A 52,755-nucleotide genomic window follows, 5' to 3' on the forward strand; every position below is an offset into this window, starting at 1 on the left:
GGGGCGGTGCGGAGGGGGGCGGTCCGGAGGGGGGCGGTCCGGACGGTGGCCCGGGCGCAGCGGCCGCCGCGGCCGGCCGGTCGGTCGGTCCTCCGGGGACGCTGAGACCACCCGGGCGGGTCTCGGGACGCGCGTCCGACGGGGGCGGCGGCGGGACGACGTCCGGAACCCCGCGGCCGGGGTCGGCGGCGGGGTCGGCGGCGGGGCCTGCGTCGTCGCGGTCCACGTCGGGCTCGCGGGAGGTCACCGTTTCTGCAGCTCGCGGGTCGCGAGGTCCATCACGTCGGTCGGCGGGCCCGGCCCCCGGTGGCGGTGGCTGCGCCGGGACCGGCGAGCCGCCCGCACCCGGCGAGCGATCCGTACGCTCGCCAGGATCACCAGCACGACGGCTGCGGACGCGGTCAACCACACCGTGATCGTGCCGTAGGCGGTCGATCGCAGCAGCAGACGAGCCGAGGGCCCGAGAGGTTCACCCCCCGGTGTCTGGGCCCGGGCGTCCACGGCGAACTGCCCCGCACGGGTCACCTCGACCTCGACCTGCACCTGACGGCTGCCGAACGCCGGCACCGTGATGACGGGCAGCGGCCCGGTCCGCAGCCCGTTCGTGGGCTCGAGCACGACCTCGACCCGGACGGCCACCGGCAGCCGGTTCTCGACGGTGAGCAGCAGGGGCGCGTCGTTGCTGCCCAGCGAGTACGACCCGGCGGGCTGGACGACCCGCACCAGCGAGCGCAGTTCGTCGATCTGCCGTTCGACGCCGCCGATCGCGGCCTCCTGGGCCGCCGGGTCGTCGCGCCACGACGCGGAGAGGCTGCGCAGGACCCCGTCGGTGAGCGGCTCGACGAAGTCCGACGGCGAGGGGGCGCCGACGCCGTCGCGCTCGGTGGCGGCGAGCAGCTCGCGCTGGCGGTCCCGGACCTCCCCGGCCCGGGTGAGCACCGTCTCCCCGATCGCGTCGACCGCGTCGGCGGGTGCCGACGGCGAGGTGGCCGGCAGCGGCGTCGTGGGCCCGACCCCGCCGAGCAGGGTGCCGAGGTCGAGGGGCCGGGCGAGCCCGAGCCGGGTGAGGTCGTCGACGGCGCCGAGCAGGGCACCGGCCTCGTCGGTGCTCGGGGCCCAGTCGAGCGGCGGGGCGACGACGTCGACGGGCGGGACCTCGTCGTCGGGGGTGTCCTGCAGCGCGCGCAGGGCGAGGATCCCGACGGCGTCCTGGGTGGCGAGAGCGCCCGAGGTGCCCGCGGGGCTCGTGGAGTCGCCGCCGTCGCGCCCGCCCGACCGGGGCGCGAGCGCGGTGGCGGCGAGCGGATCGAGGCCGACGGCGGTGGCCGCGGCCCCGGGCGGGCCGGGGAGGCGGGCGAGGGCGCCCGCGGGTGGCCCGCCCTCGAGCGCGTCGCCGTCGAGGAGCAGGAACCGGGTGCCGCCACCGGTGAGGTCGGCGAGGCTGCGCTCGTCGACCACCCCGTCGGCGGGCCACACCGTGTCGGGGACCGGGGTGACGCCGAGGAGCTCGGTGACGCGGCGCGTGCCGGTGGCGACGGCGGCGGTGGTCAGGTCGGTGAGGTTGCCGCGGGCCGTGGCGACGAGGTCGGTGTCGGCGTAGGGCAGCGCGGTCACGCACCGCCCGCGGGCCTGGGTGCGCAGAGCGTCCAGCCACTGCCCGGCGGCGTCGGCGCCCGCGCCGGCGACGGAGCCCCCGTCGGGCGTGCGCACCCGGTAGCCCGCGCTCATGGCCTCGGCGGTCTCGAGCAGGTCGGCGTCGACGGCGAGGCAGACCGACCGGGCGGCGGCGGACCCCGCGGGCGCGCTGCGTCCGAGCGCGTCGACCAGGCCCGCGAGGCGCCCGCCGGGGGCGAACGAGGTGGCCAGGTCGTCGTCGGCGAGCAGGGTCGGAGCGCCCGGCACGACGGGGACGCGGCGGGGGCGGTCGGCGAGCGGGTAGAGCACGGAGACGCCGGCGGCCCGGCCGATCGCGGGCGCGGCGACGGGGCCGGCGCCCGGCACGCCGACGACGGGGAGCAGCAGGCGGACCGCGCCGAGGCGCGTCGCGCCCCCGGAGCCGAGCGCACCGTTCGCGTTCACGAGCAGCGGGTGGACGCCGGGCCCGGCGAGGGCGAGCGAGCGGGCGGAGTCGCCCACCAGCGGCACGCGCAGCGTGAACGGCACCTCCTGGCCGGGCGCGAGCACCCCGGCGATCTCGGTGAAGCCGGTGCGGACGGCCTGCGAGGACTCGTCGCCGGAGAGCGCGCCGAGCGCGGCCCGGCCACCGGACAGGGCCGCCCCGCGCTCCAGGCGCACCCCGAGGTCCCGCACCGGGACCGCCGAGCGGTTGACGACCCGTCCCGTGACCACCAGCTCGCCGGGGCCGTCCGCCGTGACCACCCGCGGCGTCATCCCGCCGAGCACCACCGCGACCGGCTCGTCGCCCACCGCGGGCGGCTCGGCCCCGGCCGCCGCCGGGCCCGTGAGGGCACCCAGACCGGCGAGGGCCGGGGGCAGCAGGACCGCGAGGACGAGGACGAGGACGGCACGACGGAGGGCTCCCCGCGGTCGGCGGGGAGCCCTCACGCCGACTCCTCCAGGATCTGGGCCGCGCGCCGGACGAGCCGGCGTTCGTCGGCGTAGGCGAGCCGGGTGTCCAGCTCGGCCAGCGGCACCCACGCGACCTCGGTGACCTCGACGTCGGCGTCGGAGAGCTCGCCGCCGTGGGCCAACAGCAGGTAGTGGTGCACGGTCTTGTGGATCCGGCGGTCCTCGGCCACGAACCAGTAGTCGATGCTGCCGAGGAACGCCCGCACGGACGCGATGATGCCGGTCTCCTCCTCGACCTCCCGCACCGCGGCCTGTTCGGCGGTCTCGCCCTCCTCCAGGTGGCCCTTCGGCAGGGACCAGAGCAGGCGACCGCGACGATCGAGCCGGCCGATGAGGGCGGCACTGGCTCCGGCGGCGTCGACGACGAGGCCGCCCGCCGAGGTCTCGTCGACCGTGCGCATCCGCCGCCGGGAGCCCCGTCGGCGCCGGTCGCCGGACCGTCGCGACGGGGTGGACACGGTCGCGATCGTACGGCGCCCGGGCGGTGACGGGGATCTGTCGGCCGTCCGTCGGCGCGGTGTCGCCCGGGTCGTGCCCCCGTGTCCGGCCGGTGTCCCGTCCGCGGCCCGCGGTCGCGGTACGGTGACCTGCCGTGCCCGTTCCCGCCCAGGCCCCCTCCACGGCCCCCTCCACGCCCACCGGCGCCGATCACACGGCGGTGGTCGAGATGCTGCGCTACTCGCCGGTCGCCGACGACCTCGCCGAGCGCTTCGCGGCGGCCGGACACCGCCTCTACCTCGTGGGCGGCAGCGTGCGGGATGCGCTGCTGGGACGGCTGTCGCCGGACCTCGACTTCACCACCGACGCGCGGCCCGAGGAGATCCAGGCCCTGGTGTCCGGGTGGGCGGAGGCCGTGTGGGACACCGGCATCGCCTTCGGCACCGTGGGCGCCGTTCGCCGCGGCGTGACCTGCGAGATCACCACCTTCCGCGCCGACGCCTACGACGGCGTGAGCCGCAACCCCGTCGTCGCGTTCGGCGACTCCGTCGAGGGCGACCTCGTCCGCCGCGACTTCACGGCGAACGCCATGGCGCTGTCGCTGCCCGACCGCACCTTCGTCGACCCGTACGGCGGGCTCGCCGCCCTGGCCCGTGGCGTCCTCGACACCCCGACCGACCCGGAGACGTCCTTCGGCGACGACCCGCTGCGCCTGCTGCGCGGGGCCCGCTTCGTCTCCCAGCTCGGGTTCGAGGTCGCGCCGCGGGTGCGCGTGGCGATGGAGGCGATGGCGCCCCAGCTCGGACGGATCACCGCGGAGCGGGTGCAGGCGGAGCTCTCGAAGCTGCTGCTCGGCGCGCACCCCCGGCGCGGGATCGAGCTGATGGTCGACACCGGGCTCGCCGACGTCGTGCTGCCCGAGGTGCCGGCGATGCGCCTGGAGATCGACGAGCACGCCCAGCACAAGGACGTCTACGAGCACTCGCTGACGGTGATGGAGCAGGCGATCGGCCGCGAGACCGACGGGCCGGACCTCGTCCTGCGCCTCGCCGCGCTGCTGCACGACATCGGCAAGCCGGCGACCCGCAAGGTCGAGCCGGGGACGCGGGTGAGCTTCCACCACCACGAGGTGGTCGGGGCCAAGATGACCCGCAAGCGCCTGCGCGAGCTGCGCTACCCCAAGCAGGTCGTCGAGGACGTCGCCCAGCTGGTGTTCCTGCACCTGCGCTTCCACGGCTACGGCAAGGGCGAGTGGACCGACTCCGCGGTGCGCCGCTACGTCACCGACGCGGGCCCGCTGCTGGATCGGCTGCACAAGCTCGTCCGCTCGGACTCCACGACGCGCAACAAGCGCCGGGCCGCGGCCCTGCAGCGGTCGTACGACGACCTCGAGGAGCGGATCGCCCGGATCGCGCAGGAGGAGGACCTCGCCCGCGTCCGCCCCGACCTCGACGGCAACGCGATCATGGAGCTGCTCGGGATCCCGCCGGGTCCGCTCGTCGGGCGGGCGTGGCGGCACCTCAAGGAGGTCCGTCTCGAGCGCGGCCCGCTCGACGACGAGGAGGCCCGCGCGGAGCTGCGGCGCTGGGCGGCCGACGAGGGGATCGGGGCAGAGGGGATCGGGGCTCCCGGCGACGAGGGGGAACCGGAGCACTGACGCGTGCGTCGAACCCGCTGTGGGTTCCCCTGCGATCAGCTACGTCTTCGGCACCGGGCAGGCCCCGGTGCACCACCACGTCTCGCCCGCCGACCTCGCGCTGGGCCCGGCAGGCCTCCGGGACGCCGTGGCCCTCGACTTCGACGGCGACGGACGCGTCGACGACGCCCTCTGGGACGCCGACGCCGACGGCGCCGCCGACCGCTCGGTGCTCGACCTCGACGACGACGGCCGCCCCGACCACGCCTACGCCGACCCCTCGGGGCGGGGGCTGTGGGACACGCGCGTGCCGTTCGCGGCCGGGCCCGACCCCGTGACGGCCGGCGCCGCGCTCACCTGGAGCGACGTCCGCGGCCGCTCCGCGAGCGCCGCGCCCGCGGTCGACACCGACGGCGACGGGGTGCTCGACGGCGCGACCGTGGACGCCGACCACGAGGACGGCACCGAGGTGGTGTGCGACCTCGACGGCGACGGGCGCGCCGAGCAGCTGCTCGTCGACGCCGACCACGACGGCCGGGCGGAGCTCGCCTACCTGTCGTCGGCCCTGTCCACCGACCCCGGCTCGCCCTCGGCCCGCTGGGACCTGCTGCTCACCGACACCGATGCCGACGGGGCGGTGGACACGCTGGTCGCCGAGGGGTCGGCGGGCTGGGTGCCGCCCTGAGCCGGGCCGCACGCCCGGCTGCGCAGGGCGAGCTCGTGCACCACCAGGCCGAGCATGTAGAGACCCGCGGCGAGCGCCAGCAGGAGCGGGGAACGGCCGCTCGGCGGAGCGAGGAACGCGGCGCCGGCCACGGCGGCGACGTAGGTGACGTTGAACGTGGTGTCGGACAGCGAGAACACCCGCCCGCGCACCGCGTCGCCCACCTCCGTCTGCACCGCGGCGTCGGAGCACAGCTTGATCGCCTGCCCCACGAGGCCGAGCACGAACGACCCGCCGAGGATCGTCGGCAGCGTCATCGGCAGGCCGAGCGAGAGCAGGGCGACCGCGGCGAGCACGAGCATGATCCGCACGGTGCCGGTGCGCCCGACCCGCCCGGTGAGCCACGGCGTCACCACCGCGGCGACGCCGAGACCGGCGGCCGCGGCCACCACCACCTCGCCGAGACCGGCGATCCCGGCCTTCAACGGCCCGACGTCGGTGAGCGAGTTGCGCATGAGCAGCAGCACCACGAGCGTCGTGACGCCGAACGCGAGCCGGTGCGCGGCGACCGCACAGAACGCGGCGACGACGCCGGGGGCGTCGCGGGCGGCCCGGGCGCCGTCGGCGAGCCCCGAGGCCACCGCGCGCAGGGCCTGCGCGGCCTCGCGGCGCTCGTCGGGACCCAGCGAGCCGCGGGCGATCGTCGTCGCCACGACGACGATGACCACCGACCCGAGGCCCGCGACCGTCGTCGTCCACGCGGCGTCGACGTCCGCGGGACCGAGCAGCCCGCGCAGGCCGATCGCGCAGCCGGCACCGATCGCGGCGGCGACCGCCCCCGACGTCGTGACCAGGGAGTTCGCGCCGACGAGATGCTCGGAGGCCACGACGTGGGGCAGCGCGGCCGAGAGCCCGGCCTGGATGAAGCGGCTCACCCCGATCGTCGCCAGGGCGCCGAGGTACAGGGGTGGACCGGTGATCCCGGCGAGCACGACACCGGCGGTGGCGAGCGTCAGCACGCCGCGCAGGGCGCCCGCGACGACGAGGACGCGCCGCCGGTCCCAGCGGTCGAGCAGGGCGCCGGCGAACGGGCCGATCAGGGAATACGGGAGCAGGACCGTCGCCAGGCCGAGGGCGACCATGATCGGGTCCGCCTCGCGCTCGGGGCTGAACAGCACCAGCCCGCCCAGCGCGGCCTGGAACACGCCGTCGCCCCACTGGGCTGCCAGCCGGACCGTCAGCAGGCGACCGAACCCGGGGTGCAGGAGCAGCTCGCGGAAGCGTCCGGTCCGTCCCGCTGCCGGCGACGCGCCCCCGACCGTCGCAGCAGTCGTATCGGACGCGACGGGCACGGGCGCCTACGCTACGCGTCCGCTGCGTCCCGCGGCGTGGTGCTCCGGCGTCCGTCCGACGCAACCCCGGGGTTGCCGTCCTCCGGTGCCCGCGACGCCGCCGTCACCCGGGTGTGACCCCGCGGTGACGCGCTCGGTATGCGTGCCGCCGAACACCCCACCGTGCCTGCCGCCCGCCCTCCCGGCGGTGCGACGATGGGCGTCGTGGCCAGTGGTGTGGAGGAACATCAGCAGGCCGAGGTCGAGGCGGGGACGCTGCTCGTCGCCGCGCCGACCCTGACGGACCCCAACTTCGCGCGGTCGGTGGTGTTCGTGATCGACCACCGGCCCGCCGGCACCCTCGGCGTCGTGCTCAACCGGCCCAGCGAGGTCTCGGTCGCCGACGTCCTGCCCACCTGGGGTCCGCACACCTCGACGCCGCACGCCGTGTTCGTCGGCGGTCCGGTCGAGCAGCGCACGGCCCTGTGCCTCGCGGCCCTGCGCGCCGGCGAGGACCCGGCGCGCACCGGCGGCGTCGTCGGCGTCCGCGGCCCCGTGGCGCTCGTGGACCTCGACGGCGACCCCGACGACCTCGCCCCCCGCGTCCGGGGCCTGCGGGTCTTCGCGGGCTACTCCGGCTGGGACCGGGGCCAGCTCGCCGGGGAGATCGGGCGCGGCGACTGGTACGTCGTCCCCGCCCTGCCCGACGACGTCCTGGCGCCGCCCGGCTATGACCTCTGGGGCGGCGTCCTGCGCCGCCAGGGCGTCCCCCTCGCCCTCCTCGCCACCCACCTCGCCGAGCCCCGCCGGAACTGAGCGCGCCGGGTTCCGTACCGAACGAACGGCGCTGTCGCAGCTTGCGAAGCAGCGAAAGCGCCGTTCGTTCTCGGGGCCGCGCCGCGCTCGGCCGCGCCCGCTCGCCCGTTCAGGCCTAGCGTCGTCGGCGTGCGACGCGTCGAGCCAGGTCCGGGTCAGGAATCGGTGTGGGACTACCCCCGCCCGCCACGGGCCGAGGCGGTGCGCCGGCGCGCGGTCGTGACCCACGGCGGCACGGTCGTCGCCGACACCGACGACGTCGTCCGCGTGCTCGAGACCAGCCACCCGCCGACCTGGTACCTGCCGCGCACCGCCTTCGCCGAGGGCGTCCTGCGTCCCGCGCGGCGACGGACGGTGTGCGAGTGGAAGGGCACCGCGCGCTACGTCGACATCGTCGTGCCCGGCGTGGAGCCGCTGCGCGACGTCGGCTGGTGGTACCCGGAGGACGATGTGAGTTCCGTCTACCCCGAGCTCGCCGACCGCGTCGCGCTCTACCCCGCGCCGTTCGACGAGATCACGCTCGACGGCGAGCGCGTCGAGCCCCAGCCCGGCGGGTTCTACGGCGGCTGGATCACCGCGGACGTCGTCGGCCCCTTCAAGGGCAGCCCGGGCACCTGGGGCTGGTGAGTCAGGCCTGGGTCCGAGCGCGCGGGCAGATCGCGCAGGAGCCGCCGCACAGCCCGGTGGTCGGCGCGCACTTCGGCTCCTCGGGCGGCATGCACGAGGTCGGCGGCAGGGCGGCGAGGGCCTCGTGCTCGGCCTCCTCGGCGGCGGCGAAGCGCGCGCCCACGATCCCGCCGGCCCCCAGCAGCCCGACGAGCCCGAGGCCGCCGAGCACGAGCATGGTGACGCCCGCGACCGTCGTCGCCGACAGCAGCGCCGCGCCGGCCCCCGCGAGACCCACGAGACCCGCGCCGACGAACGCCGGGGCGGCGGCACGGTTCGCGCGGCGGAAGGCGTCGACGCTGCCCATGGTCCACAGCGTCCGGACCCCGAGCACGCGGTTGCGGGGCAGCCGGTGGACGAGGGCGAGCACGCCGGCGCCGGCCACGACCAGCGCCGCGAGGGTCAGGACCAGGGCCGGGACGAGCACACCCCCAGAGTAGGCTCGATGCCGTCCTCGCGGGATCCGCGGTGCCCCCCGCCGGGGCGTGGCCCCGGATCGACGGCGGATGCCGTGGCAGGTGCCGATCGGCCGCATCCGGAGGGCGATGACCGCCGGTCGAGACCAGGAGGAACCCCCGTGACCGCCGAGCCCGAGGTGGCGCCGGACGTGCGACCCGACGCCGAGAGTGCCTCCGGTGTGCCGCCCCACCGCTACACCGCCGCGCTCGCCGGCGCGATCGAGCGGCGCTGGCAGGACCGCTGGGAGGCCGCGGACACGTTCGCCGTGCCGAACCTGCCGCCCGCGCAGGCGGGCGAGAAGTTCTACCTGATGGACATGTTCCCGTACCCCTCCGGCTCGGGCCTGCACGTCGGGCACCCGCTGGGGTTCATCGGGACCGACGTCCTCGGCCGCTACCTGCGCATGACCGGTCGCACGGTGCTGCACACGATGGGCTTCGACGCGTTCGGCCTGCCGGCCGAGCAGTACGCGGTGCAGACGGGCACGCACCCGCGCACCACGACCGAGGCGAACATCGCGCGCTACCGCGAGCAGATCCGCCAGCTCGGCCTCGCGCACGACCAGCACCGTTCGGTGTCCACCACGGACATCGACTTCTACCGCTGGACACAGTGGATCTTCCTGCAGATCCACGGGGCCTGGTACGACCGCGAGGCGGACCGCGCGCGCCCGATCACGGAGCTCGAGGAGGAGCTGGCGGCGGGCATCCGCGCGCTGCCCGACGGCCGCGACTGGGCCACGCTGTCGCGTCCCGAGCAGGACCGCGTCCTCGACGACCACCGCCTGGCCTACCTCGCCGACGCCCCGGTGAACTGGTGCCCGGCGCTGGGCACGGTCCTCTCCAACGAGGAGGTCACGGCCGACGGGCGCTCCGAGCGCGGCAACTTCCCCGTCTTCCGGCGCAACCTGCGCCAGTGGATGATGCGGATCACCTCCTACGCCGACCGTCTGGCCGACGACCTCGACGGCATCGACTGGCCGGACTCGGTCAAGGCGATGCAGCGCAACTGGATCGGACGCTCGCAGGGCGCCCAGGTGCGGTTCGCGTCGGACGCCGGTGACATCGAGGTCTTCACGACCCGCCCGGACACCCTGTTCGGCGCCACGTACCTCGTGCTGGCGCCCGAGCACCCGATGGTCGACGCGCTGGTGCCGGCGGCCTGGCCGTCGCCGCCCACCGGCGACGAGCTCGACGGGCGCTGGACCGGCGGCGCCGACACCCCGGCCGACGCGGTCGCGCAGTACCGCAGCGTCGTCGCGTCGCGCTCGGACCTCGAGCGCCAGGAGGCCCGCGACAAGACCGGTGTCTTCACCGGGGCGTGGGCCACCAACCCGGTCAACGGCGAGGCGCTGCCCGTCTTCGTCGCCGACTACGTCCTCATGGGCTACGGCACCGGCGCGATCATGGCCGTCCCGGGCCAGGACCAGCGCGACTGGGACTTCGCGACCGTCTTCGGCCTGCCGATCCGCCGGACCGTGCAGCCGCCCGAGGACTTCGACGGCGAGGCGTACGTCGGCGCGGGCGCGGCCATCAATTCCGCGAACGACGAGGTCAGCCTGAACGGCCTGGACGTCGACGAGGCCAAGACGGCGATCGTCACGTGGCTGGCGGGCCGCGGGGCCGGCGAGTCGGTGGTGCAGTACAAGCTGCGCGACTGGCTGTTCTCCCGTCAGCGCTACTGGGGCGAGCCGTTCCCGGTGGCCTACGTCGCGGAGGGCGAGACCGACGGCGGACCCTCGATCCCGCGCGCGCTGCCCGACGCCGACCTGCCCGTGCTGCTGCCGGACGTCGAGGACTACTCGCCGAAGTCGTTCGCACCGGACGACCGGGACTCCTCGCCGGAGTCCCCGCTGGCCCGTGCCACCGAGTGGGTCGCGTTCGACGCCGACCTCGTGTCGGACCCCGAGCACGGCTGGACCGGGTACGTGCGCGAGACCAACACGATGCCGCAGTGGGCGGGCTCCTGCTGGTACTACCTGCGCTACCTCGACCCGCACAACAAGGAGCGCTTCGTCGACCCCGACGTCGAGCGCTACTGGCTGGGTCCGAAGGGACCGGGCGACCCGGGCGGCGTCGATCTCTACGTCGGCGGCGTCGAGCACGCGGTGCTGCACCTGCTCTACGCGCGCTTCTGGCACAAGGTGCTCTTCGACCTCGGCCACGTCTCGTCCTCGGAGCCGTTCCGGCGCCTGTTCAACCAGGGCTACGTCCAGGCCTGGGCCTACACCGACGCCCGCGGCGTCTACGTGCCGGCCGAGGAGGTGGCGGGTGACGCGGCGTCCGGATTCACGTGGAACGGCGAGCCCGTGCGCCAGGAGTACGGGAAGATGGGCAAGTCGCTGCGCAACGTGGTGACCCCCGACGAGATGTGCGACGCCTACGGCGCCGACACCTTCCGGCTCTACGAGATGTCCACCGGGCCGATGGAGGCCTCGCGGCCCTGGTCGACCCGCGACGTCGTCGGCTCGCACCGCTTCCTGCAGCGGGTGTGGCGCCTGGTGATCGACGAGCAGACGGGCGACCTGCGCGTCGCCGACACCGAGCCCGACCGCGACACCCTCACCGCGCTGCACCGCGCGATCGACGGCGTGCGCACCGACCTGCCCGCGATGCACTACAACACCGCCGTCGCGAAGCTCATCGAGCTGGCCAACCACCTGACGAAGACCTACCCGGCGGGCGGCACGCCTCGCTCGGTCGTCGAGCCGCTGGTGCTCATGCTCGCGCCGCTGTGCCCGCACCTGGCCGAGGAGCTGTGGTCGCGCCTCGGACACCCGGACTCGCTCGCGTTCGCGCCGTTCCCGGAGGCCGACCCGGCCCTGCTCGTGGAGGACTCGACCGAGTACCCGATCCAGGTCAACGGCAAGGTGCGCTCGCGCATCACCGTGCCCGCGACGGCCGGGCAGGACGAGGTGCGCGATGCGGCCCTCGCCGACCCGAAGGTGGCCGAGCTGCTCGCGGGCGCCGAGCCGCGCAAGGTCATCGTCGTCCCCGGCCGCCTGGTGAACGTCGTCCGCTGACGCGCAAACGCGGCCCCGAGTTCCGCGCGAACGGCACCATCGGCCGGATAGAGCGGCGAGGGGTTCCCTTCGCCGATCGCGCCCGGTGCGAAGCGGGCGGCGTCGTTCCGGCCGAAGGTGCCCTTCGCGCGGGCAGAGCGGCGAGGGAGCCCCTTCGCCGGCTCGGCGTGTGCCGCGAGGTCAGCTCGCGGCGACGCCGATGGATCCGGCGGAGGCCGGCGTGCGTCGAACAGGTTGTGCCTCGACGTTCCCGTGTCGACTGGGCTGCTGTCGCGGCGGCCGCCCCCTTCGACGTCATCCACCTCCGCGACCTCGCCCGGCTCGGCGTCCCGTCGAGCACCATCTCCTCCCGGTGTGCGCCCGGCGGCATCTGGGTGCGGGTGATCTCGGGCGTCATCGCGCTGACCCGCGGGGTGCTGACCCGTCGCCAGCGCCTCGCCGCCGCCCTGCTCTACGCCGGTCCACGGGCGATGGTCACCGGCGTCGCGGGCTGCCGGCTGTACGGCCTGAGACGTCTTCCGGACGACGACACCGTCCACGTCCTCGTGCCCCACGCCACCCGCCGACGCTCGCAGCGATTCGTCCTCGCCGAGCGCACCCTGCGGCTGCCCCGTCCCCACCATCGGGACGACGTGCCCGTGGCCCCGATCCACCGCGCGGTGCTGGACGCCGCACGGCGGATGACACGGGTCGACGACGTCCGCGCGCTCCTGGCCGAGGCCGTGCAACGCCGCCTCACCACGGTGGTGGCCCTGCGCCGCGAGCTCGAGGAGGGCTCCGGGCGGGGGACGGCGCTCGTACGGCGGGTGCTCCTCGAGATCGACGACGGTGTCCGATCCGTCGCCGAGGCCTGGTGTCGGACGATCGTCGCGGAGATGCCGGGCTTCCCGCCGGTGATCTGGAACGCCGACCTCGAGCGCGCCGACGGCACGTTCCTCGCCTGCGTCGACGGGTTCGTCGACGGTGTCGCGCTGGCGATCGAGATCCAGTCGTTCGAGCACCACGCCGACCCGGAGGCGTTCGACGAGACCATGCGGCGCCAGGCCCGCCTCATCGCCGCCGGCGTGCTGCTCGTGCCGGTGACGCCCCGCCAGCTCCGGGACGAGCCGGAGACCGTGAAGAGACTGCTCTGGGAGGCGCTCGCCCAGGCCCGCGCCCGCTCGCGTCCGGCCATCCGGCGCCGGTGATCACCACGCAACAGCGAAGGGCACCTCCCGCCGCTCTATCCGGCTGAAGGTGCCCTTCGCGCGAAACCCAGTGAGCGCGTCGCGGTCAGCTGTCCTCGCCGCGGATGAACGACTCGACGCGGTCGTAGGCCACCGAGTCGCGGTACTGCTCGGGCGGGGACTTCATGAAGTACGACGAGGCGCCGAGCAGCGGGCCGCCGATACCGCGGTCCATCGCGATCTTCGCGGCGCGGACCGCGTCGATGATGATGCCCGCGGAGTTCGGGGAGTCCCAGACCTCGAGCTTGTACTCGAGCGAGAGCGGGACGTCGCCGAACGCGCGGCCCTCGAGGCGCACGTAGGCCCACTTGCGGTCGTCGAGCCACGGCACGTGGTCCGACGGGCCGATGTGGACGTTGCCCTTGCCCATCTCGCGGTCGACCTGGGAGGTCACCGACTGGGTCTTGGAGGTCTTCTTCGACTCCAGGCGCTCGCGCTCGAGCATGTTCTGGAAGTCCATGTTGCCGCCGACGTTGAGCTGCATCGTGCGGTCCAGCTGGACGCCGCGGTCCTCGAAGAGCTTGGCGAGCACGCGGTGGGTGATCGTCGCGCCGACCTGCGACTTGATGTCGTCGCCGACGATCGGCACGCCGGCCGCGGTGAACTTGGCCGCCCACTCGGGGTCGGACGCGATGAACACCGGCAGGGCGTTGACGAAGCCGACGCCCGCGTCGATGGCGCACTGCGCGTAGAACTTGTCGGCGTCCTCGCTGCCCACGGGCAGGTAGGACACGAGCACGTCGGCGCGGGCCTCGCGCAGGGCGGCGACGACGTCGACGGGGTCGCCGTCGGCCTCGGTGATGATCTCGCGGTAGTACTTGCCGAGACCGTCGAGGGTGTGGCCGCGCTGCACCGTCACGCCGGTCGGCGGAACGTCCGCGATCTTGATGGTGTTGTTCTCGGACGCGGAGATCGCGTCGGCGAGGTCCTGGCCGACCTTCTTGGCGTCCACGTCGAACGCGGCGACGAACTCGAGGTCGCCCACGTGGTAGCCGCCGAAGTCGACGTGCATGAGGCCCGGCACGCGCGCGGCCGGGTCGGCGTCGGCGTAGTACTGCACGCCCTGTACGAGTGAGGAGGCGCAGTTCCCCACGCCCACGATCGCCACTCGGACCGAACCCATGGCAGTTCTCCTCTTGTCTCTTCCTCGGTGACAGGTGTCGGACGGACCTGGGGCTCAGGCGTCGCGTGGTGACGGCGGACGGGTGCCGCCGTCGTCGGGGCTGGAGTCGGGCCCGGGATCAGGGCCGGTATCGGGACCGGGGGGTCGTGTGTCGGCCACCGGCTCCGCGGCCTGCTCGGCAGCGATGAGCTCGTTGAGCCACCGGACCTCGCGCTCGGTGGACTCCAGGCCGATGCGGTGGAGCTCGCGGGTGTAGTGGTCGATCTGCTCGCCCGCGCGGCCCAGGGTCGACCGCAGGCCCTCACGGCGCTCCTCCACGCGACGGCGCCGACCCTCGAGGATGCGCATCCGCACCTCGACAGGCGTCCGCGAGAAGAAGGCCAGGTGGACGCCGAAGCTCTCGTCGTCCCAGGTCTGCGGCCCGGCGTCGCCGAGGAGCTCGTCGAACCGGTCCTTGCCCTCCGCGGTGAGCTCGAAGGTCCGGCGGCCGCGCCGCCCCCACGAGCTGCGGGACGCCGGCCGCGACCGGGCGGACCCGGCCGGCTCGCCCTCGTCGGTGGCGTCGTCCGGGGGCGGCTCGTCGGTCTCGACGATCAGCCCGGCGCGTTGGAGCCGGCGCAGGGTCGGGTAGAGCGACCCCCAGGAAAAGGCACGGAAGGTCCCGAGGCGGGCGTGCAGCTGTTTGCGCAGCTGGTAGCCGTGCATCGGTGACTCGTGGAGCAGGCCGAGCACCGCGAGCTCGAGCACGGGCACCCCCTCGGCCACCGGATCGCCCACGGATCCCCGCGAGCACCGTCGACCATATCGGAGCGATACATCACGCGTCGGACATCGGCGATCACGTCACACCCGCGCAGGGCGTCGGGACCCCGCCGGAGCAGGGGACGGGCGGTGTCGTGATGGCTACGCTGGTGTCCGTGCCCGGAGTCCGTCAGGTCGTCGACTACGCGTTGCAGCGCCGTGCGCTCCTGGCCGACGTGTCGGCGGGCCGTGTGGCCACCGCCGACGCCTGCGACGCCGGGGTCTACCTGCTCCAGGCCGCCTCGCACCACGGCCGCCCGACCACCCGGACCTGCCCGCTCTGCCGGCGCGATCCCCTCGTCGAGGTGCACTGGATCTTCGGGGAACGCCTCGGCGCGGCCGCAGGATCCGCCCGGTCCGCCGACGAGATCAGCCGGTTGGCGGATGCGATCAGCGAGTTCACCGTGCACGTCGTGGAGGTCTGCCGATCGTGCCGGTGGAACCACCTCGTACAGTCATACGTCCTGGGAACCGACGACGCGTCGGGAGGGGGCCGCCGGCGCCGCCGGACCGCCTCGCCCTGACGGTTCGGAAGAGAACCACCCGGAACCGGGAGGCGATCGGTGGACGACGAGCGGCGCACGGACCGCGGGGGAGCACGTCCCCCCGCGGCCGACCGGGCCAGACCCGGCGCCACCCCGCCCGGATCGCCGGCCCGTGGAGACGGGCGTGGAGACGGGCGTGGAGACGGGCGAGGTGACGGGCGAGGTGCCCCACCCGGCCCACCGCGCTCCCCGCAGGGCCCACCCGGCCCACCTCCCGGACCGCCCCGTCCTCCGCAGGGTTCCCCCGGTCCACGCAACGGAGGACCAGGCCGCCCCGCAGGCCCGCCCCCGCCCCCCGCCCCCGACGGTGCCCTCCCCGCCGGCTGGCGCGCGGTGCCCCCGTCCCAGAACCCCACCCACCACTCCGCCTTCGACGAGCCGACCGTCTCGCACGCCGAGCCCGTCGGCGCGACGCGACGCAGCGCGGTCGGCACGGTCACGCCCCCCGAGGGCGCCGCCCACGCCCGCGAGCCGCGGTTGCTGACCCACGACAGCGGCCGTACCGGCAGCCGCGACGCCACCGGCACCGCGACGCGGGCGATGGCCCCCACCGCGACGGCCGCCACCTCGCGCTCCGCGATGGCGAACGGGGGGCTGTCCGGCACGGCGGTGTCCCCGCGGCCCGCCCGTCCCGGTCGGGGCGGAGGCGCCGACGAGCCGCCCCGCGGGGGCCGCCCGGGTCGCGACGGCTCCGCACCCGGGCCGAAGGGCCGCAGGCGCCGTGTCCGGCGCATCGTCTTCCTGCTGATCGGGCTGCTCGTGCTCGGCCCGGTGCTGGCGTTCGCCGTCGGCTGGATCTTCTTCCGTGTGCCGACGCCCGACGACGCGACCAACAACCAGGTCGCGACGATCTCCTACGCCAACGGGACCTCGCTGGCCTCGCTCGTGCCCGAGCAGGGCAACCGGATCAAGGTGCCGATCACCCAGGTCCCGCTGCACGTGCAGCAGGCGGTGCTCTCCGCCGAGGACCGCTCGTTCTACTCGAACCTCGGCTTCGACCCGGTCGGCATCATCCGCGCGGCGTTCAACCAGGCCACCGGCGGCAGCGGCGGCGGCTCGACGATCACCCAGCAGTACGTGAAGAACGTGCTCGTGGGCGACGAGTACTCGCTGTGGCGCAAGTACCGCGAGGTCGTGATCGCGGCGAAGATCTCCCAGGAGCAGAGCAAGGAGGAGATCCTCGGCAACTACCTCAACACGATCTACTTCGGTCGCGGTGCGTACGGCATCCAGGCGGCGGCGCAGTCGTACTTCGACAAGGACGTCTCGCAGCTCTCGGTGTCCGAGGGCGCGATGCTCGCGGGCCTGATCCAGTCGCCGTCGCGCTGGGACCCCGCGGTCGACCGCGGGATGTCCGAGCAGCGCTGGGCCTTCGTCCTCGACGGCATGGTCGGCCAGAACTGGCTGCCCGCTGCCGAACGGGGCGCGCAGACGTTCCCGGCCGCGATCCCGCCGCAGCCGCGGCGCAGCGGCATCCCCGACAACGACCGCGGCCACATCGTGTCCGCGGTGCGCGCGGAACTGAACACCTACGGCATCACCGAGACCCAGGTGAACCAGGAGGGCCTGCAGGTCACGACGACGATCGACCCCCGCCGGCAGGACCAGGCCGTGGAGTCGGTCGAGCGTCGCCTGCGCGGTCAGCCGGCGAACCTGCGGACCTCGCTCGTGTCGGTCGACCCGCGCACCGGCGCGGTGCTGGCCTACTACGGCGGCGAGGACGGGTCCGGCTTCGACTACGCGCAGAGCGAGCGCCAGCCGGGGTCGTCGTTCAAGCCGTTCGTGCTGCTCGCCGGGCTCCAGCGCAACCCCAACCCGATCGGCCTCGGCACGACGTTCGACGGCTCGAGCCCGCAGACGATCGCGGGCACCGAGGTGGAGAACAACGAGGGCGAGAACTGCGGGAACTGCGACCTGCGCACGGCGATGACCCAGTCGATCAACACGGTCTTCTACCAGCTCGGCGTGCAGGTCGGCCCGCAGCGCGTCGCCGACGCGGCGCACCAGGCGGGTGTGTCCGCGCCGCTCGAGGCGCCCAGCGGTGGTATCTCGCTGGGTGACCGCGAGGTCCGGCCCAGCGACATGGCCGCGGCCTACGCCACGTTCGCGGCGGACGGCGTCTATCACCGGCCGCACCTCGTGAGCCGGGTGACGACGGCCGACGGCCGTGTGCTCTTCGACGCGGGTGCGCCGGCCGGCGAGACGCGGATGACCCAGCAGCTCGCCCGCAACGTCGTCGAGGCGATGCTGCCGGTGGCCGACCACTCGGGGATCCCGCTCTCGGGCGGTCGTCCCGTCGCGGCCAAGACCGGCACCGTGCAGTCCTCGGTCGACGGCCAGAACAACGACGCGTGGATGGTCGGCTTCACGCCGTCGATCTCGACGGCCGTGTGGGTCGGCACCGACGACAACACCCCGATCAAGAACAGTGACGGGCGCCCGATCTACGGGCGCGGCGTGCCCGGCCAGATCTGGCAGGGCTACATGAACGACGCCCTGCGCGGCGACCCGATCGAGCAGTTCTCGGACTTCCGGCCGATCGGCACCCCGCCGCAGACCACGCCGGCGGCGCCGCCCAACCAGCCGGGCTGCGTCGAGGGCCAGCCGTGCCCGCCGGAGAACCAGGACCAGAGCGGCGACCAGGGCGGCGGCGACCAGGGTCAGGGTGACCAGGGCCAGGTCAACGGGGACCAGGGTCAGGGCGGCGACCAGGGCCAGGGCGACCAGCAGAACCAGGGCGATCAACCACAGAACCCGGACCAGCCGAACCCGGGGGATGCCGCTCCGGGCGGCGGCCTCCTCGGTGATGGCGCCGGTCGTGGCGGTACGGACGAGGGCGGCGGTGGCTGACGCACGCCCGCAGCACCGCACGCCGTGACCGGAGCGCCCACCCGCAGCGGCGTCCCGACCTCGGGGCGCGCCCGCACCCACGACCCGGCCTCGCTCGGCCCGGACCAGCGCGTCCGCCCGACCCACGAGGACCCGTTCGTCGCGTCGCTCTCCGCGGTCGTCGGCGGCCCGCTCGGCGAGCACGCCGTCGCGGGCCGGGCCCGTCACTTCACCCCGCTGCGCGTGGTGATGCTGCTGGCGATCGTCACCCTCGCGCTCGCGTGGTTCGCGAAGGCGCCCTGCCTGCAGCAGTACCCCGGCGAGAACGGACTCGAGCTCGACTGGCGCGACGGCCGCCAGTACGTGGCGATGTGCTACTCCGACACCGTCCCGCTCTACACCGCCGAGCGGCTCGACGTCGGCGGGATCCCCTACGTGACGTCGTGGGTCGACCGTCGTGACGACGGCTCCGAACAAGTGCGCTACATGGAGTACCCGGTGCTCACCGGGTTCTTCCAGTGGGCCAACGCCCGCCTCGCCGACGTCTGGCTCGCCGGCGCCGACGCGGGCCTGCTGCCCGGCGGGCTGGCGGTGGTCGTGTACTTCGACCTCTCCGCGTTCTGGCTCGCGCTCGCCTGGTTGGTGACGGTGTGGGCGGTGGTGCGCCTGCGACCCGGGCGTCCTTGGGACGCCGCCCTCGCCGCCGTGTCACCGCTCGTCGCGGTCCATGCGTTCACCAACTTCGACACCCTGGCCGTCGCCGCGGCGACGCTCGGGATGCTCGCGTGGGCACGTCGCCGACCGGTCCTCGCCGGCGTGATCCTCGGTGTCGGCGCGGCGGCGAAGCTCTATCCGCTCTTCCTGCTCTATCCGTTGCTGCTGCTCTGCCTGCGCGCGGGACGGATGCGGGCCTGGGCGCAGGCGACCGCGGCCGGGGTCCTGGCGGTCGGGCTGGTCAACCTCCCGGTGGCGCTCGCGGCGCCGGCGGGCTGGTGGGAGTTCTTCCGGCTCAACGGCCAGCGGGGCGCCGACCCCGACTCGCTCTACAACGTCGTCTCCGGGCTCACGGGCTGGAGCGGCTTCGACGGCCAGCTCGCCCCCGGGCAGGACCCCACCGTGCTCAACGCGGTCAGCGCGGTCCTGTTCGCCGTGTGCTGCCTGGCGATCGCCGTGCTCGTGGTGCGCGCCCGGCGCCGGCCCCGGTTCGCCGCGATCGCGTTCCTCGTCATCGTCGCGTTCCTGCTGACCAACAAGGTCTGGAGCCCGCAGTACTCGCTGTGGCTCGTGCCGCTGGCGGTCCTGGCGTACCCGCGCTGGCGCCCGCTGCTCGCGTGGATGGTGCTCGACGCGCTGGTCTGGGCGCCGCGGATGTACTACTACCTCGGGACCGACGCGAAGGGTCTGCCCGCGCCCTGGTTCTACGGCTCGGTGCTGGTGCGCGACCTCGCCGTTCTCATCCTCGCGGCGCTCGTCGTCCGCTCGGTGCTGCATCCCGAGCACGACCCGATCCGCACGCCGCGGGACCCTTCGTTCTCCCGCGGCCTTGACGACCCGGACGGCGGGGTCCTCGACGACGGGCCCGACGACGCCCGCCGCCTGGCCCGGGTGGACGCGCTCCTCGACCCCATGATGCGGCTGTTCGGACGAGCACGGGGAGGGACTGGAGTCCCACGATGAGGGCGGGTCCGGCTGCGGTGGCGTGTCGCCCGCCGCACGCTCCGGCAGCCGGGTGATGGTGGGCGTCACCACCGGGTTACTCGCTCGTTGGGTTCACGTGCCGCCGGGACGGCCCGCTCCCCCGGTGGGGCCTGTCCCGGTCTCCCCGGGCTCGTCAGAAAGGTCCTCCTCCATGGCCGTGCGTCCTCCCCGTCTGCTGACGAGCCTCCTCGCCGGCGGCCTGGTGACGGGATCACTGCTGCTCGGCGCCGGCTCGGCCCTCGCGGCCCCCGCCGCCCCGACCGCCGACGACGTCGTCGAGGCCCGCTGCGGCCAGACGGTGCGGGCGGAGGAGGGGCAGACCGTCAAGGTCATCCCGACACTCGGCCTGCCGTTCGAGCGCGAGGTCCGGACCGGGATGAAGCCGATCGCGGAGCTGGTCGGCGGCGTCCTCTGCCGCGTCCAGGTGCAGGTCGTCGAGCCCGTGAGCGAGCAGGTCGCCCAGGCCGCGCCGCCGCTGCGCCAGGCCACCGAGCAGCTCAGCGGGACCACCGGCGCCGTGCTCGACGCCCCGCGCTCGGCGGCCACGCCCGCCCCGCGCTCGCGGGCGGCCGTTCCGACGCCCGCCGCCGCCGCGCCGACCTTCACGCCCCAGCAGGCCGCCGCGGCCGCGCCGGCGTTCGCACCTGCCTTCGGTGCGCTCCCCTCGTCGTTCCTCAAGGGTGCGGCGGGCCCGGCGCCCGGTGTGCGCGCCTTCGACCCGAACCTGCTGCTCGGCTCCGCCTTCCCGGGTCTGCGCGCCGGCTCGCCCGCCTACCTCGGGTACGACCCGGCCAGCGCGGTCACCACCGCGAGCCAGGTCCAGGCCCTGCCCGTCGACGCCCTCACCGAGGGCGGGGTCGGCGTGCCGGCGCTCATTGCGGTGCTGGCGCTCTCCGGCGTCGCGGCCTTCACGGTGCGACGGGCCGTCCTCGGACGCGCGGTCGCGTCGTCGCCGGTCGGTGGCGCTGCCGCCGCGCCGGTGGCGGCCGCGGGGGCGGCGGACGCGGACGAGGTGACGGCCGAGGTGGCCGGGGACCGCGACGACGACGCCGACGAGGACGCCGACGCGCGGGCCGAGGTGGACGAGGACGCCGGGACCACGGTCGCCGCGCGCACGCCCGTCCCCGCCTGAGAAGTCGCGGGAACCGCCGGGTCCGTCGCTGCGTCGGACCTGGTGAGGGCGCTCGCAGGCCGGTTCGGTAGCCTGGACGGACCGAGAACCCCTCCTGTCACGGATCGTCCGTGGCCGCTGAGCCCATAGGAGGTGAGTGGTACTCGTGCGCCACTACGAACTGGTCGTCATCCTCGAGCCGAGCCTCGACGAGCGCACCGTGGCCCCGTCCCTGGAGACGTTCCTCAACGTCGTCCGCAAGGACGGCGGCACCGTCGAGAACGTCGAGGTCTGGGGCCGTCGTCGCCTCAGCTACGAGATCGACAAGCACGCCGAGGGCATCTACGCCGTCCTCGACATCAACTGCGAGCCGGCCACCGTCAAGGAGATGGACCGGCAGCTCGCACTCAACGAGTCCGTGCTGCGGACCAAGGTCATGCGCCGCGACCCCGCCTTCGCCGGGCGTCGTGGCAAGGCCGGCGCTGCCTGATGGCCGGCGACACCGTCATCACCGTGGTCGGCAACCTCACTGCTGACCCGGAGCTGCGGTTCACGCCGTCGGGTGCCGCCGTCGCCAACTTCACCGTGGCGTCGACGCCGCGCACCTTCGACCGCCAGAGCGGCGAGTGGAAGGACGGCGAGGCCCTCTTCCTGCGCTGCAACATCTGGCGTCAGGCCGCGGAGAACGTCGCCGAGACGCTCACCCGCGGGGCACGCGTCATCGTGCAGGGTCGGCTCAAGCAGCGGTCCTTCGAGACCCGTGAGGGCGAGAAGCGCACCGTCATCGAGCTCGAGGTCGACGAGGTCGGCCCGTCCCTGCGCTACGCCACCGCGTCCGTCACCAAGGCCTCCCGGGGTTCCGGGGGCGGCGGTTACGGCGGTGGCGGCGGCAACGGTGGCGGCGGCTACGGCGGCGGTGGCTCCGGCGGGGGCTCCGGCTCCGGTGGGGGCTACGGCGGGGGCGACGACCCCTGGGCCTCCGCTCCGGCCGCCGGATCCTCCGGCGGCGGCAGCGGTGGCGGCTACGACGACGAGCCCCCGTTCTGACCTGGGCTTCCGCCCGCATCGACCTGTACGAATCGGCCCATCCGGCGCCCCTCGGCGCGGCGGGCCACCACGCCTGGAAGTGAAGGAATCATGGCGAAGCCGCCGATCCGCAAGCCGAAGAAGAAGGTCTGCACCTTCTGCAAGGACAAGAACCAGCTGATCGACTACAAGGACACGAACCTCCTGCGGAAGTACATCTCCGACCGCGGGAAGATCCGTGCGCGCCGGGTGTCGGGCAACTGCTCGCAGCACCAGCGCGACGTCGCCGTCGCGGTGAAGAACTCCCGCGAGATGGCGCTCCTGCCCTACACGTCGACCGCGCGCTGAGGGAGGACGACATGAAGCTCATCCTCACCGCCGACGTCGCCAACCTCGGCGGCCCCGGCGACACCGTCGAGGTCAAGGACGGCTACGGCCGCAACTTCCTGCTGCCCCGCGGCCTGGCGATCGTGGCCACCCGCGGCGCCCAGAAGCAGGTCGACACGATCCGCCGCACCCAGGAGGGCAAGCGGATCCGCGACCTGGACCACGCCAAGGAGGTCGCCGGGCAGATCCAGGGCCTCGGCACCGTCACGGTCAGCGGCAAGGCCGGCCAGGGCGGGCGTCTCTTCGGCTCGGTCACCCCGGCCGACATCGTCGCGGCCGTGCGCTCGCAGGGCGGCCCGAACCTCGACAAGCGGTTCGTCGCCATCTCCGGGCACATCAAGTCGACCGGCGACCACAAGGTCACGGTGCGCCTGCACCCCGACGTCGCGGTGGATCTCCCCCTCGACGTCCAGGGCGGCTGACGACCCGCTGACGGGTCGAGCTCCGCCTCGTCCCTCGAGCCACTTCGGGCCCGGACCGCACGACGGTCCGGGCCCGACGTGTGTCCGGACACGGCCCGACGAGTGTCCGGACACGGACCCGCCGGGGACCGCCGGCTCGACCCGTGCGCACCGCCGCTCCCCCGCCCGGCGAGCCCCGGCCCCCGCTCGGCTCGCGACGCTGCGCGACCGGGTGAACACCCGGGCGACACGCGGCGGACGACGCGCCGACGACTCCTTCATCCACTTGTTGTCCACAGCGCCCACAGGTCCCTCACCTGCGACGATCGTTCGAGATCATGGGTTGCCCACAGGTTGTCCCCACCTGCGTGCCCACCGCGGGGGTGTGCTCGGTGGACCGATCCCGGTGTTGTCCCCAGGGCGTCCCCAGGGCCTGTTGGAGCCCTGCACGACGGGGACCTAGCGTGCGGTCGACACGGTCGGGAGATCGTGTCAGCGCCGCCGGCCGGTCCGGTGTCGCCGGGGCTGTCGGTGGGCCCTGCTAGAACGTGTGTTCGACGGACGTGTCCCGCCGGGTACGCGTCCGAGGCGAGGGAGGGGACCGACGTGGCGGTACTGGACGATCGGGGGACGTCCGGACGGGGTCAGGACCGACAGGGGGCTGCGCCCACCGAGTTCGACCGGCAGCCACCCCAGGACCTCCCCGCCGAACAGTCGGTGCTCGGCGCGATCCTGCTCAGCAAGGACGCCATCGCCGACGTCATCGAGATGCTCAAGCCCGACGACTTCTACCGTCCGGCCCATCAGACGGTCTACGAGTGCGTCCTGGACCTCTACGGCCGCGGGGAGCCCGCCGACCCGGTCACCGTCTCCGCCGAGCTCGAGCGCCGCGGCGAGCTCCTGCGCATCGGCGGGGCGCCGTACCTGCACACCCTGATCGCCGCGGTGCCCACGGCCGCCAACGCCGGCTACTACGCCGAGATCGTCGCCGACCGCGCGATCCTGCGACGCCTCGTCGAGGCGGGCACGCGCATCGTGCAGCTCGGCTACCACGGGTCCGAGGGCGCGGACACCGACGACGTCGTCGACCGCGCCCAGGCCGCGGTCTACGAGGTCACCGACCGCCGCGTCACCGAGGACTACGTGGCCCTCGAGGACGTCCTCCAGCCGACGATGGACGAGATCGACGCCATCGCCTCGCGCGGTGGCGTGTCCTTCGGTGTGCCCACCGGCTTCACCGACCTCGACGACGTCACCAACGGCCTGCACGCGGGCCAGATGATCATCGTTGCGGCCCGTCCGGGCATCGGGAAGGCGCTCGCTCTGGACACACCGCTGGCGACGCCCGACGGCTGGACGACCATGGGATCGGTCCGGGTGGGCGACGTTCTCCTCGACGCTTCCGGCCGGCCGACACGCGTCGTGGCGGCCACCGAGGTCATGGCCGGTCGTCCCTGCTACGAGGTCGAGTTCTCGGACGGCACCGTGATCGTGGCCGATGAGCAGCACCAGTGGCTCACGGACACGAGGGCGTCCCGCCGGTCCGCGCACTTGCCCGCGCAGGTACGCACGACCGGAGAGATCGCCGCAACTCTGCGGTGCGCAACGGCCGACCGTCGGATCAACCACTCCGTGGCGGTCGCCGCGTCGCTGCAGTTGCCTGAGCGCGACCTCCCTGTCCCGCCGTACGCCCTCGGCGTCTGGCTGGGTGACGGCACGTCCGCATCCGCGTCGTTCACGAGCGCCGATCCGGAGATCGCCGCGCACGTCGAGGCCGAGGGGCTGGAGGCCCCGCTGGTCGGTCCTCTCCGGTACGGGCTCCGGCTTCCCGCCGACCCCCGGCCGGACGAGCGTCCGTGTGTCGTCTGCGGGGTGCTCTTCCGGCCCGCCACCTCTCAGGTCCGCACCTGCGGTCGCTCCTGTGGCGGGCGCGCCCGCTTCCTCTCTGCGCCGGTTCCGGCTCCCACGTGCCAGGACTGCGGGGGCCCCTCGTGCGGCCTCGTGCGGTGCCAGGCGTGCCGTGACCACCACGGCACGGTGCAGGCCCGGCTCCGAACTCTCGGTGTGCTCGGGGACAAGCACATCCCGGTGGAGTACCTCCGGGCGTCCGAGGCGCAGCGTCGCGCCCTCCTGGCCGGGCTCCTCGACACCGACGGCACCGTGCTTCCCACGGGTGTCCTCCAGTTCGCCGTCACCAACGCGAGACTGGCCGCCGATGTCGCCGAGCTGATCGCAAGCCTCGGGCTTCGTTGCTCGACCGTCACCACGAGGGTCCGGGGTCGCACCGAGAGCACGAGCACCGCCTACCTGGTGACGTTCTCGACCACCGAGGAAGTCTTCCGGCTCGAGCGCAAGCGCCTCGCCCACAAGGAGCGGCAGAGGGGGAAGGACGCCACCCGCACCGGGGTCCGGTACGTGGTCGACGTTCGCCGGACGACATCGGTGCCGGTTCGCTGCGTGGAGGTCGACAACACCGAGCACCTCTACCTCGCGGGCTCCTCGATGGTGCCGACGCACAACTCGACGCTGGGAATGGATTTCGCTCGCTCGGCGAGTATCAAACACGGCCTCACCTCCGCGTTCTTCTCGCTGGAGATGAGCCGCACCGAGATCGTCATGCGCCTGCTCTCGGCCGAGGCGAAGATCCGCCTGGCCGACATGCGCTCCGGGTCGATGACCGACGACGACTGGACGCGCCTCGCCCGGCGGATGAGCGAGATCAGCGAGGCGCCGATGTTCATCGACGACTCCCCCAATATGACGATCATGGAGATCCGGGCGAAGGCGCGGCGCCTCAAGCAGCGCCACGACCTGAAGTTGATCATCCTCGACTACATGCAGCTGATGACCTCGGGCAAGAAGGTCGAGTCCCGCCAGCAGGAGGTCTCGGAGTTCTCCCGTCAGCTCAAGCTGCTGGCCAAGGAGCTCGAGGTCCCGCTGGTCGCGATCAGCCAGCTCAACCGTGGACCCGAGCAGCGCACCGACAAGAAGCCCATGCTCTCCGACCTCCGCGAGTCGGGATCGCTGGAGCAGGACGCCGACATGGTCATGCTCATCAGCCGTCCCGACGCCTTCGAGCGCGACGACCCGCGCGCCGGCGAGGCCGACCTGATCCTGGCCAAGCACCGCAACGGCCCGACGGCCACCATCACCGTCGCCCACCAGCTGCACTACAGCCGGTTCAGCGACATCGCTCGGGGCTAGCGGGGAGGGGCCAGCCGGGAGGGGCCAGGCGGTCGGCCCGCAGCGGCCACACGATCGCCGCCAGCAGCGCGAGCAGCACGAGCACGAAGCCGATGGTCGCGGGCCACCCCGCGACGCCGTAGGCCACGCCACCGAGCGTCCCGCCGACGGACGAGCCGACGTAGAAGGCGCCGAGGTACAGACCCGAGGCGACGGCGCGGCCGTGCTCGGCGCGGCGGCCGACCCAGGCACTGGCGACGGTGTGCGCGGCGAAGAAGCCGACGGTCAGCAGGGCGAGGCCGGCGATCACGACGCCCAGCCACGTCGTCAGCATGGCGGCCGCGCCGAGGGCGGCCACCCCGGCCGCCCCGAGGAGGACGGGCCGGGGGCCGAGGCGGTCGGCGAGGCGGCCGGCGCGGGTCGAGGTGGCGGTGCCGACGGCGTAGAGCACGAAGACGAAGCCGACCACGAGCGCGGGCAACCGGAACGGCGCGCCGAGCAGCAGGAACGTCACGTAGTTGTAGGCGCAGACGAACACGCCCATGGCGAGCAGGCCGACGGCGTAGAAGCGGCGCAGGACGGGGTCGCGGAGGTGGGCACGGGCGGCGCCGAGCAGCTCCCCCACGCCGACGGGGCGCGGGCGGAAGCGGCGTGAGACGGGCAGCACCAGCACGAACGCGACGAGGAAGGCGCCCGACACCAGCGCGATCCCGCCGAGGGCCCAGCGCCACGACCCGGTGAGGTCGGCGATCGCGCTGACGATGATCCGCCCGCCGAAGCCGCCGACCGAGTTGCCCGCGATGTAGAGGCCCATCGCGCCGCCGAGGTGCTCGCCGTCGATCTCGTCGGCGAGGTAGGCCATGCCGACCGCGGGCAGCCCGGCCAGCGCGAGTCCCTCGAGCCCGCGCAGCACCAGCAGCAGCGCGAACCCGGGGGCGACGGCGGCGGCGAGGCCGAACACGACCGCGGCGGCCAGCGAGCCGACCATCACCGGACGACGACCCCAGCGCTCCGACAGGGCGCTCGCGGGGATGACGCCGACCGCGAGCGCGGCGGTCGTGACCGAGATCGACAACGACGCCGTGCCGGGCGTGATGCCGTAGGCGTCGACGAGCGCCGGCAGCAGCGGCTGGGTCGCGTAGAGCAGCGCGAACGTCGTGAACCCCGCGCAGAACAGGCCGACCGCGATCGGGCGGAAGCCGGGGTCACCACGGCGCAGCGCCGCCGGGCGCGCAACGACCACCGGCGACGACATCGTTGTCGAGGCTAACCGTCAGGGGCGCCCGGACGCGCGGTCTCCTGCGTCACGGGTCGACTGCGCTCCCCTCCGTCTCCTGCGTCACCCACGCCAGATACGGCCCGTGTCCACCGACGACGGGCAGGACGAGCACCTCGGGCACGTCGTAGGTGTGCTCCGCGACGAGCCGGGCGGTGAGGTCGTCGACACGTGCGAGGTCGGTCTTGAGCCAGAGCTGCCACTCCTCCTCGACCGACGCGGCGCCCTCCCAGCGGAACACGCTGCGCACCGGTCCGGCGATCTGCACGCAGGCCGCGAGCCGGGCGTCGACGAGCACGCGGGACAGACGGTCCGCCTCGTCGGCGGAGTCGGTGGTGGTGAGGACGACGCGGGCGGTCGTCGCGTCAGGGGTCATCGGCCAGGCCTCCCGGCGCCGGTGGATGCGAGCTGGTGGATCCGTGCTGGGTCCGTGTCACGATGCGGCGATGTTCCTCGTCACGGGCGCCACGGGCTTCGTCGGGTCGGCCGTGGTCGCGCTGCTGCACGATCGGGGCCACGCGGTGCGCGCCGTCGTGCGCGACCCGGCGCGCGCGGACGTCCTGCCCGACGGCGTGGAACGGGTCGCCGCCGACCTCGCCGACGGCGAGGCCCTGGTGCGCGCGATGGACGGCTGCGAGAGCGTCTTCCACCTGGCCGCGGCGGTGGGCGCGCCGGGTCCGGAGGCGCACGAGCTCAACGTCGGCGGCACCGCGCGGGTGGTCGACGCCGTCCGGCGCGCCGGGGTGCGCCGGCTCGTGCACACCTCGACCAGCGCGGCGATCTGCGTGCCGGATCCCGACGGTCCGGGGTGCGTGATCGACGAGGACGCCGCCGGGGGCACCGAGCTCACCGACCCGTACTCGACGACCAAGGCCGAGGCCGAGGCCGTCGTGCTCGACGCGGTGGGCGCCGGCGGCATCGACGCCGTCGTCGCGACCGTCGTCAACGTGTACGGCCCCTCGCCGCGCGGGCCCCTGAGCTACAACCAGCTCCTCGCGGCGGCGGCGCGGGGGGCGGTCGGCGCCATCGTCGACACCCGCGTCGGCTGGGTGCTCGCCGAGGATGTTGCCGAGGGCCAGCTGCTCGTCCACGACGGCGGGGAGACGGGCCGTCGCCACGTCCTGTGCGGGGAGGTCGCCTCGTTCCCGGAGGTGCTCGACACCTACTGCGTGGCGGCGGGCAGCCCGCACCGGGTCCGAGCGCTGCCCGAGGGCTCCGAGCTGCCGGAGGGCGCGCCGCCCTTCGCCGACCGGTCGGTGGTCTACGGCCGGATCGGGGGCTACCGGGTGCGGGACGACCGGGCCCGGGCGCTGGGGTTCGCGCCCCGGGGGATCGCCGAGGGGCTCGCGCTGACGGCCCGGTGGATGCCCGCGACGTGATCCGATCTCCGGACGTCTGCGCCCCGGGGATGGGACATCGGACACGCGCCCCGACGCGTGGCGGCCGGGGATGCCACGCTGGTGGTCACGGCTGGACCGAACACGGCCGGAAAGGGTGAGCACATGACCGACGACACCGCTGTCGAGACGGGATCCGTGGCTGCCTCCGGAGAGTTCACGCTCGGCGACGACCTGCGGGTGCGTCGCCTCGGGTACGGCGCCATGCGCCTGACCGGCGAGGGCATCTGGGGACCCCCCAAGGACCCGGAGAACGCGGTAGCGGTCCTGCGACGGGCGATCGAGCTCGGCGTCGACTTCGTCGACACCGCGGACTCCTACGGCCCCTACGTCAGCGAGGAGCTCATCCGGGAGGCGCTGTACCCGTACCGCGGGATCACCGTCGCCACCAAGGCGGGCCTGCTGCGCACCGGACCGAACCGCTGGATCCCCTGCGGGCGCCCGGAGTACCTGCGCCAGGAGGCCGAGATGAGCCTGCGCCGCCTCGGCGTGGAGACGCTCGACCTCTTCCAGCTCCACCGCGTCGACCCGCACGTCGCCGCCGACGAGCAGTTCGGTCTGCTCGCCGACCTCCAGCGCGAGGGCAAGGTCCGCGAGGTCGGCCTGAGCCAGGTCTCCGTCGCGGAGATCGAGGCGGCCGGACGCATCGTCGACGTCGCCTCGGTGCAGAACCGCTACAACCTCGTCGACCGCTCCTCGGACGACGTGCTGCGCCACTGCACCGCGCACGGCATCGGGTTCATCCCGTGGGCCCCGGCCGACGCCGGCAAGCTCGCCGAGCCGGGCCACGCCGCGGCGCGTGCCGCCGACGCGCTGGGTGCGACGCCGGCGCAGGTCGCGCTGGCGTGGCTGCTGCAGCGCAGCTCGGTGATGCTGCCCATCCCGGGCACCAGCTCGCTGGAGCACCTCGCGGAGAACTGCGCGGCCGCGACCCTCGAGCTCGACCGCGACACCGTCGCGACGCTGGACGCCGCCGGCGCCTGACGTCGAGGGTCCGGGCCGGGCGCGTCAGGTCCCCGTGCGCAGCACGGGGCGGGCGCGCTCGGCGTCGCGGCGTGCGCGCCGGTCGCGGAGACGGGCCACGACGCCCGTCGGGGGCTCCGGGTGCTCGCCGCGCTCCACACGTTCGGCGGCGCCCACGATGCGTCGCTCCATGCCGCCGAAGACCAGGGCATGGAACGGCGCGATGACGTACCAGTAGGCATGGCCGGCGAGCCCGTGCGGGAAGAAGATCGCGCGCTGCCGGTAGATCGAGCCGTCCTCGGTGGGGGTGACCCGCAGCTCGAGCCACGCGAGGCCCGGCGCCTTCATCTCCGCGCGCAGGCGCAGCAGCCGCTCGCCCGGGGCCAGCGCGGTCTCGTCGGGGTCGAGACGCGAGTCCCCCTCGTCGACGCACTCCTCGACGCGCCACCAGTCGAGGGCGTCGCCGACCTTGAGCGAGTCGGCGTCCCGCCGGCCCCGGCGCAGACCAACCCCCCCGACGAGCCGGTCCATCACCCCGCGCGCCCACCAGCCGAGCGGGAACGAGTACCAGCCGCGCTCGCCGCCGATGCCGGTGACGACGTGCCACACGTGGTCGGCCGACGCGGACGCGTGGCGCTCGCGGCAGTCGGTGTAGACGGTGCCGCCCGCCCACGCGGGGTCCGACGGCAACGGGTCCGACGGCGCGTACGTCGCGTTCGCCCCCGACCAGCGCGTCTCCACCTGGCCGGAGCTGATCCGCTGCAGCGCCAGGGAGACGGCGCGGTGGAACCCGGTGAGCCCGCCCTCGGGCGGCGCCACGAACTGGTCGATGTCGTGCTCGGCGGCGACGACCTCGTGTACGAGCGAGTCGATGAGGGGCACGGCCGTCGAGCGGGGCACCGGGGTCACGAGGTTGACCCAGTGCGACGACAGACGCGGGGTCAGAACCGGAACCGGCAGCATCGTCCGTCGCGGCAGCTCCGCGACCTCGGCGAAGCCCTCCATCATCTCCAGGTAGGTCAGGACGTCGGGTCCGCCGATGTCGAACGTCCGGTTGATCTCGGGCGGCAGCGTCACCGCCTTGACCAGGTAGTGCAGGACGTCGCGGATGGCGATGGGCTGGACGCGGTGGTGCACCCACGACGGCGTGAGCATCACGGGCAGGCGCTCGGTGAGGTAGCGCAGCATCTCGAAGCTCGCCGACCCCGACCCGAGGATCACCGCCGCCTGCAGGATGACGGTCGGGACGCCCGAGCGCAGGAAGGTCTCGCCGACCTCGGCGCGCGACGCGAGGTGCTCGGAGAGCTCGACGCCCTCGGGGTGCATGCCGCCGAGATAGACGATCCGCGACACGCCGGCCTCGCGGGCGGCCTGCGCGCTGATCAGTGCGGCGCGGCGGTCGACGGCGGCGAAGCCGCTCTCGGAGAGCGAGTGCACGAGGTAGTACAGGACGTCGGCGCCCTCGCAGGCGCGGCGCATCGACTCCTCGTCCAGGACGTCGCCCGCGACGATCTCCACCTGTTGCGCCCACGGGGTGTCGCGCATCTTCGCGGGGTCGCGCACGACGCAGCGCACGTCGTGGCCCTCCGCCGCCAGGCGTGGGGCGAGGCGCCCGCCGATGTATCCCGTCGCTCCGGTCACCACGCATCGCACGGGTCGATCGTGGTGCCTGCGCGCCCCGCCCGCAGTGTCGGACCGCGGGTGCGGTGCGGCTCCGGTTCGACCGGGGCCTCCTCCCGAAACCCCCGGGCACTCCAGGGAGTGACACCCGGCCGGGGGATCCGTCGGCGTGTCGCGGGCGAATGGCCGTGTCGGCGGGATTCGGGCCCCAAGTCCTCTCCAGTGGCTGCCGTTGAGGAAGCCAGATGCTCGACGTCATTCGGCCGTTCGGCGGCTACGACGACGGGCCGATGGATCAGTAGTCGGGGAGGTCGAAGTGTGGGTGTGGCGTGACGACCTGGGGTCCGGAGGAGCGCTCGGCGGAGCCGGCGGGTGGCGACTGGACGGGAACAACACGTGGGTGTGGGAAGAGCCCTCGCCGCTCGACCGGCCGGGGGCCGGTACGGGTGCGCTGCGGGGCTATGCCGGCGGGGTCGGGAGCGCTCCCGCCGTCGACCAGCGACGGCCGGAACGGCGCACGGGGCGGCCGGTCGGTGACCGGGCGCTGGCAACGCTCGGGGACGACCCGACGCCGATCTTCCACGAGCTGAGCGTCGACCGGTCGCGGAACATCCCGCGGCCGTCGTGGCGCGACCGCGACCGGGACGCGGTGCACGTCCCGGAGCCGCACCCGGGCTCCGGCGCGCTGCCGATCCAGGACGAGGAGTGGGCGCAGCACCGCGGACGCGGTCTGCGCGAGGTGCCGACCGTGCCCCCGCCGCCGGCCCCCGAGGCCGCGGAGAACCCGGAGGACGAGCTGCGGCGCCGCGCCGAGCGCCGTCGCCGCCCGATGGGCGAGAGCCGCGAGGACGCGGGACGCGAGGGCGGGCGCCACACCTGGCGCCGCGAGGAGACCCGGTCGGGGCGGCACGCGCTGCGTCGCTGACGCCGCCGACGGGTACCGGTCCGTCGGGTCGCCCGTCCCGGGCGGCCCGGCGCTCCGGGCGGACGCCGCCGAACGGCAGCAACGGCCGGAGCTATGCTGCGGCACCCGCGCGGACCCGTCGGTCCTCCGGCGTGCCCGGTCCCGCCGTCGTCGTCGCGCCCCGTGGAGGTCGCTTCCGTGCTCATCCGTCGTCTCGCCCGGCCCCTGCTGGCCGCCATCTTCATCAAGGGCGGGGTCGACACCCTGCTCAACCCCGAGCCGCGGGTGCAGAAGGCCACCCCGCTGCTGGAGAAGGCCGCACCGAGCCTGCCGGACCAGGTCCCGTCCGAGCCCCACCAGCTGGTCAAGATCGACGCCGGCGTCAAGATCGGGGCCGGGGTGCTGCTGGCCGTCAACAAGTTCCCACGGCTGGCCTCGCTGGCCCTGGCCGGGACCCTGGTGCCGACCACCGTCGCGGGTCACCCGTTCTGGGAGAAGTCCGACCCGGCGGAGAAGGCGGCCGACCAGCAGCAGTTCCTCAAGAACCTCAGCATCCTCGGCGGGCTGATCCTGGCCGCGGTGGACACCGAGGGGAAGCCGTCGCTGGGCTGGCGTGGCCGCCGTGCCGCCCGCAAGATCGCCGAGAAGACGAGCGACCTCACCGACCAGACCGAGGGCACCGGCGACAAGGTGCGCCAGACCCTCACCGACAGCGTGGACGTCGCGATCGGCAAGTTCGCGGCCTGACTCGGGCGAGCGCAGCGACGGGTCCGTGTGAAGCGCCACGGGGACCGCCGGAGACGGCGGTCCCCTGCGCGGGCGATCCCGCCCGCGCCGAGCCCCTAGGGTGGCGTCCGTGTGGACGAACTGGTCCGGAGGCCAGCAGTGCCGGCCGATCGCGACGGTGCGCCCGCTCGACGACAGCGGCGTGTCGGCGGTGGTGCGGCGCGCCGCGGAGCGGGGCCAGACCGTCCGGCCGATCGGCGCCGGGCACTCCTTCAGCGCGCTCGCTGTCACCGACGGCGTCCATGTCGACCTCTCCGCGTTCCGCGGGGTCACCGGGATCGGCGGGCGCCCCGGCCGGCCGACGGTCCGCGTCCGGGCCGGCACCACGGTCGGTGAACTGCACGAGGAGCTCGCGTCCCGGGACCTCGCGCTCGAGGCGCCGCTCGAGCTCGCCGCCCCGACCGTCGGGGGCGCGCTCGCCGTCGGCATGCACGGCAGCGGGACCGCGCACGGCTCGTTGTCCGCGGCCGTGGCGGGGCTCCGTCTCGTCGACGGCCGGGGCCGCCTGCGGGACGTCACCGTCGCCGACCTCGACGGCGCCCGCACCTCGCTGGGCGCCCTGGGCATCGTGGTCGAGGCCGAGCTCGCGGTCGTCCCGGCCGGACGGGTCCGGGTGACGCGCGCGCCGCGCCCCGTCGAGGAGGTCCTCGACCCGGCGTTCTGGGCGGAGCACCCGGTGGCCGAGGCCGCGGTGTTCCCGTCGGCGGGCACGGCGCTGACCCGTTGGGCGGAGCCGCTGCCCGAGCACGCCGACACCGGGGACACCGACGAGGACACCGAGGCCGAGGAGCCCGAGCGCAGCCTCGGGGTCACCGTGGCCGGCGCCACCGGACGCACCGCGCTCGGGGGCGCGGTGGTCGTCGAGCGGGCCCTGCCCCGCCTCGTCCCGCGGTTCAACCGCGCGGTCTCGCGGCTCGCGCGCCGGGTCTCGGCGACCGGCCCGATGCACCGGGTGCTGTCCAGCCCGCCCGCGGTCCGCTACGAGCAGACCGAGTGGGCGCTGCCCCGGGCGGCGCTCGCCGAGGGGGCCCGGGAGCTGTTCGCCGCGCTCACCGACGACCACCTCGAGGTCGGGCTCCCGGTCCGGCTGCGCGTCGGCGCGCCCGAGTCCGGCTGGCTGCACCCCTCCCACGATCGCCCGACGGCCTGGGTGGCCGTGCGGGTGCCGCGCGGCACCGACCACGCCCCGGTGCTCGAGCGGGCCTACCGGGTGCTGCGCGCCCACGGCGGGCGCCCGCACTGGGCGTCGCGCTCCGACTGGACGGTCGAGGACACCGCCCGCGCCTACCCGCGCCTGCCCGACTTCCGGCGGGTGCGCGACGACTACGACCCGGACCGGGTGTTCGCCACCCCCGCACTGGCGGCGGTGCTGGGCGACTGATCTCCGTCGTCGTCGTCCAGGTCCTCGGCGGCCCCGAGATCGATCGCGAGCCCGACGACCGCCTGGTCGATACGGCGCAGGAGGCGAGCCACCCCGAGCATCGTCGTGCGCCGGTGGGGATCGTCGGTGGACCGCGCGGCGTGCTCCTCCGCGGCGTCGACGAGACGCTCGGCGGAGCGGGCCCGGACCTGCCCGCCGTCCGAGGCGCGCTTCCCGCGCACGAGGACGTCGCGCAGCCCGTCGAGGTTCGCCCGCACCTGCTCGGACGCCGGTACGAGCGTGGCGGCCCAGCTCGGGTCGGTGACGTGGTCGGCGCTGCGGGCGAGCGAGCGCGCGTAGACGTCGCAGACCACCAGCACCCGCAGGCCCCGCTGGTAGCTCGACCGCGCCCGCCGGCGGGCCAGCGGGGCGGCCAGCGGCTGGGCGCGCTGGCGCAGGGTGACCAGCGCGTCGTCCATCGCCCGCACGCCCTCGCGTCGGGAGGTCGCCGTCGCGCGGCCCACCAGCCGGTCGGTGGCGTCGGCGAGCACCTGGTCGATCGCGTCGACGAGCTCGCCCACCGCTTCCCCGAAGGCCGCGCGCGTCCCCCGCGGCAGCACGAGGAAGGCGGCGACGACGCTCGCCGCCGCCCCGATCGCGGTCTCCTCGATCCGCAGCACGAGCACCTCGACGCTGAACTGGCCGATGAGGCCGTAGACGAGCGCCAGCACCGCGGTGATCCAGAAGGCGAGCATCGCCGGCGAGATGCGCACCAGGTAGAGGGCGAGGAAGACGCCGACGAACAGCAGCACGATCGACAGCACCTGGTTGTCGCCCACCAGCGCGGCGAGCCCCATGCCGGCGACCACGCCGCCGATCGTGCCGACGACCCGGCCCCAGCCGCGGGTGAGCAGGTCGCCGCGGCTGTTGGTGCCGGCGAACACGACGAACGCGGCGATCACCGCCCAGTACCAGCGTGACGGCGCGATCGACTCGCTGACGACGATCGCCAGTGTCGCCGCCACGCCGACCTGCACGGCCTGGCGCGTCGTGACCGCGATCCCGCCCGCGGGGCGCGGCGGCTCCTCCTCGGGCCGCACGTCGTCCTCGGCAGGGCGCCGCTCGGGCACGTCGACGGTGCTCCCCGGTTCCGGCCGGTCGGCCAGGGCGTCCGGCGACGGGGCGCCGCCGGCCGGTGTCGCCGCGTCCCGACGTCCCGGCGCCGAGGCGGGCGACGGGGCGTCGAGCTGCGCGTGGTGGATCGCGTCGGCCACCCGCCGGATGGCGAAGGCCGTGCGCTGCACGCGCTCCCGGCCGGCACGGGTGTCCGCAACGAGCCCGGCCACCGCGGCCCGGGCGTCCGCGGCCGCCTCGAGGATCGTCGCCTGGTCGGTGCCGGCTCCCAACGCGGTGCGCAGGTGGCCCACGCCGGTGCGCAGGGCCGCGACGACGATCGGGTCCAGGGGCTCGGGCGGCCCGTCGGCGGGCGGCAGGGCCAGACGCCGCACGACCACCGAGAGGCGCTCGAGGGCGAGCTCCGCGTCCGCCACCCGCAGCGCGAGCGTGTCGTCGTCGAGGCCCGGCCAGACGCGACCGGCGGTGGTCTGCTCGAGGGCGTCCTCCACGAGCAGGGCCACCTCCTGCAGCCGCGCGCGGGCCCGCCGGACGCCCTCGAGGTCGCCCTCGTCCGGACCCCCGCGCGACAGCTCCACCAGCACGTCGTCGATCTCGCCGACCAGCGCGTGGGCGCGCGCCCGGAAGGCCGTCACCATCCGCCGCAGCGTCCGAGCGGGACGCTCCGCGAAGACGACCCCGCGCAGCAGCAGCGTGGACGAGACGCCCACGAGCACCGCGACCAGCAGCCACGGCACCTGCGCGGGCGTGACCTTGAGGAACTGGGTGAAGAAGAAGGGCATGAACGCGGCCATGCCGAGCGCGAAGCCGCGCGGCCCGTAGCGGCGGACCCAGACCGCAACCATCATGACCGCGACGAACGCGACCGCGGACGCGATCGGGTAGGGCGACAGGAACGCCCCCGCCACGGTGCTCGCCGCCGCGGGCAGGATCAGGAGCGCCGTGGTCGTGCGCCGGCGCGCCAGGGTGGGCTCGTTGACGGCGAGGTTCGAGATCATCGCCAGGACGCCGGTGAACAGCAGGACCGTGACGGGCTCGGACCGGTCGAGCAGCGCGCGCAGGGCGGCCACCACCGCGACCCCGACGATCATGGCCGTGACGGCGATCGCGGCCAGGCGCAGGCGCGTCAGGCCGGGGTCGACGCCGGCGAGCCAGGTGCGGAGGTCGAAGGATCGCCGCGCTCGTCGCCCGTCGCCTGCCACCGCTCCTCCGTCCGGGACGCTGCGCGCGAGTCTCGCACGGTGGGCCCGCCGCAGGCCGATCTCGACAGGGTTACCGCGGAGTAATACTCTTCGGTTACCGGCCGGTAGAGGACGCCGACCGCACACCACGTGGTGAACAGGAGCGAGGCGGGATGGGCCACTACAGGGCGAACGTCCGCGACATCGAGTTCAACCTCTTCGAGGTCTTCCGCGTCCAGGACCGCTTCGGTTCCGGGCCCTTCGCGGACGCCGACGAGGAGACCGCCCGCGCCCTGCTGGGCGAGGTGGCGGCGATGGCGGAGGGGCCGCTGGCCGACTCCTACGAGTCCGGCGACCGCAACCCGGTGCGCTTCGACCCGCAGACCCACACCGCCCACCTCGACGAGGGCATCAAGAAGTCGTTCCACACGCTGTGGGACGGCGAGTGGTGGCGGCTCTCGGCCGACAACGAGATCGGCGGCATGGGCGTCCCGCCCACCGTCCAGTGGGCCGCCGGCGAGATGATCCTCGGCGCCAACGCCCCGGTCTTCATGTACATGGCCGGCCCGAACTTCGCCTCGGTCGTCTACCGCAACGGCACCGAGCAGCAGAAGCACTGGGCGCAGCTCATGGTCGACCGCGGCTGGGGCGCCACCATGGTGCTCACCGAGCCCGACGCGGGCTCCGACGTGGGCGCCGGCCGCACCAAGGCTCGCGACAACGGCGACGGCACCTGGTCGATCGAGGGCGTCAAGCGCTTCATCACGTCGGGCGACGCCGGCGACCTCAACGAGAACATCATGCACCTGGTGCTCGCCCGCCCCGAGGGCGCGAGGGCCGGCACCAAGGGCCTGTCGCTGTTCCTCGTCCCCAAGTTCCACTTCGACCCCGAGACCGGCGAGCCGGGCGAGCGCAACGGCGCCTTCGTCACGAACGTCGAGCACAAGATGGGTCTCAACGCCTCGGCGACCTGCGAGGTCACCTTCGGCGGCAACGGCGTCCCGGCCACCGGCTGGCTGCTCGGCGAGGTCCACGACGGCATCGCCCAGATGTTCCAGGTCATCGAGTACGCCCGGATGATGGTCGGAACCAAGGCCATCGGCACGCTCTCCACGGGCTACCTGCGGGCGCTGGAGTACGCGAAGGAGCGCATCCAGGGCGCGGACCTCACGCGCCAGACGGACAAGACCGCGCCGCGCGTGCCGATCACCAACCACCCGGACGTGCGCCGCAGCCTGATGCTGCAGAAGGCGTACGCCGAGGGCCTGCGCGCCGTCTACACCTTCACGTCGACCTACCAGGACGTCGTCCGCTTCGGCGAGGCCCCGGAAGCAGATCGGGGTGCCGTCTCCGCCGAGGACATCACCCTCGCGGAGAAGGTCAACGACCTGCTGCTGCCCATCGTCAAGGGCGTCGGCTCCGAGCGGGCGTCGGAGCAGCTGATCCAGTCGCTGCAGACCCTCGGCGGCTCGGGCTACCTGCAGGACTACCCGATCGAGCAGTACATCCGCGACGCCAAGATCGACTCGCTGTACGAGGGCACCACGGCGATCCAGGCGCAGGACTTCTTCTTCCGCAAGATCGTCCGGGACAACGGCCAGGCGCTGATGCACGTCGCCGGCCAGGTCCAGGCGTTCCTCGACGCCGAGGGCGGGAACGGTCGGCTCAAGGAGGAGCGCCAGCTCCTCGCCACGGCGCTGGGCGACGTCCAGGCGATGCTCGGCAGCATGGTCGGCTACCTGACCTCCTCGCAGGAGGACGCCACCAACCTCTACAAGGTCGGCCAGCACGCGGTCCGCTTCCTGATGAGCGTGGGCGACATGCTCATCGGCTGGCTGCTCCTGCGCCAGGCCGAGGTGGCGGGCGAGGTGCTCGACGCCGGCACGGCCGGGCGCGACCGGAACTTCTACGAGGGCAAGATCGCCGTCGCGCGCTTCTTCGCCCGCAACGTGCTGCCCGAGCTCAGCTCCCGCCGCACGATCGTCGAGGGCGCCGAGAACTCGATCATGGAGCTCGACGTCGCCTCGCTGTGATGGCTTCGCCCTGTGAGTGTTCCGGATCGTCATGACGACCCGGAACACTCACGTGCGGACACGCATCGGGACCTCGGGATGGATCTACCCGCCGTGGCGGGGGGTGTTCTACCCGAAGGGTCTCGTCCAGCGTCGTGAGCTGGAGTACCTCGCCGAGCGCCTCGACACCGTCGAGATCAACGGCTCCTTCTACAGCCTCCAGCGCGCCTCGAGCTACCGGACGTGGGCGGAGCGCACGCCCGACGGCTTCCTGTTCGCGGTCAAGGGCGGGCGCTTCGTCACGCACATGAAGAAGCTGCGCGGCGTCGAGGAGGCGCTCGCGAACTTCTTCGCCTCCGGCCCGCTGGCGCTCGGTCCCAAGCTCGGGCCCGTCCTGTGGCAGCTGCCGCCGAACCTGGGCTACCACCCCGAGCGCATCGAGGACTTCCTGCGGCTGCTGCCGCGCACCACCGCCGAGGCCGCGGCGCTGGCCGAGTCCCACACCGACAAGGTGCCCGAGCCCGCGACCACCACCGACGAGGACCGTCCGCTGCGGCACGCGATGGAGGTCCGCCACCCCAGCTACCGCGACCCCGGCTTCGTCGCCCAGCTGCGCCGGTACGGCGTCGCGCTCGTCGTCGCCGACACCGCCGGGACCTTCCCGCGGCTCGACGACGTCACGGCCGACCTCGTCTACGTCCGCCTCCATGGCGACACCGAGCTCTACGCCAGCGGTTACACCCCCGACGCGCTCGACCGGTGGGCGACGACGATCCGCGCGTGGTCCGCCGGCGAGGCGCCGACGTCCGGGGACACCGTGGCGCCCGACGACCCGCCGCCGCCCGCTCCCGCCGGGCGCGACGTCGTCGTCTACTTCGACAACGACATCAAGGTGCACGCGCCGTTCGACGCGATGGGGCTGCGGGACCGGTGTCGCTGAGGGGCGGGACCGGAGGTCAGATGCGGCGTGCCCAGGCCTCGGCGCCGCAGTAGAGGCCGTAGGCCACGAAGCCCAGGGCGACGACGAGCAGGAGCAGCACGCCGAAGGGCTGGGCGGCCAGGGCCTTGAGCGCCGCGTCGAGCCCACCGGCCTGCGCCGGGTCCGAGCGCGCGGCGGCCAGGCCGAACAGCACCGCCATCACCGCGAACGCCACGGCGCGCAGGACGTGCCCCGCGATCCCGAGCCAGTAGACGGGCCTGCGCAGGCCATCCGGCAGCCGGGACCAGGCGAGGTCCTCCGCGAACGAGCCCCGGAACCCGGTCCAGGCGGTCGCTCCCGCGACACCAGCACGACGAGCGCGACGACCCCGACGATCAGCTGGCCGCCGGGCAGCGCCAACAGGCCGGCGGTGGTCTGCTGCGAGCCGCTGCTGCTCGACCCGGACGAGCCCGTGACCAGTAGCTGCACCCCGATGAGCGCCACGAAGAGCACGCCGACGGCGGTGGCCCCGGACCCGATCCGTCGCTGGGTGCGGGCCCAGCCCGAGGCCCAGCGGAACCCGGTCGCCGCGGCCACGCCCTGCCAGATGCCGAACGCGACCAGCCCGATCACGATCACGACGATGAGGACGAACCCGAAGGGCTCGGCGGCCAGGGTCGACAGCGCGCCCTGCTGGTCGGCCTGCCCGCCGCCGCGCACCGCGATCTGCACCGCGATGACCCCGATCAACAGGTGGACCAGGCCGTAGCCGGCGAGGCCGACCCGTCCGAGGATCTCGACGGCGCGGTGCGGGGCCTCGCCCTCGCCGTCACCCCGGGCGACGTCGGCCGTGGAGCCGGACGAGTACCCCGCCGACGACCCCGCCGCCCCGTCGCTCACTGGCCGCAGGTGACGGTCGGCTGGGGCTCGTAGCGCACCGTGCGCGGCTCCCGGCGGACCTCGCCGGTCCGGACGTCGCGCAGCACCCGGGTGTCGGTGATCGTGAAGCCCTCCGAGCCCTGGGAGGGCTTGCACTCCGGGTTGGCGCCGAGGTCGCGCACCCCGGGCGGGGTCGGGTTCACCCGCGGCCCGGGCTCCGAGGTCACGTCGAAGCGCTTGATGCCGTAGAGCTGCACCGTGATCGACGACGGGGTCCACTGGGTGCGGATGTACACCGGCGTGGGCCCGTCGTTGCCGAGCCGCAGGTCGATCGAGCCCTCGAACACGGTCGCCTCACGGCCCGCCGGGTAGCGGCTGATGTAGTAGCTGTGCTCCTTGTGCTCGACGTCGTCGAGGCCCGCGAGGTAGCCCGCGTTGAAGAGCGTCGTCGCGAACTGGGAGACGCCGCCGCCGACGCCGCGGCCCGGGGCGCCGTCGTCGATGATCCCGGCGGGGACGAAGCCGTTGGCCTCGTTGCGGGGGCTCGTGGCCTGGTTGAGGCTGAACACGGAGTTCGGTTCGATGATCTTGCCGTTGACGATCTCGGCGATCCGCCGGATGTTCTGCCCGGAGTCGGGCTTGAAACCCCGGGTGGTGAACTCCCCGATGAGCGTGGCGGGGCCCAGGGCCTGGAGCGACTCGGTGGTCACCTCCGGCTGCGTCGTCGTGTAGACGGCGTTGATCGCGCGTCCGGCCGCGGGCGGCGGGGCCGCCGGCTCGGCGCCGGGCGTCGTCGGCGGCGGGGTGAAGATCGGCGGGGTCGTCCCGTCGTCCGGGCGGCGCAGCGCGTCGACGATCCCGTCGAAGGTCCGCGGCCAGTCGATCTCGCGGCCGACGACGGCCGGCACGACGGTCGCCGTCGTCCCGCCGAACTCGAGGGTGGCGTCGCGCGGCTCGGTCTCGGTGGTGCCGAGCTGCGGCTCGACGGCCGCGATCGCGGCGGGCTCGTCGACGCCGGGGGTGAGGCCGCCCTGCCCGTCGGGACGGAAGGTCAGGAAGGTCGTGATCGCGCGGCTGGTGACCGTCGCGTTCTTGCCGTCGCCGACGACGGTCAGCGGGCCGGCGACGGCGGGGCGGGCGACGGTGTCGAGCGCCTCCTGGATCGCGGCGGGCGTCACCGTCACCGGGGCCTCGGCGATCGGGAGGCCGACCGGCGTCGGGTCGAGCCAGTGGTCGACGACGGCCCGGGCGGCGCCCGGACCGTCGACGACCTGGCCGGGCACGGACGGGACGGCGACCGGCTCGAGGTTCTCGAAACGGACCGTGCCCTCGGTGGCGGGGCGGTCGAGCTGCGGGCGGGCGCCGTCGAGGGCCTGCCCCAGCGCGAACCCGTTGACCCGCGTCACCGGGGCCACGTCGCGGGTGCCGAACAGCGAGGTGAGGCGCGTCCAGGGGTTGAACGGCTGCTCGCCGGCGCGGGCGATGGTCCCCTCGACGTCGAGCTCGAGGCCCGCGGCACGCGGGTCGATCGTGGCGGTGCTCGACCCGGCCTGCAGCGTCACCGGCTGGGTGAGACGGCCCGCGAGCCGGGCGTTGAGCTCCTGCTCGGCCTCGGGCTTGCCCATCCCGCCGATCTCGACCCCGGCGACGGCGACCCCGCGGGGAACGTCGGTGGAGGAGATCAGGAGGTCGCCGACGTACAGCACGGCGAGCAGCCCGACCACGGCCGCGCCGATGAGCAGCGGGCGGCTTCGGCCACCGCCCGAGGAGTCGTCGCCGGCCTCGTGGGCACCGTGGCCCCGGGGCGCCGGTCCCTGCGGGCCCGTCGGCCGGTCGTCGGTGACGGGGATCCACTCGGTGCGCTCGGCGTCGGTCTCCGCCGCGTGCTCGGGGCCCATCGACCGTGTGGTCTCGTCGAGCCCCGACCCGTCCATGTCGGCCGTGGCGTCGATGTCGTCGGCGTCTCGATGGTGGTCGTCGACGGTGGGGTCGACGGTCGTGTCCTCGGGTGTGCGGCCCCCGGGTGAGGTCACAGATACAGCCCCGTTCCGCTCGAACTTCTCGTCGACTCGGTCGTCGCGCTGGCGACGGCGTGCAGGTCGCGCTCTCGGAGCACGACGAAGGAACGCCCGGACACGTCGACCTCGAAGTGGTCGTCCTGGCCGTAGAGCACGCGATCCCCCACCGCGACACTGCGGACGTGCTGGCCCGTCCCGTACACGTCGCCCCAGACGAGCTTCTTGGGCGTCTGAGCGGTCGCCGGGATCACGATGCCCCCGCTGCTGCGTCGCTCGCCGTCGCCCTGGGCGGGCGCGACCATCACGCGGTCGTGGAGCATCTGGATCTCCAGCCTGGGATCCGACACGCCGGGATCGTACGGGGCGTCCGGATTCGGTCGCGGGTCAGGGCCACGGAGACCTCACGCGGGCCTGACAGGGGAAACGGGGCCGGGACGAAGAACGCCCCGTGGCCCTGCCAGGTCGGGGGTCCGGCAGCGCCACGGGGCTCGTCGGGTGTGTCGGCGGACGGCGAGGCCGCGTTACCGGGACCGCAGCAGTTCACTCGTCCGGGCTAGTACGACCTCAGTCGCGGCCCAGGAGGAAGCGCCCGAAGTGCGGGACGGTGAACGCGATCCAGCCGCGCTCGGCGGAGAACACCAGGCCCTTGCGCAGCAGGCTGTCCCGCGCCGGGGACAACGACGAGGGCTTGCGGGCGAGGTGCTGGGCCAGCGCGGCCGTGGTCACGGGCTCGTCGCGGCCCTCGGCCAGCTCGGCCATGCCCTGCAGGTACTCGCGCTCGGCCGGTGTCGCGCGCTCGTAGCGCGAGCCGAAGAACCCGACCGCGAGCTCGGTCCCGGCCTCCGGGGCCGCCATGCGCACGTCGTCGGCGTCGATGGGGCTCTGCACGGCGGCGTCCCAGGCGGCCTTGCCGTAGGCCTGGACGAAGTAGGGGTAGCCGCCCGAGACCTCGTAGAGCGCGTCGAGGGCGGCCTCGGTGAGCTCGGCGTCCTCCCGCTTCGCCGGCACCGTGAGCGCGAGGTCGGCGTCGGCGCGATCGAGCTGGCCGATGTTCACGTAGCGGAAGAGCCGCTCGGAGTACGACTTGGACGCGCTCAGCACGGCCGGGAGGTGCGGCAGCCCCGCGCCGACGACGACGAGCGGCGCCCCGGACTGCGAGAGCTCGTGGCACGCCGCGCACAGGGCGGACACGTCGTCGAGCTGCAGATCCTGCATCTCGTCGATGAGCAGGGCGATGCCGACCCCGACGTCGGCGGCGAGCTCGGCGCACACCCCGAACAGCTCGACGAGGTCGATCTCGATGTCGCCCGAGTCCGCCCGCCCGTTCTTGACGGGCACGTCGATGCCGGGCTGCCAGCGGTCCTTGATCTTCGCGTCCGACGGCGTCGCCTTGAGCGCGAACGCCTTGAGCACGCCGAGGGCATCCTCGACGCGGTCGGGGGCGCGGTGGTGCACGGCGAGATCGCGCACGGCGCGGTGCAGCGCGGCCGAGAGGGGGCGGCGCAGGTCGGCGTCCGGCCGTGCCTCGATCTTGCCGGCGCCCCACCCGGCGCGGACCGCCATCGAGCGCAGCTCGCCCAGCAGCACGGTCTTGCCGACCCCGCGCAGGCCCGTGAGCACCAGGCTGCGCTCCGGGCGGCCCCGGGCGACCCGCTCGAGCACCACGTCGAACGCGCCGAGCTCGCGGTCGCGGCCGGCCAGCTCCGGCGGGCGCTGGCCCGCGCCGGGGGCGTACGGGTTCCGCACGGGGTCCATGCGCCACCTCCGGGTCCGGCCTGGGCGCTACGAGCGTATGGACCTCTCTAGCGTCCGCCCGATACCTCGCGAGAAATCGCGATCGGCGTGTCGCGGATCGGGTCGTCTCGCGCTCTCTACGATGTGCCCTAGACAGGGCGAGAGAACGCGATCGCGGTCTCTACGCGTCTCTAGTCCTCGGGCGAGACGGGCGAAGACGACCCGATGCCACGCTCCGGCCCGGTCCGGCCCCGCTGGTCCTGCGGCGGGGTCCAGACCCGGCCGGAGCGCAGCGCGTCCAGGCCCGGCCAGGCCGCGGACATGAGCATGCCCGCGAGGACGTCCGCCGCGTCGTCGCCGGTCACCGGTGCGGGACCGGTGAGCCACCAGTCCGCGAGCCCCTCGGCCGCCCCGACCAGCGTGTGCGCGTACGGGCGTACGGCCTCCTGCGGCATGCCGAGCCCTTCGGCCATGAGGGCGGCGGCCTGGGCGACGATCCGGCCGCGCAGGGCGTCGATCTCACCGGCGAACTCGCCGGTCGACGCCTGCCGGTAGAGCACCGTCCAGCCCGCGCGGCGGGTGGTGAGCGCGTGGAAGAAGGCGCGCAGGCCGAGCCAGAGCCGGGTCTGGGGGTCGTTGGAGGTGTCCTCGGTGGCCGCGGCCTCGACGGAGCGCAGGAGGCGCTCGGCCTCCCGGTGCAGACACGCCGCGAACAGCTCGTCCTTGCTGCCGCCGTGGGCGTAGACCATCGGCTTCGACAGCCCGGCCCGCGCGGCGACGTCGTCCATCGACGCACCGTGGAACCCCTGCTCCGAGAACACCGCGACGGCGGCGTCGAGCACCTGGCGCCGGCGCACCTCGGGAGCGAGACGCTGCCGCGCCGGACGTGCGGTGGGGGTCACGCTGGCGAATCCAATCTACCGATGCGTAAAGTAGGGCTCGATGGCGGGACCGCCAGTACCGCATACCCCGCGACGATGCCGGAGTCGACCGTGCCCGAGAAGATCGACGTCAACGAGCTGGGGCGCAGTGTCGACCCCAAGTCCCTCTCCGAGGAAGAGCTGGTGGCCGCCCTGCGGGACGGCCTGGACGGCGGGGGCGCGAAGGACATCGACCCCTCCCTGTTCGCGCGGCTGGTGAAGAGCACGGGCAAGGGCCAGCTCGAGGCCGTCATGTCCTCGGAGGTGCGCCGGCCCGTCCTGGACGCCATCTTCGGCAGGATGGCCGAGTTCTACTCCTCGAAGGGGTCGAGCGCGAAGCGCCAGGTCGTCCACTGGCACGTCACCGGCGCCCCCGGCGGGGGGCACGACAGCTATCAGACGGCGATGCAGCACGGCGCCTGCGAGGTGTCCGAGGAGCTCGCCGAGGAGCCGCGCACCGAGCTCTCGATGGACGGCGTGCAGTTCCTCAAGGTCGTCACGAACAACGCCTCGCCGATCACGCTGTTCATGACGCGCAAGCTCAAGGTCTCGGGCGACGTCGGGTTCGCGACGGCGCTGCAGAAGATGTTCACGATCCCCTCGGCGTGACAGGAGTCCCGCGATGACCTTCTCCATGGAGTTGTCCGAGGAGCACACCGACCTCCGCGACTGGGCCCACGGGTTCGCCGCCGAGGTCATCCGCCCGGCCGCCGCCGAGTGGGACGAGCGCGAGGAGACCCCGTGGCCCGTCCTGCAGGAGGCCGCGAAGATCGAGCTCTACAACTTCGAGACCCTGGCCAGCTTCTGGGGTGACGAGACGGGCCTGAGCCTGCCGCTCGTCAACGAGGAGCTGTTCTGGGGCGACGGCGGCATCGGGATGGCCATCTTCGGCACCACCCTCGCCGTCGCGGGCATCTTCTCGTCGGGCACGCCGGAGCAGATGGTCGAGTACATCCCGCAGTGCTACGGGGACGCCGGCGACGTCAAGGTCGCGGCGTTCTGCTCCTCGGAGCCCGAGTCCGGCTCGGACGTCTCGGCGATGCGCACCCGCGCGGTCTACGACGAGGCCAAGGACGAGTGGACGCTCACCGGCGCCAAAGCGTGGGCGACCAACGGCGGCATCGCCAACATCCACGTCGTGCAGGCCGTCGTCGACCCGTCACTGGGCTCGCGCGGCCAGGCGGCGTTCGTGGTCCCGCCGAACACCCCCGGCCTCGAGTCCACCCGCAAGATCAAGAAGATGGGCCTGCGCGCGTCGCACACCGCCGACGTCTTCCTCGACGACGTCAAGGTCCCCGGGTCCTGCCTGCTCGGGGGCAAGGAGAAGCTCGACGAGCGCCTGGCGCGCGCCCGCGAGGGCGTGAAGTCCAAGGGCTCGTCGGCGATGCAGACCTTCGAGCTCTCACGCCCGACGGTCGGCTCGCAGGCGATCGGGATCGCCCGGGCCGCCTACGAGTACGCCCTCGAGTACGCGAAGACCCGCGAGACGTTCGGCCGCCCGATCATCGACAACCAGTCGATCGCCTTCACGCTCGCGGACATGAAGACCGAGATCGACGCGGCCCGCATGCTGGTGTGGCGCGCGGCGTGGATGGGCCGCAACGGCGTGGCCTTCGAGGCCGGCGAGGGGTCGATGTCGAAGCTCAAGGCCGGCCGCGTCGCCGTCTGGGCCACCGAGCGCGCGATCCAGATCCTCGGCGGCGCCGGCTACTCCCGCGAGCACCCCGTCGAGCGGATGCACCGCGACTCGAAGATCTACGACATCTTCGAGGGCACCGAGCAGATCCAGCAGCTCGTCATCGCCCGCGCCATCAGCGGCCGGCACATCGCCTGAGGCTCCCTCGCGGGATCGGCGCTGGTCATCAGGGCCCGATACCCGTGAGCGGCGACTTTGCCCCTGCGGGGCCTTCTCGGGTGGACGCGCAAATGGCAGGGGTCGCACGTCTGCAGGGACGTCGCGTTCATGATCAGGCCGTGACCAGGCCGTCCGACGGCGAACTGGGCGTTGACGATCGACCATCTGGACTCGCCCGTCGGCCGGGTGGCGACGCCAGCGGGTAGTCGGTGGGGTGCCGTCCTGGGCGAATTTCTGCTTGTTGGAAGAACGACTCCAACCTGCGCGCATTGCGCATGTTGGAGTCCGAGGCCGGCCGCTAGGATGCAGCTCAAGAGGGAGGGGGGCGAACTGATGACGGAAGGAGATGCTTTTTCTGCGCCTTCTGGTTCCCCGGGCCGCGATGCAGTAACTGAGCTGTACCGCCTGGCTGATGCGCTGGTTCCGTGGCGACCAGCCACTCGGACAGCTGCAAAGTTGTTCATCATTCTGGGCCTTGTCTCCTTCCTGGTTTCGCTGGCTGGCGCCAATGTGGCGTTCGTAATCTCTAGCGCGAAGTTGGCAGTAGGGCTCCCGCTCACTGTCATCATCTTTACGTGGGCATTCAGCGCCTTCACGCTTGGATCGGCCGTGCTGTCAGTAGTCGTATGCATACGACGCCGTTCGTACCTAGCTCGTGCCCAGCGTCTACGGTTGCTGATGCTCACACGTCCTCATGTGCACCGCTATCTCCTCGCCGAGGCGATCGGTCGCCGTGACGCACTTCTGGAGTCGAAAGACTTGGCAGAAGCCGACGCGCTCGATGCCGCTATTGAAGAAGTTGTAGAGCGACTCCGAGGCGGCGGCAGCCCGGAATCTGGCGAAGATGAAGTCGACTTGCCGCCTCGTCCCACTAGGCCTCTAAGTCCAACTGCCGCACGGACGTTCCGGCGGCCCCGGAGCTCCTTGTGACCCCGGGACGGCGAGACCCGGCGATCAGTGCGGCACTGATCGCGCTCGTCGGGACGTGCGTTACTGGTCTCGCTTCCTTAGGTGCTGCGCTCATCGATCCGTCGCCGGTAGAACCTACGCCAGCGAACGGTCCTTCAACCGTTGATTGCTTGCAGGTTCTCGACCGATTTGAACGATACCTCTCCGCGAATCCGGGAAGTGCGCCGCTCTTCGCTGCCCGGGAAGGAGGCCAACCAACACCGTTATCGGGTGACGCCGCGGCTCAACAATGCGGCATCACGCCTGATGTGATTACGAGATTGGACGAGGACCGCCCACCTTTGTTCCCTTGGTGGTAGCACGAACCACCGCGACTCCTTAGCTTCACCTAGGGGCTTGCCTTCACGAACGGAGTCTCTTATCCACAGCCTGGCGGGCGCGGGCGTGGCTCGACGGCACGAGGTGGGTGTAGGTCCGAAGCGTGAAGCCGGGGTCCGAGTGGCCGAGGTACTCGGCGACTTCCTTAATGGAGACGCCGCCGGCCAGGAGCGTCGAGGCGTAGAAGTGCCGGAGAGCGTGCATGCCGTCGGTACGTGGTGCGTAGGCGAGCCCGACGGCCCGGAACGCCCCACGCCACATCACCTTGTTGAAGTGATCGCCAGAGTGCGGTTCGCCCCGCTCGTTCGACAGCAGCAGCTCGACCTCGACGGTGCGCCTCCCGGGCTCCAGCCACGGCAGCCGGACCGGCACCGGCGGGAACGACCGGCGATGCGCGGCGACGGCAACGCGGACCTCGTCGGGCAGCGGAACCAAGCGCGACTTGCCGCCCTTGGGCGGGGCGAAGACGAGCTGACCGCGGATGATCCGCAGTTGCCGAACGACATGGACGACGGCCTCGGCTGGGTCGAGGTCACTGGCCGAGAGGCCGAGCACCTCGCCCTGGCGCAGACCGAGTCCGGCACCGACGTCGGCGGCGAGACGCCACCGCTGGGTGAGCCCTTCCTGCACGGCGCGGACTCGTTCCAGGGGCCACGGCACGACACGGTGGGTTGAGCGGCGGGGCTTCTTGATGCTGCGTGCCTGACAGGGATTGTCACGAATGAGCTTGTCCTCGACGGCGGCGTTCATGATGGAAGAGAGGGTGTCGAAGAGGACCGCCCGATACGTCCCGTCGAGCCGGCGTTCCTCCAGCCACGCGAGCCAGTCGCGCACGCGAGCCGGCCCGATGGCGTCGATCGGGCGCCGGTCGAAGAAGGGGTAGAGCTGGCTGCGGAGCCGGCTCTCGATCGACTGCCGTGAGGATGCGTCGCTGGACTGTCCCTTGACCCAGCTCTCTGCGTACTCGCGAAATGGCACCCTGCCGGCGTCGGGGTCGAGGTAGGTCCCTGAGCGGACACCGGACTCCATCTCCCCGAGAAAGTCCTCCGCAGCCTTCTTGCGTCGGTCGGGGAACGACTTGGATCGCTCCCGGCCCTCGGGGTCCACGTAGCGCACCTTGTAGCGGAGCCCCGTGCCGTGCAGGTCAGTGCGTTTCCTCCGGGTCTCGCCGGTGAGCTCGTCCCGCACGGTGCGAAACCATCGATCTTGTACGTGGCCCATGGGCGATCACGCCGCTTCCGGCTGGGTGGCCCAGGCCCGGACCTGGTCGGGCACGTATCGAAGGTGGCGACCGATCTTCCGCACTGGCGGACCCTCGCCGCGCCACTTCCACTGGTAGAGCGTCTTCACGGGGATGCCCAGATATGCCGAGACGTCGTCGACCGTCCAGAGCCCCTCCGTCACGTTGGCCGTCACGCCGCTTCTCCTTGATCACGAGTTGCCGAGCCGATGTCGGTCTTGGCCTGGTCGTACTGCTCGCGCCAGCGCCGCCGTTGGGCGATCGACCGGAGGAGGAGCTGGAGGCGGTCGGGTTGGTCGGGGTCGCGGGGGCCGATGAGCTGCCAGTCGTAGCGCTCTGCGTCGCCGTCCTTAGTGACGTGCTCGGCGCTGGCGCCGACAGCGCCGAGGACCTTGAGGACGTGGTCACGTCGTTCGCCGCGGTGTTCGGTGAGGGTCTTTCCGGACCACTTGCGGGAGACCAGGCAGCGCCGGCCGCCGTAGCCGAGGTGCTCGCGCTTGTGCGCCTTCGCGCGGCACTGTCCGGGCACCATCCCGGGCTTCGGGTTCTCCGGGGTGACGCCATACAGGAGCCAGTTCGGACAGGACTCCGAGCACGGCTCCCACCGCAGCGCCTCGACCAGGCGGTCCATGTGCGCGGCGGCCGCGGGAGTTTCGGGCTCGGCGGTCTCGCCGATGCTCTTGGTCAGGTACTTGGTCAGATACCGGATCGCCTTGTCGGACTTGTCGGTGCCGGACAGGACGCCTTGGATGTCGAGCTGGGTGCCGAACTCGATGACGTGCGCCGGGCTGGCATCGGGGTCGTCGTCGAGGGCGTCGAGGGCCTGCTCCCACGACGGCAACGGGGCGCCGGTGTCAGGGTCGACGTAGCAGGCCGGGTCGCGCGTCTCGTCCCACACCGGCGCGTGGTCCTTGGTGTAGACCGGTTCGTCGTGGGCCGGCCACCACACCTGGTGATAGGTCGCCGCCACGACCTGCTTGATCAGGCGTCGGGGGATGGTGCCGCGGATGGCGGCGTGCAGGTGGGGCGCGCCGCGGCGTTGGGGTTCGACGGCGGCGAAGTACTGCACGTTCCACCCGACCGCGCGGCGCAAGTTCTGCACGAAGCGGTCGAACAGCTCCCCGAGGTGGATCGCGTCGCGTGCGGCCCGTTGGTAGTCGTAGCGGGTCGGGTCCTTCGGTGCGCCGTCCTGCGCGCGCACCGGCCCGTACGAGGGCAGCGTCAGGGTGACGAACGTGGACGGCCGGTAGGTCCGCCCATTGGGGGCCTCGAACACCCGGCCCGTGGTGGTGGCCCGCACCGGGAGCCGGGGCAGGTCAGGGACGTCCTGGCGCCGTTTCGTCGAGCGAGCACGCCGCTTCGGCTTGTCCTCGCCCCGGCTCCGGGTGTCGCCACCACGGACGCCTTCGGCGCGGAGCATGGCGTCGGTCTGCTCGATGGCCGCCTCAATGTCCAGGACACGGGCCATCTCGCCGTCCTCGAGGGCGGCGGCGTGGTCGTGCTCGAGGTCGGCCCGCTGCCCCAACAGCGCCCTCTGCCGAACCGTCGGCTCCTCGGTGGGTGTCTCGGGTTCGGTGTTGAGGTGCCATCCCTGCTGGGCCTGCCACATCCGCAGCCGGCGAGCCCGCTCCGCGCACGGCCCGCACACCGAGGCGCGGGTGGCGCCGCACGGGATCGGGACCACGGTCGTGGCGCCGGTCTCCCGGTCGATCCGCCGCATCGCCACGGGCCGGATACATGCCCCGACCTGCTCGGCCGAGGTCTTAGCGACGTCCCGCATGACCGGGCCGGTGAGCTTCCCGACCGCCACCGGCCCAGCCTCCCGCTCGTCCTCCTCGTGGACGGCCATCAGGAAGCCGCCCGCTCGCTCTTGGCCTTGCGGGACTGACGGGGCTTGTCCGGAAGATCGACGACCTCGGGCAGCACCTCCCGAGTCGGCGACGGGTAGGTGGCGGCGAGCCAGCGCAGCTGTTCGTCGTCGACGTAGGCGGCGCGGACCTTGGTGACCACGGTGGAGCCGTCCTCGACGAGATAGCCGACACCCGGCGTGCCCATCGGGATGCGGTCACACAGCGCCCCGCGCTCGCGAGCGCCCTCACCGAGGACCATCGGGACCTCGGTCTTCTCCGCCAGGCGCAGCCCGATACGGGTGGTGAACAGGTTGCGGACCTCCAGGACGTCCTTTCGCGGGTCCTGGACGCACCCGACGACCGACACACCGGGGGCGCGACCCTTGGTCAGCAGCCGCCCGAGGGCCTGCTTCGCGCGCTCCTTGAGCCCGCGGTCGCCGATGTAGGCGGTCAGCGAGGCGATCTCGTCGACCAGCACCACGTAGAACGGCTCCTCGACCGTCGGTTGGTGCTGGCGGGTCACGCCGGCCATGGACCGGGCACGGTCGGCGACGAGCTCGGCAGCGGCTTCCAGGGCGCGGACCATGTCCTCCTCGGTCTCGCACGCGAGGAGGTGGAACAGATCGCGGTAGAGCCCGAACTCCATCCCGCCCTTGGGGTCGATCCCGATCAGCCGCACGGTGCCGGCGTGGATCGCGGGGGCAAGCTGCACCAGCAAGGAGGCGACCACTGAGGACTTGCCGGCTCCGGTCGCGCCGGCCACCAGGAGGTGGCGGCCGAGCAGGCGCAGCAGCCACGGTTCGCCGTCCTCGCGGCGGCCGAGGTGCAGCTTGGTGAGGTCGGGGGGTCGGTCGGCGTCGGGCCCCATGGGTGGAGCGGTGGGGTCGAGCAGGGTGTCCGAGCAGATGACCCGCAACCACACCCACCCGCGGTGCCGCTCGTGAGGGAGGACCCGGACCTCCAGGGCGCGGAACTCCGACCGGATGGCCTCGGTGGCTGCTTCGAGGTCTTCGGGGGTGATGCCGGGGCAGAGCTGCACGGTGAGCAGGTCGGCGTAGCGCCCGAGGCGGCAATAGAGCAGGCGGGGGACGCGGACGATGTGGTGGGCGTCGCGGGACTGGACCTCGGCGGCGGCCATGAGGTCGGCCCAGTTCCACCGGTAGCGGATGCGCCGGGCGAAGCGGTGACAGCGGGAGGAGACCCACCGCTCCCAGGAGTCCGGGTGCGCACGCGCCCACACGACGAACGCGACCGTGACGAGGGCGACGAGCGCGAGGCCGCCGCCACGGCTCTGCGTGATCCAGACCAGCGCGACGAGCGTGGTGGCCGCCAGGAGGACGGGGACGTAGAGCAGCAGCCCGCCGGCCATGATCGTGCCCCAGACGGCGACGACGACGACTCGGCCGGCTGCGATTAGGGCGTGTCTGACGAATCATCGGGCACGACTCTGACAAGATCTTGGTGTGCGT

At 73.5% G+C, this 52,755-nt stretch carries 43 protein-coding genes; 23 read left to right on the top strand and 20 right to left on the bottom strand.

The genetic code is table 11. The annotated features are described in order from the left end of the window. Positions 1–243: 243 nt before the first annotated feature. Together PH189_RS27910 and PH189_RS27915 are read right to left on the bottom strand one after the other, a co-directional pair. Positions 244–2,565: a DUF6049 family protein gene (locus PH189_RS27910; RefSeq protein ID WP_274192129.1), complete on the bottom strand. Its 2,322-nt coding sequence runs from the start codon at positions 2,563–2,565 to the stop codon at positions 244–246. Then, positions 2,562–2,990: an NUDIX hydrolase gene (locus PH189_RS27915; protein ID WP_274192167.1), complete on the bottom strand. Its 429-nt coding sequence runs from the start codon at positions 2,988–2,990 to the stop codon at positions 2,562–2,564. Before PH189_RS27915 ends, PH189_RS27910 begins: the two co-directional genes overlap by 4 nt. A gap of 191 nt (positions 2,991–3,181) precedes the next feature. On the opposite strand from PH189_RS27915, the gene PH189_RS27920 reads away from it, so the two are divergent. Further along, complete coding sequence (locus PH189_RS27920) at positions 3,182–4,684, top strand: CCA tRNA nucleotidyltransferase (RefSeq protein WP_378015042.1); 1,503 nt, start codon at positions 3,182–3,184, stop codon at positions 4,682–4,684. A gap of 528 nt (positions 4,685–5,212) precedes the next feature. On the opposite strand, the gene PH189_RS27925 is transcribed toward PH189_RS27920, so the two are convergent. Further along, a complete protein-coding gene (locus PH189_RS27925; protein WP_274192130.1) occupies positions 5,213–6,679 on the bottom strand; it encodes an MFS transporter in 1,467 nt (488 codons plus the stop codon). Between the two features lie 204 nt (positions 6,680–6,883). On the opposite strand from PH189_RS27925, the gene PH189_RS27930 reads away from it, so the two are divergent. After that, complete coding sequence (locus PH189_RS27930; RefSeq protein WP_274192131.1) at positions 6,884–7,474, top strand: YqgE/AlgH family protein; 591 nt, start codon at positions 6,884–6,886, stop codon at positions 7,472–7,474. A gap of 129 nt (positions 7,475–7,603) precedes the next feature. Beyond that, a complete protein-coding gene (locus PH189_RS27935; RefSeq protein WP_274192132.1) occupies positions 7,604–8,101 on the top strand; it encodes a DUF427 domain-containing protein in 498 nt (165 codons plus the stop codon). 1 nt (position 8,102) lies between these two features. On the opposite strand, the gene PH189_RS27940 is transcribed toward PH189_RS27935, so the two are convergent. Continuing rightward, complete coding sequence (locus PH189_RS27940; RefSeq protein WP_274192133.1) at positions 8,103–8,567, bottom strand: SdpI family protein; 465 nt, start codon at positions 8,565–8,567, stop codon at positions 8,103–8,105. A 180-nt stretch (positions 8,568–8,747) separates the two neighbouring features. Between PH189_RS27940 and PH189_RS27945 the strand changes: the two genes are divergently transcribed. Then, positions 8,748–11,621, top strand: a complete 2,874-nt coding sequence (locus tag PH189_RS27945; RefSeq protein WP_274192169.1) for a leucine--tRNA ligase — start codon at positions 8,748–8,750, stop codon at positions 11,619–11,621. Between the two features lie 236 nt (positions 11,622–11,857). Continuing rightward, positions 11,858–12,808: a hypothetical protein gene (locus tag PH189_RS27950; RefSeq protein WP_274192134.1), complete on the top strand. Its 951-nt coding sequence runs from the start codon at positions 11,858–11,860 to the stop codon at positions 12,806–12,808. Positions 12,809–12,893: 85 nt separating this feature from the next. On the opposite strand, the gene PH189_RS27955 is transcribed toward PH189_RS27950, so the two are convergent. Continuing rightward, entirely contained in the window at positions 12,894–13,970 is a 1,077-nt protein-coding gene (locus PH189_RS27955; protein ID WP_274192135.1) for an inositol-3-phosphate synthase, read from the bottom strand. 54 nt (positions 13,971–14,024) lie between these two features. Continuing rightward, the gene (locus PH189_RS27960) at positions 14,025–14,717 is read right to left on the bottom strand and encodes a PadR family transcriptional regulator (protein ID WP_274192170.1); all 693 of its coding nucleotides are present in this window, start codon (positions 14,715–14,717) and stop codon (positions 14,025–14,027) included. 170 nt (positions 14,718–14,887) lie between these two features. Between PH189_RS27960 and PH189_RS27965 the strand changes: the two genes are divergently transcribed. The 9 genes from PH189_RS27965 to dnaB all read left to right on the top strand — a co-directional run bounded on the left by PH189_RS27965 (position 14,888) and on the right by dnaB (position 25,972). Beyond that, positions 14,888–15,295, top strand: coding sequence for a DUF5318 family protein (locus PH189_RS27965; RefSeq protein ID WP_274192136.1), 408 nt, complete (start codon positions 14,888–14,890; stop codon positions 15,293–15,295). Between the two features lie 354 nt (positions 15,296–15,649). Further along, positions 15,650–18,166 carry a transglycosylase domain-containing protein gene (locus tag PH189_RS27970; RefSeq protein ID WP_274192137.1) on the top strand — a complete coding sequence of 839 codons (2,517 nt, stop codon included), beginning with the start codon at positions 15,650–15,652 and terminating at the stop codon, positions 18,164–18,166. Positions 18,167–18,190: 24 nt separating this feature from the next. Beyond that, complete coding sequence (locus PH189_RS27975) at positions 18,191–19,822, top strand: glycosyltransferase family 87 protein (RefSeq protein WP_274192138.1); 1,632 nt, start codon at positions 18,191–18,193, stop codon at positions 19,820–19,822. Positions 19,823–19,994: 172 nt separating this feature from the next. Further along, positions 19,995–20,975 (top strand): hypothetical protein, encoded by a 981-nt coding sequence (locus PH189_RS27980; protein WP_274192139.1) that lies wholly within the window; start codon positions 19,995–19,997, stop codon positions 20,973–20,975. 136 nt (positions 20,976–21,111) lie between these two features. Continuing rightward, positions 21,112–21,444 carry a 30S ribosomal protein S6 gene (gene rpsF / locus PH189_RS27985; protein WP_274192140.1) on the top strand — a complete coding sequence of 111 codons (333 nt, stop codon included), beginning with the start codon at positions 21,112–21,114 and terminating at the stop codon, positions 21,442–21,444. After that, positions 21,444–22,001 (top strand): single-stranded DNA-binding protein, encoded by a 558-nt coding sequence (locus tag PH189_RS27990; RefSeq protein ID WP_274192141.1) that lies wholly within the window; start codon positions 21,444–21,446, stop codon positions 21,999–22,001. Before rpsF ends, PH189_RS27990 begins: the two co-directional genes overlap by 1 nt. A gap of 90 nt (positions 22,002–22,091) precedes the next feature. Further along, positions 22,092–22,328, top strand: a complete 237-nt coding sequence (gene rpsR, locus PH189_RS27995; RefSeq protein WP_274192142.1) for a 30S ribosomal protein S18 — start codon at positions 22,092–22,094, stop codon at positions 22,326–22,328. Between the two features lie 11 nt (positions 22,329–22,339). Then, on the top strand, positions 22,340–22,789 hold the full coding sequence (rplI, locus tag PH189_RS28000) for a 50S ribosomal protein L9 (RefSeq protein ID WP_274192143.1): 450 nt from the start codon (positions 22,340–22,342) through the stop codon (positions 22,787–22,789). Between the two features lie 585 nt (positions 22,790–23,374). Next, positions 23,375–25,972 (top strand): replicative DNA helicase, encoded by a 2,598-nt coding sequence (dnaB, locus tag PH189_RS28005; RefSeq protein WP_378015043.1) that lies wholly within the window; start codon positions 23,375–23,377, stop codon positions 25,970–25,972. On the opposite strand, the gene PH189_RS28010 is transcribed toward dnaB, so the two are convergent. Together PH189_RS28010 and cutA are read right to left on the bottom strand one after the other, a co-directional pair. Further along, a complete protein-coding gene (locus PH189_RS28010; RefSeq protein ID WP_274192144.1) occupies positions 25,950–27,206 on the bottom strand; it encodes an MFS transporter in 1,257 nt (418 codons plus the stop codon). The genes dnaB and PH189_RS28010 overlap by 23 nt on opposite strands. 49 nt (positions 27,207–27,255) lie before the next feature. After that, the gene (cutA, locus tag PH189_RS28015) at positions 27,256–27,603 is read right to left on the bottom strand and encodes a divalent-cation tolerance protein CutA (RefSeq protein ID WP_274192145.1); all 348 of its coding nucleotides are present in this window, start codon (positions 27,601–27,603) and stop codon (positions 27,256–27,258) included. Positions 27,604–27,673: 70 nt separating this feature from the next. Between cutA and PH189_RS28020 the strand changes: the two genes are divergently transcribed. Together PH189_RS28020 and PH189_RS28025 are read left to right on the top strand one after the other, a co-directional pair. Then, positions 27,674–28,606, top strand: coding sequence for an NAD-dependent epimerase/dehydratase family protein (locus tag PH189_RS28020; protein WP_274192146.1), 933 nt, complete (start codon positions 27,674–27,676; stop codon positions 28,604–28,606). A gap of 123 nt (positions 28,607–28,729) precedes the next feature. After that, on the top strand, positions 28,730–29,608 hold the full coding sequence (locus PH189_RS28025) for an aldo/keto reductase (protein WP_274192147.1): 879 nt from the start codon (positions 28,730–28,732) through the stop codon (positions 29,606–29,608). Between the two features lie 24 nt (positions 29,609–29,632). Here the strand turns inward: PH189_RS28025 and PH189_RS28030 are convergent, their stop codons facing one another. Further along, the gene (locus PH189_RS28030; protein ID WP_274192148.1) at positions 29,633–31,240 is read right to left on the bottom strand and encodes an SDR family oxidoreductase; all 1,608 of its coding nucleotides are present in this window, start codon (positions 31,238–31,240) and stop codon (positions 29,633–29,635) included. 289 nt (positions 31,241–31,529) lie between these two features. Here PH189_RS28030 and PH189_RS28035 point away from each other — a divergent pair, with 289 nt between their 5' ends. The 3 genes from PH189_RS28035 (at position 31,530) to PH189_RS28045 (ending at position 34,278) form a co-directional block, all read left to right on the top strand. Beyond that, entirely contained in the window at positions 31,530–32,132 is a 603-nt protein-coding gene (locus PH189_RS28035) for a hypothetical protein (RefSeq protein ID WP_274192149.1), read from the top strand. Positions 32,133–32,309: 177 nt separating this feature from the next. Then, the gene (locus PH189_RS28040; RefSeq protein ID WP_274192150.1) at positions 32,310–32,858 is read left to right on the top strand and encodes a DoxX family protein; all 549 of its coding nucleotides are present in this window, start codon (positions 32,310–32,312) and stop codon (positions 32,856–32,858) included. A 109-nt stretch (positions 32,859–32,967) separates the two neighbouring features. After that, positions 32,968–34,278, top strand: a complete 1,311-nt coding sequence (locus tag PH189_RS28045) for a D-arabinono-1,4-lactone oxidase (RefSeq protein ID WP_274192151.1) — start codon at positions 32,968–32,970, stop codon at positions 34,276–34,278. On the opposite strand, the gene PH189_RS28050 is transcribed toward PH189_RS28045, so the two are convergent. Next, positions 34,221–36,593 carry an FUSC family protein gene (locus PH189_RS28050; RefSeq protein ID WP_274192152.1) on the bottom strand — a complete coding sequence of 791 codons (2,373 nt, stop codon included), beginning with the start codon at positions 36,591–36,593 and terminating at the stop codon, positions 34,221–34,223. The two genes, PH189_RS28045 and PH189_RS28050, sit on opposite strands and share 58 nt — an antisense overlap. 152 nt (positions 36,594–36,745) lie before the next feature. Between PH189_RS28050 and PH189_RS28055 the strand changes: the two genes are divergently transcribed. Beyond that, positions 36,746–38,605: an acyl-CoA dehydrogenase gene (locus tag PH189_RS28055; RefSeq protein WP_274192153.1), complete on the top strand. Its 1,860-nt coding sequence runs from the start codon at positions 36,746–36,748 to the stop codon at positions 38,603–38,605. Between the two features lie 31 nt (positions 38,606–38,636). Next, the gene (locus PH189_RS28060; protein ID WP_274192154.1) at positions 38,637–39,524 is read left to right on the top strand and encodes a DUF72 domain-containing protein; all 888 of its coding nucleotides are present in this window, start codon (positions 38,637–38,639) and stop codon (positions 39,522–39,524) included. A gap of 16 nt (positions 39,525–39,540) precedes the next feature. Here the strand turns inward: PH189_RS28060 and PH189_RS28065 are convergent, their stop codons facing one another. From PH189_RS28065 to PH189_RS28090, 6 genes are all read right to left on the bottom strand, one after another. Continuing rightward, positions 39,541–39,738, bottom strand: a complete 198-nt coding sequence (locus tag PH189_RS28065) for a DUF1206 domain-containing protein (protein WP_274192155.1) — start codon at positions 39,736–39,738, stop codon at positions 39,541–39,543. Beyond that, positions 39,723–40,403, bottom strand: coding sequence for a DUF1206 domain-containing protein (locus PH189_RS28070; RefSeq protein ID WP_274192156.1), 681 nt, complete (start codon positions 40,401–40,403; stop codon positions 39,723–39,725). The genes PH189_RS28065 and PH189_RS28070 overlap by 16 nt, the downstream gene beginning before the upstream one ends. Next, the gene (locus PH189_RS28075) at positions 40,400–42,415 is read right to left on the bottom strand and encodes a VanW family protein (RefSeq protein WP_274192157.1); all 2,016 of its coding nucleotides are present in this window, start codon (positions 42,413–42,415) and stop codon (positions 40,400–40,402) included. Before PH189_RS28075 ends, PH189_RS28070 begins: the two co-directional genes overlap by 4 nt. Continuing rightward, positions 42,412–42,747 carry a GroES family chaperonin gene (locus PH189_RS28080; RefSeq protein ID WP_274192158.1) on the bottom strand — a complete coding sequence of 112 codons (336 nt, stop codon included), beginning with the start codon at positions 42,745–42,747 and terminating at the stop codon, positions 42,412–42,414. Before PH189_RS28080 ends, PH189_RS28075 begins: the two co-directional genes overlap by 4 nt. A 217-nt stretch (positions 42,748–42,964) precedes the next feature. Beyond that, the gene (locus tag PH189_RS28085; protein ID WP_274192159.1) at positions 42,965–44,155 is read right to left on the bottom strand and encodes an ATP-binding protein; all 1,191 of its coding nucleotides are present in this window, start codon (positions 44,153–44,155) and stop codon (positions 42,965–42,967) included. 170 nt (positions 44,156–44,325) lie between these two features. After that, entirely contained in the window at positions 44,326–45,036 is a 711-nt protein-coding gene (locus PH189_RS28090; protein ID WP_274192160.1) for a TetR/AcrR family transcriptional regulator, read from the bottom strand. A gap of 75 nt (positions 45,037–45,111) precedes the next feature. On the opposite strand from PH189_RS28090, the gene PH189_RS28095 reads away from it, so the two are divergent. Further along, positions 45,112–45,663: an SCP2 sterol-binding domain-containing protein gene (locus PH189_RS28095; RefSeq protein WP_274192161.1), complete on the top strand. Its 552-nt coding sequence runs from the start codon at positions 45,112–45,114 to the stop codon at positions 45,661–45,663. A gap of 13 nt (positions 45,664–45,676) precedes the next feature. Then, on the top strand, positions 45,677–46,888 hold the full coding sequence (locus PH189_RS28100) for an acyl-CoA dehydrogenase family protein (protein WP_274192162.1): 1,212 nt from the start codon (positions 45,677–45,679) through the stop codon (positions 46,886–46,888). 1,332 nt (positions 46,889–48,220) lie between these two features. On the opposite strand, the gene PH189_RS28105 is transcribed toward PH189_RS28100, so the two are convergent. The 4 genes from PH189_RS28105 to PH189_RS28120 are packed head-to-tail and all read right to left on the bottom strand — an operon-like array spanning position 48,221 to position 52,655. Then, positions 48,221–49,384 carry a tyrosine-type recombinase/integrase gene (locus PH189_RS28105; protein WP_274192163.1) on the bottom strand — a complete coding sequence of 388 codons (1,164 nt, stop codon included), beginning with the start codon at positions 49,382–49,384 and terminating at the stop codon, positions 48,221–48,223. A gap of 39 nt (positions 49,385–49,423) precedes the next feature. Further along, positions 49,424–49,612 carry a helix-turn-helix domain-containing protein gene (locus PH189_RS28110; protein WP_274192164.1) on the bottom strand — a complete coding sequence of 63 codons (189 nt, stop codon included), beginning with the start codon at positions 49,610–49,612 and terminating at the stop codon, positions 49,424–49,426. Continuing rightward, the gene (locus PH189_RS28115) at positions 49,609–51,285 is read right to left on the bottom strand and encodes a replication initiator (protein WP_274192165.1); all 1,677 of its coding nucleotides are present in this window, start codon (positions 51,283–51,285) and stop codon (positions 49,609–49,611) included. Before PH189_RS28115 ends, PH189_RS28110 begins: the two co-directional genes overlap by 4 nt. Next, entirely contained in the window at positions 51,285–52,655 is a 1,371-nt protein-coding gene (locus tag PH189_RS28120; protein WP_274192166.1) for an FtsK/SpoIIIE domain-containing protein, read from the bottom strand. Before PH189_RS28120 ends, PH189_RS28115 begins: the two co-directional genes overlap by 1 nt. Positions 52,656–52,755: the final 100 nt, after the last annotated feature.

The organism is Actinomycetospora chibensis (assembly GCF_028737215.1).
GTDB lineage: Bacteria > Actinomycetota > Actinomycetes > Mycobacteriales > Pseudonocardiaceae > Actinomycetospora > Actinomycetospora chibensis.

Bases quoted from the DNA above. Each gene is read 5' to 3' on its own strand.
- PH189_RS27915 (WP_274192167.1), bottom strand. From the start codon at position 2,990: ATGCGCACGGTCGACGAGACCTCGGCGGGCGGCCTCGTCGTCGACGCC.
- PH189_RS27955 (WP_274192135.1), bottom strand. From the start codon at position 13,970: ATGGGTTCGGTCCGAGTGGCGATCGTGGGCGTGGGGAACTGCGCCTCC.
- PH189_RS27980 (WP_274192139.1), top strand. From the start codon at position 19,995: ATGGCCGTGCGTCCTCCCCGTCTGCTGACGAGCCTCCTCGCCGGCGGC.
- PH189_RS27990 (WP_274192141.1), top strand. From the start codon at position 21,444: ATGGCCGGCGACACCGTCATCACCGTGGTCGGCAACCTCACTGCTGAC.
- rpsR (WP_274192142.1), top strand. From the start codon at position 22,092: ATGGCGAAGCCGCCGATCCGCAAGCCGAAGAAGAAGGTCTGCACCTTC.
- rplI (WP_274192143.1), top strand. From the start codon at position 22,340: ATGAAGCTCATCCTCACCGCCGACGTCGCCAACCTCGGCGGCCCCGGC.
- PH189_RS28010 (WP_274192144.1), bottom strand. From the start codon at position 27,206: ATGTCGTCGCCGGTGGTCGTTGCGCGCCCGGCGGCGCTGCGCCGTGGT.
- cutA (WP_274192145.1), bottom strand. From the start codon at position 27,603: ATGACCCCTGACGCGACGACCGCCCGCGTCGTCCTCACCACCACCGAC.
- PH189_RS28020 (WP_274192146.1), top strand. From the start codon at position 27,674: ATGTTCCTCGTCACGGGCGCCACGGGCTTCGTCGGGTCGGCCGTGGTC.
- PH189_RS28025 (WP_274192147.1), top strand. From the start codon at position 28,730: ATGACCGACGACACCGCTGTCGAGACGGGATCCGTGGCTGCCTCCGGA.
- PH189_RS28055 (WP_274192153.1), top strand. From the start codon at position 36,746: ATGGGCCACTACAGGGCGAACGTCCGCGACATCGAGTTCAACCTCTTC.
- PH189_RS28060 (WP_274192154.1), top strand. From the start codon at position 38,637: ATGACGACCCGGAACACTCACGTGCGGACACGCATCGGGACCTCGGGA.
- PH189_RS28085 (WP_274192159.1), bottom strand. From the start codon at position 44,155: ATGGACCCCGTGCGGAACCCGTACGCCCCCGGCGCGGGCCAGCGCCCG.
- PH189_RS28095 (WP_274192161.1), top strand. From the start codon at position 45,112: ATGCCGGAGTCGACCGTGCCCGAGAAGATCGACGTCAACGAGCTGGGG.
- PH189_RS28100 (WP_274192162.1), top strand. From the start codon at position 45,677: ATGACCTTCTCCATGGAGTTGTCCGAGGAGCACACCGACCTCCGCGAC.
- PH189_RS28115 (WP_274192165.1), bottom strand. From the start codon at position 51,285: ATGGCCGTCCACGAGGAGGACGAGCGGGAGGCTGGGCCGGTGGCGGTC.
- PH189_RS28120 (WP_274192166.1), bottom strand. From the start codon at position 52,655: ATGGCCGGCGGGCTGCTGCTCTACGTCCCCGTCCTCCTGGCGGCCACC.